The organism is Kribbella sp. NPDC051770, assembly GCF_040681455.1.
GTDB lineage: Bacteria > Actinomycetota > Actinomycetes > Propionibacteriales > Kribbellaceae > Kribbella.
On record NZ_JBFAYT010000001.1, the window covers coordinates 1 to 57,288 of the forward strand.

Here is a 57,288-nt window from a genome sequence, read left to right on the forward strand (position 1 = left end):
CCCCGAAGGGCCTTACCGCTCGACTTGCATGTGTTAAGCACGCCGCCAGCGTTCGTCCTGAGCCAGGATCAAACTCTCCGTTGAAATCTATATGTCAACCACGGCAAGCCGTGGATAACAGACAAACGAAAAACGATCCATTGCAATCAGAAACAAATCAAACTGACTTGAATCCAGAAAAATTACAAAGGAATCCAATCACAAAACCATGAACCATGGCCTGTGAATGGGGGTTAATGCTAAATTTCGGCATTGACTTTCGGCACGCTGTTGAGTTCTCAAGAATCGGACGCACACCGCGCTCTCAGACTTTCATCCGAAGCTCCGGGGCAACCCGCCAAACTTTACTGTTTCGTCCAGGCCCGGTCAAATCGGCCCTTTTCGATCCAGTTCCCTGCGTGACTCAGCGGCCCAAACCCGCGCGAGGCGCGTCTCGGCTACCAGGAACCTTCAGGGAGTCCGGAGCGACCGGCCGCTTTCGCGTCCCGCACTCGCTCCAACAAGAAGAACATTACTGACATTCACGGTGAAGATGCAAATCGGGGGGTTGGGGCCCGCCAGGAGGGGTACTGACGGGCCCCGCGCAGGTCAGGACTTGCGCTTGGTGACCTCTTCGGTGGCGGTCGGGAGCACCTTGTGCAGGTCCCCCACCACCCCGAAGTCGACCAGCTCGAAGATCGGCGCTTCCTCGTCCTTGTTGATCGCGACGATGGTCTTCGAGGTCTGCATGCCGGCCCGGTGCTGGATCGCGCCGGAGATGCCTGCCGCCACGTACAGCTGCGGGGACACCGTCTTGCCGGTCTGGCCCACCTGGTAGGCGTGCGGGTACCACCCGGAGTCCACAGCGGCCCTGGAAGCGCCTACAGCTGCGCCCAGGGAGTCCGCGAAGGCTTCGACGGGACCGAAGTCGCCACCGGTCCCCCGGCCGCCGGAGACGATGATCGCGGCCTCGGTGAGCTCCGGCCGGCCGGTGGCCTCCCGGGGCTTGGAGTCGGTGATCCGCGCGGTCTTGGCGGCGTCGGAGATCGTCACGTCGAACTCCTCCACCTCCGGCGAGGTCTCGGCCGCCTCGGGGGTGGCCGCGTTCGGCTTCACCGTGATGATCGGGGTGCCGTGGGTGACCTTGGCCTGGACCGTGTAGTTGCCGGCGAACACGGACTGGGTGGTCACCGGGCCCTCCTGCACGTCGACGGCGTCGGTGATCAGGCCGGACTCGAGCTTGACCGCCAGCCGGGCAGCGATCTCCTTGCCCTCCGCACTGGACGAGATCAGGATCGCGGCCGGCTCCACCTTGGCGGCGACCTGCTGCAGCGCCTCCGCCTTCGGGGCGACCAGGTACTGCGAGAGCTCCGGGTCGGTCAGCGCGATCACCTTGGTGGCGCCGTACTGGCCGAGGGCCGGGAGGGCGTCCTGGACTCCCTCGCCGATGTAGACCGCGACCGGCTCGCCGAGGCGGCGGGCGATGGTGAGGAGCTCCGCGGTGGTCTTGCGGACCGTGCCGCCGGTGTGGTCGACGAGAACGAGAACGTTCGACATATTCGGGTCGCTCCTCAGAGGAACTTGTTGGTGGACAGGAACTCGACGAGCTGGGCAGCGCCGCTGCCGTCCTCGTCGGCGACGATCGTGCCGGCCGTGCGCGCCGGACGGGCGGTCACCTCGGTGACCTCGGTCCAGGCCGACGCCTGGCCCACCTGGTCGCCGGACAGCTCCAGGTCGGCCAGCGACCAGGTCTCGACCGGCTTCTTCTTCGCCGCCATGATGCCCTTGAACGACGGGTACCGCGGCTCGTTGGCCTGGTCGCTGACGCTCAGCACCAGTGGCAGCGTGCCCTCGACGGTGTCGCTGGCGGTGTCGCCGTCACGGCGGATCTTCACCGTGGACCCGTCGACGGTCACCTCGGAGCCGAGCGTGACGGCCGGCAGGCCGAGCCGCTCGGCCACCATCGCCGGGACGACACCCATGCCACCGTCGGTGGAGCCCATCCCGAACACGACCAGGTCGGCCTCGAGCTTGCCCAGCGCCTTGGCCAGGATCAGCGAGGTCGCCACGGCGTCGGAGCCGTGGATCGCGTCGTCGATGACGTGGACGCCGGCGTCGGCGCCCATCTGCAGACCCTTCTTCACGGCGTCGGCGGCCTGCTCCGGCCCGACCGTGAGCACGGTCACCTCGGCGTCGCCGTTCTCCTTGACGGTGAGCGCGGTCTCGACGGCGTACTCGTCCAGCTCGGACAGCAGCCCGTCGACACCGGCGCGGTCCACCGTGTTGTCCTCGGAGCGGAAGCGGCGGTCCGCGGTGGCATCCGGCACGAACTTCGCGCAGACGACGATCTTCATAGCGTGTGGGACCCCTTCTGGTTAACGGTCTCTCCCAGCCTGCCACGGATGTTACTCACGAGAAACATAAGACGTGTGCGAGTCCCATCACAGTTACGCTGGCTCGGTGACCGAGACGTTACCTCTAACCGGCGAGCGGACCGCTCCGGGGATCTGGCACGAGAACTACTGGTTCGCGCGCCACGAGGCGGCCTACCGCTGGATCGTGGACTGGGCGAGGCCGAACGGCCGGGTCCTCGACGCCGGGTGCGGCGAGGGGTACGGCGCTGAGCTGCTGCGGGCCGGCGGCGCGCGGCAGGTGTTCGGTCTCGACTATGAAGGTACGAGCATCCGGCACGCCGCGAAGGCTTATCCACAGCTCAATCTGGTCCAGGGCAATCTCGTGCAGACCGGGTTCGCCGACGAGAGCTTCGGACTCGTCACCAGTCTGCAGACGATCGAGCACCTGTGGGAGCAGCCGCGGTTCGTCGCCGAGTGCGCGCGGATCCTCGTGCCGGAAGGGACACTCGTGCTCACGACGCCCAACCGGCTGACCTTTCCGCCGGGCAACTGGTACCACACGCGGGAGCTGACGGCGGACGAGCTGGTAGCGCTCGTCCAGCCCGAGCTGGAGATCACCGACGTGCTCGGGCTGCACCACGGAGAACGCCTCGGAGCGTGGGAGTCGCAGTACGGCGACTGCGTTCGGAGGCAGCTGGAGACCGAGTACGCGCAGTGGGACGACGGGTTGGTGGAGCTGGTCACCGGGACCCGTCACACCGACTTCGAGCTGCGCCGTGACGGACTCGACGAGTGTCTGGACCTGGTGGTCGTCGCGCGGAGACCGGACAACCACGCGGAGTGACCAAAGGTCACGATCTGGGACACCGGCCGGTCTTCCACAACCACGGCTCTTCCTGACGCATCTTTCTGTGTGTCACAGTCTGCTACCCGCGGTCGCCTGGTGGCGCCCGCCGAGATCCCGTGGGGGGACCAGAGCACATGAAGAAACTCTTGCTGGTGGGCGCTGCCGTGGTCGCCGCCGGCGCGACGGCACTCGCGGCCGTCTTCACGGGCGGCCCGGCCGCCGGTTCGCCGGTGGTGCACACCGTCGTCGTGTCACCGAACCCGTCCGACCTCACCCCGCGGGTGCAGGACGGCGCGGTCTACAAGATGCTCCAGCTCGGCGGCATCATGTTCGCCGGCGGGCAGTTCAGCAGCGTCAAGCCGTACAACAACAGCGCCACCATCGCGCGCAACCGGCTGTTCGGGTTCAACCCGGTCTCCGGCGGGCTGACGGCGTTCAAGGCCACCTTCAACTCCGAGGTCTGGGCGCTGGCCACCGACGGCAAGTCGCTGTGGGTCGGCGGCTACTTCAACTCCGTGAACGGTGTCGCCCGCACCGGCGTCGTGAAGCTCAACCCGTACACCGGCGCCGTCGACCCCGCGTTCAACGCGAAGCTGAGCGGCTCGGTCACCGACCTGGCGATCGTCAAGGGCCGGCTGATCATGGGCGGAACCTTCGCCAAGAAGCTGGTCGCGGTGAACCCGGCGACCGGCGGAGACACCGGCTACATCAACCTCGCGATCACCGGGAAGCCGCAGAGCGAGCTGGCCGGTCAGACCAAGGTGTTCCGGTTCGCTGCCAACCCGGCCGGCACCCGGCTCGCGATCGTCGGCACCTTCACATCGATCGGCGGCCAGGCCCGGCAGCGCGCGGCGCTGATCAACCTCGGCACCAAGGCGACCGTCAGCGGCTGGTACTCCCCGCTGTTCGACAAGCCCTGCAACAGCGCGCACCCGACCTGGACCCGGGACGTCGACTTCTCCCCCGACGGCGCGTTCTTCGTGATCGTCACGACGGGTGGCGGGTTCCCGAACGACAAGACGCGGCTCTGCGACTCCGCCTCCCGCTGGAACGCCAACGACTCCCGTACGACGTACCCGGTGTGGGCCAACTACACCGGTGGCGACACGTTGCTCTCGGTGCAGGTCACCCGGGCCGCCGTGTACGTGCAGGGGCACCAGCGCTGGATGAACAACCCGGGCGGATCGGACTTCGCCGGACCGGGGGCGGTGTCGCGGCCGGGGATCGCCTCGCTGAACCCGAACCACGGGCTCGCGTACTCGTGGAACCCGACCAAGGACCGTGGCGTCGGTGGGTACGACCTGCTGCTCACCGCGGCCGGGCTCTGGGTCGGGTCGGACACCACCCACATCGGTGGCGAGACGCACGAGCGGCTGGCGTTCCTGCCGCTGCCGTAGGACTACCGGCCAAGCAGCTTTCGAGTACCGGCCATCGATCGAGGGTCGGTACTTGAAACTGCCGGTGCGACGCTCAAGTGCCGACCACCGATCGGTGGTCGGTACTTGAAAGGTGCTGGTGGGGTCAGGGGCGGACGAAGCGCTCGATGATCTTGCCGACGATCAGGTAGACCAGCGCGGCGATCCCCCAGTTCACCAGCAGGGTGTTCTTCGCGGTCTCCAGCCGGAACAGGTCCTTGAACGGGCCGACCAGGTCGTGGCCGCGCTCGAGCACCCAGCGGACGATCTCGTTGCTCTGGTTGGCCTGGTCGAGCGCGGTGAACAGCGCGCCCAGGGCAAGCACCGCCGCCGCCAGTACGGCGAGCAGCCAGACCAGCGAGGCGATCAGGTTGCGCAGGCGCTTCACGCCGGAGCCGACGGTCGACATCGCCGCGCGGCCCTTGCCCGAAGCCGAGGACGACGAGGAGGACTCGCGCGCCTTCCGCGCCGCAGCCAGCGGGTTCTCCCCCGGCTTGTTGCCCGAGGCACCGGTCTGCCGGGTGATCACCGACGTCGCCGCGGTGTCGTCGGCCTTCGGCGCGGCCGCCTTCGCCGCCGCCTCGGCCTCGCGGGCCTTCTGCGCGGCGACGATCTCGGCCGCGGTCTGCGGTTTGGTCTTGGTCGCCGTCACGCCCGAACCGCCGGCGTCCGCACCACCCGTGCCCGAATCACCTGTACCGGAGCTGCCGGAGCTGCCGGGATCGGCGCCCGGCTTCGCCTGCTCGGCGTCGGCGGCCTTGGCCGCCTTGTCGTCGTGAGTACCCACGTCGTCCATCTCCTCAGCCGGGGTCGGTTCCTCGTCCGCCACCTGTGCCGGCGGCCGCTTCCGCCGGTTGCCCGGGACCGGGCGGGGCGACAACCGCCGCCGTACGCCCAGCGGGCGCTGGTCCGTACTGTCCAACGTAGCGACGCCGGGCCCGTCCGTCACGATCGGCACCGGGTCGACCGCGCGGTAGCGGGCCTGCGTGATCGAGCCGTCGGCCGCCGCCTGGTCGAGCGCCGTCCGTACGTCGGCAGCAGAAGTCACCGCGTCCGTGGACAGGCGTGCGGCGCCTGTCTGGTCAACCACGCGGGGGCTCCTCTCCGACGACTTCCGGGACATACTGCCCGACTGGTGAGTAACTTGAGAACCCCTCGGCGTCCTCCGGTTCACCAGCCGTAGCAGTACGGTTACCCACCCCGGTACCGTCCACACCACCCGCCACGCCGCGTACGGGCGGGATTTCCGCACCACCGGTACCTTCCGTACCACTCATCCCAGCCCGCAACCGCGCCGCCGTCTGCTCGTTCTCCCGCGCCAGCCCGTCCAGGTAGGCCCGCCGCTCCGCGTCAGCGGCGTACCGGCTGACCCGGTCGCGCACCACGACAGCCGGTACGCCGACCGCCACCGCGTACTCCGGAATGTTGCCTCGGGCAACACTGTTGGCGCCGACCACCGCGCCGCGGCCGATGTCGGTGCCGCGGGTGACGGTGACCTTGGTGGCCAGCCAGCAGTCCGGGCCGATCCGGACCGGCGACTTGACCAGGCCCTGGTCCTTGATCGGCAGGTCGAGGTCGTCGGTCTTGTGGTCGAAGTCGCAGATGTAGGTCCAGTCCGCGATCAGCGTGGAGGCGCCGATCTCGACGTCCAGGTAGCAGTTCACCGTGACGTCGCGGGCGAAGACCACCTTGTCGCCGATCCGCAGCGTGCCCTCGTGCGCGCGCAGCCGGGTCTCGTCGCCCAGGTGCACCCACTTGCCGAGCACGATCCGGCCGTGGCCCGGCCGGGCGACGATCTCCAGCTTCTTGCCGAGGAAGACGAACCCCTCGGTGACCACCTGCGGGTGCCGCAGCTTGAACCAGGCGAACCGCCAGTAGCGCTTCAGGTAGTACGGCGTCCACGCCCGGTGGCGGACCACCCAGCGCAGGTTCGAGTACGACAGCAACCGCATCAGGCCAGTATCTACTCCGCGACGCCGGTGATGGACACGTTGTAGTACAACTCGTCGGGGACAACCTGCGCGAGCACCTTGTCGACCTTCGACAGCTGCAGCCACGACTTGTACGCGAACATCCGCCACCCGAACCCGAGCTTCTGCTCCGGTACGGCGGCCTCGAAGGTCCGGATCGGCCAGCCGACCCACGCGGCGGTCAGCTCCTCGGTCACCGTCCTCACCTCGACCGCACCGGCCCGCGTGGCCGTCCGGGCCAGCGTGTCGGGATCGAAGGTGTGCAGGTCCACGACCGCCTCGAGCGCGGCCGCGCGCGAGGACTCGTCGAGCTCGGCCTGCGGACGCCGCCAGTCCGACAGCGCCGGCAGCTTGGTCAGGTTCGTGGTCGCCCACCAGGTGAACCGGGACAGCCGCCGGGCCACGAAGTCGCCGTACCGGGTCGGTTCGCCGCAGATCACGAACCGGCCGCCCGGCTTGAGCACCCGCAGCATCTCGCGGAACGCCAGCTCGACGTCGGGGATGTGGTGGATCACCGCGTGCCCGATCACCAGGTCGAAGGTGTCGTCGTCGTACGGGAGCTTCTCGGCGTCGGCGACCTTGCCCTCGACCTCGAAGCCGAGCGTGGCCGCGTTCTTCTTGGCCGCCTCGACCATGCCCGGGGACAGGTCGGTGACGTGCGCCTCGGCCAGGACGCCGGCCAGCTTCAGGTTGAGCGTGAAGAAGCCGGTGCCGGCGCCGATCTCGAGGGACTTGCCGTACGGCCAGCCCTGGTCGCCGGCGATCGCGGTGAAGCGGTCCTTGGCGTAGCTGACGCAGCGTTCGTCGTACGAGATCGACCACTTCTCGTCGTACGTCGAAGCTTCCCAGTCGTGGTAGAGCACCTGGGCGAGCTTGTTGTCGTTCCAGGCCGCCTCGACCTCTTCGGCGGTGGCAGCGGGCTTTTCGGCGGAAGTGGTCATCAGATTCCCTTGAACTCGGCCTTACCAGGGCCGTTCTCGACGAAGGACTTCATCCCGATCGCGCGGTCCTCGGTGGCGAACAGCCCGGCGAACTGCTGGCGCTCGATCTCCAGCCCGGTGTGCAGGTCGACGCCGAGCCCGGCGTCGATCGACTCCTTCGCCGCGCGCAGCGCCAGCGCGGCGGCCACGGAGAACTGCGCGGCCCAGGCGACAGCGGCGGTGTAGACCTCAGCAGCCGGGACGACCTTGTCGACCAGGCCGATCGCCAGCGACTCGGCCGCGTCGACGAAGCGGCCGGTGTAGATCAGGTCCTTGGCCTTCGACGGGCCGACCAGGCGGGACAGCCGCTGGGTGCCGCCGGCGCCGGGGATGATCCCGAGCAGGATCTCCGGCTGGCCGAGCTTGGCGTCGTCGGCGGCGATCCGGTAGTCGGCGCACAGGGCGAGCTCGCAGCCGCCGCCGAGCGCGTACCCGGTGATCGCGGCCACCGTCGGCTTCGGGATCGCGGCGACCGCGGACAGCGACGACTGCAGCGGGCCGGAGCGGCGGACCATGTCGGCGTACGACATGTCCGCCATCTCCTTGATGTCCGCACCGGCGGCGAACACCTTCTCGCCGCCGTAGATCACCACCGCGCGCACCGCGTCGTCGGCGGCCGCTTCCTCGGCGGCGGCCCGGATCTCCTCCTGGACCTGGACGTTCAGCGCGTTCATCTTCGGCCGGTCCAGCCGGATCGTGCCGACCCCGTCGGCCACCGTCAGGTTGACGAACTCGCCCATCGCCTCGCTCCTCCAGTCGTGGTACTACCCGCGGGTCACATCCACGGCACCGTACCGGACGACGATTCCGATCATCCGCACCGGGCACCGGGTGGCCATGAGTGACGACAAGACCATCACCGTGACCCGCACGATCAACGCCTCGACGAAGGATCTCTTCGACGTCCTGACCAATCCCGAGCGGCACGCCGAGCTGGACGGCTCCGGGTTCGTGGTCAGTGACGAGAAGTCGAACCGGATCACCGGCAGCGGGCAGGTCTTCCGGATGAACATGACCGGGGACCACATGGGCGGTGAGTACCAGACGGACAACACCGTCGTCGGGTACGACCCGAACCACCTGGTCGCTTGGCAGACCGCTCCGGCGGGCACCGAGCCGCCCGGCTGGCAGTGGGTCTGGGAACTCAAGGCGCTCGACGCCGGCGACACCGAGGTCACGCTGACCTACGACTGGTCCAAGGTGACCGATCGGGAGATCCTGCAGAAGGTGACGTTCCCCCTGGTCGGCCAGGACCAGCTCGAGGACTCGCTGGGCAACCTGGCCGCCGCGGTGGTCAAGAACTGAGCGGGGTGGGAGCCAAGCTCCCACCCCGCGTCCACCTCCGCCCCGAGGTGGTCAGAGGTCGACGGGCTGGCCGGCCGCTACCGAGCGGCGGGCCGCGTCGACGATCCGGAGGGTGCGCAGACCGACCGCTCCGTCCGGCTGCGGTACGACGGCCGGCTGCTGCCCGGCGACCGCCGGGCCGGAGGCGCGGACCGCCGAGAGGAACTCCCCGACCATCGCGGCGTCCAGGTTGCCGCCGATGCCCAGGTAGACCTCACCCGACAGGTCGGTGCCACCGACGTGCTCCTCGAACGGCGCGATCTCCACCGACCCGTTGGTGCCGGTCACCTGCAGCGTCACGCCACCCCAGGTCGGGCCGTTGTCCGGCATGCTCCAGGAGCAGTCGATGGTGGCCAGCAACCCGTTGGCGTACGTGATGGTGACCAGACCGCCGGTCTCGACCGCCACGTCCTTGTCCTGGTGCAGCACGTGGTTTGCGGCCGCGTGCACACGCGCCGCCTCGACCCCACCGGTCAGGCCGTCGATCAGGTCGGCGCAGTGGACGGTGTGGTCGACCAGCGCTCCCCCACCGGCGAGCTTCGCATCGGTGAACCACTGGCGCTGGTCGTACGGGATCTTCCCGTTGTTGGTCCCCAGCACAGCGAACACGTCGCCGAGCCGTCCCGCCTCGACCGATGCCCGCAGCCGCCCGTACGACGGCGCGAAGCGCACCGGGTAGGCAACCATCAGGATCGTCCCAGCGTCCGCACAGGCAGCCAGCATCGCCTCGCCGTCAGCGACCTCGGTGGCCAGCGGCTTCTCGCAGAGCACGTGCGCACCGGCGGCCGCGGCCCGCTCGACCAGCGGCCGGTGCAGCGCGTTCTCGCTCGTCACCACCACCGCGTCCGGGCCCCAGGCGAACAGTTCGTCGTACGAGTCGACGTAGGCGATGCTGTGGTCGGCCGCGAACGCCGCACCGCGCGGGCCGGCGTCGGGCGCGGAGGCGCCGTCCGGGTCGGACGACAGCACCTCGACGTCCGGCAGGCCGGCCAGCAGCGAGCAGTACGACGACGCGTGCGTGTGCGCGAACGAAGCGATCGCAACCTTGAGGCTCATCGGGCCACTCCCGCCGGGTCGAAGCTCTTCATGTCGATCGTGCGCCCGGTCTCCATCGAGGCCCGGGCGGCTTCGGCCAGGTAGACCGCCGCCGCGCCGTCCGCGGCGTCGACGCGCGGCTCCGCCCCGCCGCGCAGGGCGACGGCGAACTCGCGCAACTGGGTCAGGTACGGGCTCTCGCCGAGCGTGTTCGCGGGGATCAGCAGATCGCCGGTCGATCCGCCGCCCTGCAACTCCTCGGCGTACCCGCTGTCGTCGGCCGACGAGAAGTGCAACTGGCCGGTCGCGCCGGCGATCGCGAAGGTGGTCTTGAACGGTGTCCCGGGGGCTCCCCAGGTCGCGCGCAGGTGGCTGATCGCGCCGCCGGAGTGGGTCAGCGTCACGTGCGCCGCGACGTTGACCGGGGAGATCCCGTCGACCGACGGCGGGCTCTGCACGGCGTACACGCTCTCGACCTCGCCGCACAGCCAGCGGGCCTGGTCGAGGTCGTGGACCATCAGGTCCATGATCACGCCGCCGGAGCGGGCGACGTCGCGGTACCAGCCCTTACCGGCCGGCGAGCTCGCCTGCCGGGAGAAGCGCGCCACGGCGACCTGGCCGATCCGGCCCGCCCGCACCGCCTCGTACGCGGCCTGGTACGCCGGGAAGAAGCGGACCACGTGCGCCGGGTAGAGCTTCACACCGGCAGCGGCCGCGGCCGTGGACAGCTCGTGCGACGCCGCGGCGGTCAGCGTCAGCGGCTTCTCGCAGATGACGTCACGGCCGGCCTTGATCGCGGCCAGCGTGACCTCGTGGTGGGTCGCCGACGGGGTGACGATGTCGACGAACTCGACCGCGGCCAGCAGTTCGTCGAGCGTGCCCGCGACCTCCAGCCCGTACTCGGCCGCCAGCTCGTCGGCGCCGTCGACGGAGTGGACCAGGACGCGCGCGCCGAGCGCCTTCCAGGCCTCGACGTGGACGTGGGCGATGTTGCCCGCGCCCACCATTCCGACCGTCAGGCCGGTGAGATCAACCATCAGCTTTCCTTACTTGAGACCGGAGAAGGCAATACCTTCGACGACGCGACGCTGCAGTACGACGAAGAGGATCAGGACGGGGGCCATCGCCATCAGCGCGGCGGCCATCAGAACGCCGGGCGAGATCGTGCCCTGGTAGCCGGCCAGGGTGGCCAGTCCGACCGACAACGGCATTTTGTCAGGACTTGTCGCAATGACCAACGGCCACAGCAGATCTGCCCACGATGCGAGCACCGTGATGATCGCCAGCGAGATCAGGCCCGGCTTGGCGACCGGCAGCACGACCTTCCAGAACGTCTGCCACGGGTTGCAGCCGTCCAGCCGGGCCGCCTCCTCCAGCTCGGCCGGGACGGTCCGGAAGAACTGCATCATCAAGAAGGTGCCGAAGGCACTGAAGATGCCCGGCGCGATGATCCCCTGGACCGAGTCCAGCCAGCCCAGCGACCGGATGATCTGGTACTGCGGGATCAGGTACACCTGGCTCGGCACCATCAGGATGGACAGGATCAGCGCCAGCATCAGCCCCTTGAACCGGAACGACATCCGGGCGAACGCGTACCCGGCCATCGAGCAGAGCACCAGCTGACCGATCGTCCGGCCGGCGGTGACCGCGACCGACACCCAGAACTGGTCCAGGAACGGCAGCCGCTGGAACACCTCGGAGAAGTTGCTCCACTCCAGCTCGGCCGGGACCACGTCCGGCGGCACCGACTGGATCTCGGCCTGGCTGGAGAACGCCATCTTCAGCTGCCACAGGAACGGGAACATCATCACCAGGCTGCCCAGCGTCAGGACGACGTGCGCGAGCCGGTTGCTGCCGAGGCGTTGCGTGTTGTCGCGCTTAGTCATAGCTCACCCACCGGCGCTGGAGACGGAACTGGAACAGCGTCAGCAACCCGACCACGGCCAGGATCAGCACCGCGACGGCCGCGGCGTACCCACGGTCGTTGCCGACGAAGGCCGCGTCGTAGAACAGGAAGACCAGCGACTGCGTCTTCGGCATCACCGGGTTGGTCGGCCCGAGCAGCGCGAACAGCTGGTCGAACAGCTGGAAGCCGGCGATCGTGGTGACGACCGACAGGAAGAAGATCGACGGCGTCAGCAGCGGCACCGTGACCGAGCGGAACTGCTGGAACCGGGAAGCGCCGTCCAGCGACGCCGCCTCGTACAGCTCGCCCGGGATGCCCTTCAGGCCGGCCGACAGCACGATCATGTTGAAACCGATCGACATCCACAGCCCGAGCAGCGCGACCGCGACCAGCGCGAACCACTGCTCGGTGATCCAGGACGGACCGTCGATGCCGACCAGCTTCAGGGCCTGGTTCAGGACGCCGTACTCGCCGTTGTAGATGATCCGCCAGACCAGCGAGATCGCGGTCGGCAGCGCGACGTACGGGAGGAAGAACAGCGTCCGGTAGACCATCGCGCCGCGCAGCCCGGGACGGTTCAGCAGGCTCGCGAACAGCACGGCCAGCGGGATCCCGAGCAGCACGATCGCGGTGTAGACGACCGTGTTCACGATCGCCCGGTAGACCTCGCCGTCGGCGACCAGCGTGGTGTAGTTCGCGGCCCCGACCCACTCGCTGCCGCCGAACGGCCCGGTCTCGGTGAAGCTGTCGTACAGGGTCTTCAGCAACGGCCACAGGTAGAAGACCCCGACGCCGAGAAAGGTCGGCAGGACGAACAGCCAGGGCCACCCGCCGTCGGCCCGCCGCGCCTTCACTTCTCCTTGCCCAGCGCCTCGTCCATCTTCGCCGCGACCGCGGGCCCGACCTCGGACATCGGCTTGTCACCGCCGAACGCCGGGGCGATCTCGTCGGTCTCGAGCTTGTTCCAGACCGAGGTGTCCTTGCTCACCGGGTACGGCTCGGAGTACTCCGCGGCCGCGTCGATGAAGGTCTTCAGCGCGTACGGCGCGGAGCTCACGAAGTCGGCCTGGGTGCCGTTGAACGCCGGGTTGGCGGCGCCGGCCTTGGCCTGGATCAGCGCGGCGTCCTTGCCGCCGAGGAAGGCCAGGAAGGCCGCCGCGGCCTGCGGGTTCTTCGACTTGGCGCTCATCACGTTGGCCAGCCCGTGGATCGGCGTCTTGCGCTCGCCGTTCGGGGCCTTCGGCAACGGCAGGATGGCCAGGTCGTTCTTGACCGGCGACTTGAGCGCCATCGAGACCAGCCAGTTGCCGTTCCACATCATCGCGGCCTTGCCGCTGAAGAACCGCTCCCGGCCCGGGGTCTCGGCGTTCTGCGCCGCGGTCGGGGTGTAGCCGGACTTGACCATGTCGGACCAGAACTGCAGGCCCTCGACCGACTTCGGGTCGCCGTACCCGGACTTGCCGTCCTTGATCACGTAGCCGCCGTTGCTCATGATCGCCGGGTAGTAGTTGCCCTGGTTACCCAGTTCGTCACCACTGGCCCAGATGCCCTTCGGGCCGAGCGCGGCCTTCAGCTTCGCCGCGGCGGCCTTGTAGTCGTCCCAGGTCCAGTCGGCCGTGGGCTCGGCGACCTTCGCCTCCGCGAACAATTTCTTGTTGTACCAGAAGGCGATGGTGTCGAAGTCCTTCGGTACGCCGTACTGCTTGCCGTCCCAGGAGTAGAGGTCGTCCAGCGCCTTCGGGTAGTTGGCCGGGTCGACCTGCTTGCCCTCGATCAGGCCGTCCAGCGGGGCCAGCTGCTTGTTCGACGCGAACAGCTGGATGTTCGGGCCGTTCATCCAGAACACGTCGGGCAGGTTGTCCGAGGAACCCTGGGTCTTCAGCTTGGTGAAGTACTGGTCGAAGGTGGCCAGCGAGATCGACACCTTCACGTTCGGGTACTTCGCGTTGAACGCCTTGACCAGCTCCTGCATCGCGGGCTGCTGGTTGACGTCCCAGATCGCGTAGGTCAGATCGCCCTTCACCTGGGCGGGGTCGTCGGGGACCTTGGCGTCACCGGCGTCGGTGCCGGAGCCGCCGCCGCAGGCGGTGAGTGCGGTGGCGGCCAGAACGACGCCGGCCACCAGGGCTGAGATTCGCATGGTTTTTCTCCTCGGCTCCAGGCTCGAGTGGTAAAATCTTACCAACAGTGCGCATGGGTGTTCACAACAGCCTTTCATGAACACTACCAACATCGCTAGAGACAACTCTTGCCCGTTGTACACCTCTTTGACACGTCATGGGCAGAATGTGCCGGTGACCGAAGCCACCGCCGCCCCGAACGAGCTCGGCCCTGCCCTCGACCCGGACGTCCGGCTCGGCGCGCAGGTGCACACCGACGGCACCACGTTCACGCTCTGGGCCCCGGCCGCCGAGCGGGTGGAGCTCGCGCTGCTCGGCCCGGACGGCGCCCAGCGCAACCTCGACCTCGCCCACACGGGTGAGTACTGGACGGGGTTCGTGCCCGGGATCGGGCACGGCCAGCGGTACGGCTACCGCGTGCACGGCCCGTTCGACCCGTCGCACGGTCTGCGCTTCCACCCGTCGAAGCTGCTGCTCGACCCGTACGCCCGGGCCGTCGACGGCGACCTCGACTTCGCCAGCCCGCTGATCTACGACTCCTCCGACGGCGACTCGGCCGGGCACGTCCCGGTCGGCGTGGTAGTCGCGGACGGTGCTCCGCCGCCGCCGATCAGCCGCCCGGTCCCGTGGAGCGAGACGGTCATCTACGAGCTGCACACCAAGGGCTTCACCAAGCTGCACCCCGACGTACCGGAGCACGAGCGCGGCACGTACGCCGGTCTGGCGCACCCGTCCGTGATCAACTATCTGACCGAGCTCGGCGTCACCTCGGTCGAGCTGCTGCCGATCCACCAGTTCCTCACCGAGCCGGCGATCGCCGCCCGCGGCCTGCCGAACTACTGGGGCTACAACACGCTGAACTACTTCGCCCCGCACGGCCCGTTCTCGTCGGCCGGCTCGGCCGGCGAGCAGGTCGCCGAGTTCAAGGCGATGGTCGCCGCGTTCCACGCCGCCGGCATCGAGGTGATCCTCGACGTCGTCTACAACCACACCGCCGAGGGCGGTTTCGACGGGCCGACGCTGAGCTTCCGCGGGATCGACAACCGCGCCTACTACCGGCTCACCCACGGCGGCGTCACCTACGACGTGACCGGCACCGGCAACTCGGTGAACACCGCGCACCCGCAGGTCCGCCGGCTGGTGATGGACTCGCTGCGCTACTGGGTCGAGGAGATGGGCGTCGACGGCTTCCGGTTCGACCTGGCCGTGACGCTGATCCGCAACGAGCGGCACGAGGTCGACACCGCCGACCACCCGTTCCTGGCCGAGGTGGCCGCCGACCCGGTGCTCGGCCGGGTCAAGCTGATCTCCGAGCCGTGGGACGTCGGCCCGTTCGGCTACCAGGTCGGCAACTTCGGGACGCCGTGGTCGGAGTGGAACGGCAAGTTCCGCGACTCGGTCCGCGACGTCTGGCGCACCTCCTCGTACGGCGTGCAGGACCTGGCCTACCGGCTGTCCGGCTCCAGCGACCTGTACGGCGACGACGGGCGCTACCCGTACGCGTCGATCAACTTCGTCACCGCGCACGACGGCTTCACCCTGCGCGACCTGGTCTCCTACGACCACAAGCACAACGAGGCGAACCGCGAGGACAACCGCGACGGCACCGACGACAACCGGTCCTGGAACTGCGGGGTCGAGGGCGAGACCGACGACGCCGGCGTGATCGCGCTGCGGAAGCGGCAGATGGCGAACCTGATGACGACGCTGGTGCTGTCGACCGGCGTACCGATGATCACGGCCGGGGACGAGTGCGGGCGGACGCAGTACGGGAACAACAACGCCTACTGCCAGGACAGCGAGATCTCCTGGTTCGACTGGACGCTGCCGTCGGCCTGGTCGGAGCACCTCGGGCTGACCAAGCAGCTGCTCGCGCTGCGGGCCGCGCACCCCGCGCTGCGGCAGTGGCACTACTTCTCCGGGCAGCCGGTGGTCGCGGGCGGCCGCAAGGACCTGTCCTGGATCGCGCCGCACGGCGGCGAGATGACCGAGCAGGACTGGCACGACGGGAACCTGCGCACCATCGGCATGTTCCTGGCCGGTGACGCGCTCCGCGGTACCGATGCCGAGGGCAACGTTCTGACCGACAACTCGTTCCTGCTGGTGCTCAACGCGACCGCCGACGCCCGCGAGGTCGTCGTCCCGGACGCGTCCTGGGCGCCGGGGTACGAGGTCGTCGTGGACACCTCGGGGTCGGGTGTCACCGAGGTCGAGGCAGGGGCGCGGGTGCCGCTCGCGCCGCGCTGCGTGGTGCTGCTTCGCGCACTCTGACGGGTTGTTAACCTTCGCGCCGTATCTTCGTTGGTCACCTGCTGTTCACGCGAGGGGGGACCAATGTTCTTGTTGCGCCGCGAAGCCCGGGAACGAACCACGCCCATCGGCGCGCTGCACCGCGCGGTGACCCGGTGGGGCGAGGCCGACCGCTCCAGCTCGCGGCTGGCGTTCCGCCGCTGGTGCGACGGTGTGGCGTACGTCGACGTCCAGGCGCGCACCTACGCGGAGTACTGGAACCGCCAGAACGAGCAGGCGCTCGCTGCTGATGGACCGCTCTGGGTGGTGCTCGGTGACTCGACCGCCCAGGGTCTTGGCGCGTCCTCTCCGCAGCACGGGTACGTCGGGCAGGTGCTGCGCGCGCTGCGCTCGACCGGTACGCCGTGGCGCGTGCTGAACCTGTCGCGTTCCGGCGCGCAGACCAAGCACGTGCTGAACGACCAGCTGCCACTGATGGACGGGCTGCAACCAGCGCTCGTCACCTGCGGCATCGGTACCAACGACGTCCTCGGTACGCCGCCGAAGCGTTTCCGCGACCACCTGCGTCAGGTGATCGGCCGGCTGCCCTCCTCCTCGGTGGTGATGGACCTGACCGTGCCGGACCGTTTCTGGCGCGTGGGCGGAGCTATCAGCCCGTACGTGACCAGCGTGAACCAGCTGATCGGCTCTGCTGCGTTGGAGCGTGGTCTGCCGGTTGCGGAGGTCTCCCGGTACGCGCGGCCGCCGTGGCGTGGGCTGCTCGCGGCTGACAACTTCCACCCGAACAACTTCGGCTACCGGCAGCATGCTGACGCACTGCGGGCGGCGCTGCCTGCTGTGCATCTGCAGCGGTCGTAGCCGTCTTACAGCGGTCGTAGCCGAGCCCAGCTCGCCGCGTCCGCCCAGATGGGGTGCGGAGTCAGGTAGGGCCTGAGCAACGCGGTCAGCGCTGGATCGCCCTGGCCGTTGAGCTCCGCCGTGGCGATCTGGCGGGCGGAGCCGGCCAGGAGGTCGGCGAGCTGCACCCGCGGGTCGGTGCGGGAGTCGGTCTGCCGGAAGTCGAGTGGCGCGTGGTCCATCAGCAGGTCGACCTGGTCGATCCGGTACGGCGTCAGCGCGCTCTGCTCGTCGTGGACCATCGAGATTGCGTTGCCGTCGGCGTACCAGTACTGGGTGGTCTCGACGAGTGCGGGGATCAGCACCTCGAGCGGCGGCAGCAGCGTGCGGTCGTCGAAGAGCCGGTCCCGCAGGGCCTCCAGCGGCGCGCGACTGATCCGCAGGCCCGGCTCCAGCGGGGTGAACTCGGCTGCCACCGCCAGGAAGTCGTCGGTGCGCTCGTCGTACATGGTGCGGTTCTTGGAGCGGAGCAGGTCGATGAAGCTCTGCAGCAGCGTCCACCAGATGTCGCCGTGCGCCGGGCCCCGCCGGTGCAGCGCCAGAGCGGTCGCCGGGTCGTGCGGGTCCAGGCTGGTGCCGGTCCGGTAGTCGAAGCCGTTGGTGAAGAGTGCGGTGAGCCGGCCGGAGAGCAGGTAGTACTTGTCGGTCAGCTGTACGGCGGACCGCCCGAGCAGCGGCCCCTCCGGACCGAGCAGCCAGGTCAGCGCCGGCCGCTGCTTGAACAGCCGCGCCGACTTGTACTCCCCCGCGACGAACCGCGACCGCTCCCGCAGCTCCTCCACCGCCCGACGGGCCTCCCCCGGCCCGATCCGCACACTCGCATGGGTGAACACCCGGGTGTCCGGGTCGAGCAGGTTGGTCCCCGAGAAACCGGACTCGTCGCAAGCGACCTCGACGAGTCCTGACCAGACCGGCTCGACGGACATCACCCCATGGTGGTCGGCGACGCCGACGGGCGCCACCTATTTGCCGAGCAGGCCCTCCAGCTTGTCCAACGCTCTCCGGCTCTCCCGGCGCACCCCTACCGGCACGAGCGCCGCCCGGCCGGGCACGCGGACTCCCCCGGTCATCGCTACCCGCGTGCCTCCACCTGGTTCGGCCACTGCCGCCATACCGATCACCAGGAACCTGCTCTGCAGCCAGCACCAGCCAGCGCGGTACTGGCCTTCCAGCCGAGCCCGCATCCCCCAGCGACTCCGCACCAGCAGGACAACGCGGTCGCCAGTACGCCGTACCAGCTGGGCTGAAGCTATGTCTGCCTGGATCGCGACCAGTACCTGCGGATCAGCCAGCAGCTCACGGACTCGCTCCACCGGTGCGTCCACGACCCGCTCGGTCACCGACGCGCCGGGAACGGCCGCTGCCAGCACCCGGAACCGCTGCACGTCGTCCAGCTCGATGGCCGGCCACTGGTCGCTCATGCTCGCCACGCCTTCCGGAAGCTCACCCGGGCTCGGTTCAGCCGGGACTTCGCCGTACCTGCTGGGACGTCGAGCAGCGCGGCCACCGCGCGCTCGTCGAGGCCTTCGAGATCGCGCAGCACCAGCACCGCCCGGTGCTCGGGTGACATCCGGGCCAGCGTGTCCCACAGGTCGACGAGGGTCTGCGGGTCGGTCCGCGCCGGGAGCTCGGTCAGGTCGGCAGGGACCTGCCGCTCGGCCGCCCGCGACACCTTGATCGCCTCGCGCACCGCGATCGTCCGAGCCCAGCCGAACACCGCCTCCGGCTCCCGCAGCCCCGGCAGCGAACGGAAGACCGCGATCAGCGCCTCCTGCGCGGCGTCGGCGGCGTTGGCCAGGGCGATCGGCGCACAGATTCGCCCGACGTACGGCGCGAGCCGGTCGAGCAGGTCGTTCATCGCCACGGTGTCCCCGCCCTGCGCGGCCCGGACGAGGTCCCCGATGTCCTCGGTCACCGCAGAATGGTCTCAACCCGGGACGTGGAAGTGGGGGACGCCGACGCCCGGACCAGGTGCAGGTCGGCGAGCGCGAGCAGGACGCAGGCCGGGGTGTAGGCCAGCAGGTTGAGCCAGAAGAACGCCGGTCCGGCGTCGGAGGTGAAGACCCACACCACGCCGAGCAGTGCGCGCGCTGAGGCGCCGAGTGCCACCGCCGCGACCACTAGCCGGCTGAGGCGCGAGCGGTCGATGCGCAGTACGCACCAGGCGATCATCAGGTGGAACGCGGCCAGCGGGAGGACCACCTGTGGTGAGAAGTCCAGCGCCATCCCCAGCACCGCCAGCGACATCTCCCGCTCGTCGCTGGCCGGCCAGGTCGCTCCGGTGGCCCAGTACACGTGGGCCAGCGCCAGTACGATGTGGAGCCCCGCAACGACTCGTCTGATCAGCATGCTCGTCTCCTTCTCGGGTCGGACACCCGGAAGAGGAGGCGACAGCGGCAAACGTTCCCTGCGGTGACTCAGTTCACAGCGGGTCTTTACTCTGCCCCTGGGGCAGGGTGTTGAGTACCCCCATGCTGACCATCAGCGAGTTCGGGCGCCGGTCCGGGCTCTCCCAGAAGGCTTTGCGCCTGTACGACGTGTCGGGGCTGCTGCCGCCGGCTCAGGTCGATGCCAGCGGGTACCGCCGGTACGACGAGGAGCAGCTCGAGCGTGCCCGGCGGATCAGCATGCTCCGGCAGGTGGAGATGCCGCTGGCCACCATCGCCGAGGTGCTGGCGGGTAGCGACGAGCAGGCGCTGGTCCGGCTGGATCGGTGGTGGGCCGCCGAGCAGGCGACCACCGAGTCGCGGCAGGCGACCGTGCTGTACCTGCGCGACCGGCTGCTGCAGCACGGGTCGCCGGGGTTGAGCCCGCGGCCGGTGCTGCTGCGCGACGTACCGGAGACCAAGATCGCCTCGGTCCGGGTGGACGTCGATCAGCAGACGCTGGTCGGGAACATCGTCGCCTCGACGCTGGAGATCCGTACCTACCTGGCCACGGCCGGAGCCTCGATGCCAGGTGACTCGTGGGTGATCTTCCACGGCGCGGTCACCCCGGAGAGCGAGGCGACGGTCGAGATCTGCGTGCCGTTCACCGGGCTGGTCGACCCGGCCGGGTCGATCGGGATCCGGATCGAGCCGGCCCACACCGAGGCGTACTGCGTGCTCAGCCGCGCGGAGTGCATGTACCCGCGGGTGATGCACGCCTACGACCTGGTCGAGGACTGGGTTCGCGACGCCGGCCTCCCGACCGCCGGGCCGAGCCGCGAGATCTACCACGCCGGCTACCGGCACCTCACCGACACCGACCCGGCGGTCGACATCGCCCAACCGATCAGAGGAACCGCATGAACTACGCCGACCAGACGCCGTACAGCGACCCCGGCCAGTACGCCGCGCTGCTGGACGCTCTCCCCACCGACATCCCCGGCCTGACCGCGGTGATCCGCAGCGTGGTGATCCACTACCGCGGCGGAGAGGTCGAGTTCACCGGCGAGCGGCTCGAGGAGGTGAACAACCGCTGGGTCGAGGCGATCCTGGCAACCGACCAGCAGCGCAACGGGTGTCCGCTGGCCGAGCCGCGCAAGCTGGAGGACCGGGTCGCGGGCTGCTGCCGCGACTTCGCGCTGCTGCTCGTCGCGGCCCTGCGGCACCAAGGTGTTCCGGCCCGCACGCGGATCGGCTTCGCGTCGTACTTCAACCCCGGCTGGAACTACGACCACGTGATCGCCGAGTACTTCAACGGCGAGCGCTGGGTCCGCGTCGAGGCGCAGATCGAGCCCGGCGAGCACTGGGGCTTCGACGTGCACGACATCCCGGCCGGCCCGTTCCGGTCGGCGGCCGAGGTCTGGCAGGCGTATCGGGCCGGGGAGATCGACCCCGACCTGTACGGCGTCAGCCCCGACCTCGACATCCGCGGCGGCTGGTTCATCCGCGACTACGTCTTCCTGCAGGCCGCCCACCTGCACGGCGACGAGCTGCTGCTCTGGGACGGCTGGGGCGCGATGGCCGACGACCTCGAGATGGACCTCGCCCCGACCGACGAGCTCGCCGCGCTGCTCGTTGCCTTCGACAACGGCGACGAGTCGGCCACGGCGAAGCTCGCCGACTGGTACCGCAGCGATCCCGATCTGCACCCGGGCTCGACGATCGAGGTCAACTCGCCGACCGGCGGGGCGCCGTACCGGGTGGATCTGAAGACGCGGGAGCGGCTCGTCAACGGCTGATCGTGCAGCGGCCGTCGGCGCAGACCCGGCGAAGACGGCCTCGGGAGATGGTCTGGGCGAGCCCGATCGCCCAGCAGGTCGGGCATCCGCGCAGGGCGACCAAGCCGATCGGTGCCAGTAGCAACGACACGGGACCGACCACCGGAAGCAGAGCGACTGCGGCGACCAGGGCCCCGAAGCCGACGGCACCGCGGATGAGGTGCCGGGGCAACGACGTGCTCGCGAAGTCAGTCACGGAGCTCCTCCACCAGCGCGGACCGCGCCCGATGCAGCCGCGACTTCATCGCCGCCGTGCTGAGCCCGAGCGAGTCGGCCACCGTGCGCCCGGGCCAGCCGAGCAGGTCGCGCAGCACCAGGACCTGCCGCTGGTCGTCCGGGAGTGCCGCGACGGCCAGCGCGACCCGCTCGAACTCCAGCCGTCGCAGTACGTCGTCCTCCGCCGACGGCTGGAGCCGGGCGTCGGGCAGCAGCTCCGGGCGCCGGCGTACGAGGCGGAGGCACTCGTTGCGGACGATCCGGAACATCCACGACGCCAGCGCACCCGTCGCCCGCAGCGTCCCGATCTTGCGGTACAGGATGAGGACGGCCTCCTGCGCCGCGTCCTCGGCGTCCTCCGGGGTCGAGCACAGCGACCTTGCGAACCGGCGGACGTGCGGGTGCGACCCCGAGACCACGGCCGCGATCGACTCGACGTCGCCGCGCTGCGCGGCGACCACCAGGTCCTCGGCGGGCCAGGCCTCAGCCACGGGTGCGACCTCGCTTCCGGAGCAGGGTGACGGTGCAGACACAGACCAGTACGGCGGCACCGGCGACGATCGCGGCGACGGTCATGAGTAAACCTCCTGTCCGGGTCCGGCGGCTGTTGCCGGCCCACGCACATCAGAGGCATCGAGGCACGAAAAGGATTCAGGAAATCACCGAGCCCCCGTCTGCTGCTCCAGACGGGGGCTCGGTGGTGCGGTGCGGCAGGCTCAGAACTCCGAGCCGGCCGGGAGGTCCGGGGTGTCCGGGTCCTCGGGGTCGGACGGACCGGCGGCGAGGCCGAGCTCGGCCGGGCTGGCCAGCATCGGGTGCTTGGGCAGGACGCGCACGGTGTAGCCGAACGGGCCGGTGCGGTCGAGCTTCAGCTCACCCTCGAAGCGGTGCCGGTTGCCCTCGTAGGTCTCCGCCAGCCGCAGCGAGACCCGGACCGGCTCGGTGATCTCGTCGGCCGAGTCGACCCGGCCGTGCAGCGCCTCGACGTCGATGTCGTTCGGGTTCAGCTCGCCGAGCGTCACGAACGCGCGGATCCCGACCGTCGTGCCGAGCTGCGGCGTGTCGCCGAGGCCCTGCAGCTCGACGTGGTCGACGCGGATCTGCGGCCAGGCCGCCCGGACCTGCTTCTTCCACGCCGCCAGCTGCCGGGCGCCGTCGTACGTCGAGTTGAGCTGCCGCGACGACTGCGCCGCCGGGACGTACAGCCGCTCGACGTAGTCGCGGACCATCCGGGTGGCCAGCACCTTCGGGCCGAGCTCCTTGATCGTGTGCCGCAGCATCTCGATCCAGCGGCCCGGGACCTCACCGTCGTAGAACCGCGGCGCGACCTGCTTCTCGATCAGGTCGTACAGCGCGTGCGCCTCGAGGTCGTCGCGGCGGTCGGTGTCCTCGATGCCCTCGGCCGACGGGATCGCCCAGCCGAACTCGTCGTCGTACCACTCGTCCCACCAGCCGTCGCGGATGGACAGGTTGAGCGCACCGTTCAGCGCCGCCTTCATGCCCGACGTACCGCAGGCCTCGTACGGACGCAGCGGGTTGTTCAGCCAGACGTCGCAGCCCGGGTACATCGGCTGCGCCAGCGCGATGTCGTAGTCGGGCACGAAGACGATGCGGTGCCGGACCTCGGGGTCGTCGGCGAACCGGACCATCTCCTGGATCAGCTTCTTGCCGCCCTCGTCGGCCGGGTGCGCCTTGCCCGCGATCACGATCTGGATCGGGCGGGTCGGGTGCAGCAGCAGCGCCTTCAGCCGCTCCGGGTCGCGCAGCATCAGCGTCAGCCGCTTGTACGACGGGACGCGGCGCGCGAACCCGACCGTCAGCACGTCCGGGTCGAGGATCGAGTCGACCCAGCCCAGCTCGGCCTCGCTGGCGCCCCGGTTCACCCAGGACGCGCGGACCCGGGACCGGGTGTCGTCGATGAAGCGCTGCCGCAGCATCCGCTTGGTCTCCCACAGCGCCGCGTCGGTGGTCTTGTCCAGACCCTCGAAGATGCCGTCGGACTCGGCGGTGTCGGTGCGCGCGAAGGTCAGGTCGTGGATCTCGCGGGCCACCCAGGTCGGCGCGTGCACGCCGTTGGTGATCGAGGTGATCGGCACGTCGGCCGGGTCGAAGCTCGGCCACAGCCCGGCGAACATGCCGCGGCTGACCACGCCGTGCAGCTTGGAGACGCCGTTGGCGCGCTGGGCCAGCCGCAGCCCCATGATCGCCATGTTGAAGACGGCCGGGTCGCCGTTCTCGAAGTCCTCGGCACCGAGCGCCAGGATCCGCTCGACCGGGACGCCGTCGCCGAACACGTCCGGCGAGAAGTGCTGCTGGATCAGCTCGACCGGGAACCGGTCGATCCCGGCCGGGACCGGGGTGTGGGTGGTGAACACGGTGCCGCCGCGGGCGACCTCGAGCGCGGTGTCGAAGTCCAGCCCCTGGTCGGTGGCCAGCTCGCGGATCCGCTCGACGCCGAGGAAACCGGCGTGGCCCTCGTTGGTGTGGAACGCCTCCGGGGCCGCGTGGCCGGTGATCCGGCAGAACGCGCGGACCGCGCGGACACCGCCGACACCCAGCAGCAGCTCCTGGAGCAGCCGGTGCTCCGTCGTACCGCCGTACAGACGGTCGGTGACCTCGCGCTCGGCCGGCTCGTTGTCCTCCATGTCGGAGTCGAGCATCAGCAGCGGCACGCGGCCGACCTGGGCCACCCAGATCTGCGCGCACAGCTTGCGGCCGCCCGGCAGCGCCACCTCGATGGTGGCCGGCGCGTCGCCGTCGCGGAGCAGGCTGATCGGCAGCCCGTCCGGGTCGACCAGCGGGTAGCGCTCCTGCTGCCAGCCCTCACGGTTCAGCGACTGGCCGAAGTACCCGTGGCGGTAGAGCAGCCCGACACCGATCAGCGGTACGCCGAGGTCGCTGGCCGCCTTCAGGTGGTCGCCGGCCAGGATGCCGAGACCGCCGGAGTACTGCGGCAGCACGTGCGTGATGCCGAACTCCGGGGAGAAGTAGGCCACCGAGCTGACCGGGGAACCGGCGTCGGCCTGGAACCAGCGGTCGTCGGTGACGTAGCCGTTCAGGTCGCTGACCGCCAGCTCGAGCCGGCGCAGGAAGCCGTGGTCGGCGGCCAGCTCGTCGAGGCGGGCCGCCGGGACCTCGCTGAGCAGCCGGACCGGGTCACCGCCGGTGCTGCGCCACAGCTGCGGGTCGACAGCCTCGAACACGTCCTGCGTCTCGGGGTGCCAGGCCCAGCGCAGGTTGTTCACCAGGGTGCCGAGGCCGGTCAGCGGCTCGGGCAGGACAGGGCGGACGGAGAATCGTCGTATCGCTCGCACCGGGACACCGTAGCGCCCTGACGAGGCCGGAGCACCTTCGGTATGCATCGATTTTGCAACGCGAGCAAGATCTTGCAGGGCCTTCAGGCGGGGGCCCGCACGGAATTCGTGCAGAGCAGTCCGCAGTGTGGACGAACCACGCGGGCCGCATGACGCGCGAGGGCTTCGGGAACCGATAACGTCAGACCCACACTCTCTTCTGTCCGGTTCCAGCGACGCGGAAAGCGAAGGTTCATCGACCACCATGACTGGGCGCATCCCGATCACCGAGGTCACCCCGACCGTCGACGCCGGAGCGTATCCGGCCAAGGCGTCGGTCGGCGAGACGTTCACCATCGCGGCCACGGTCTTCCGTGAGGGCCATGACGCGGTGAACGCCAACGTGGTTCTGACGTCGCCGTCGGGACAGACCAGACGGATGCTGATGACCCCGGTCGGCCAGGGCTCGGACCGGTGGACCGTCGACGTCACGCTGCAGGAGCAGGGCGCGTGGACGTTCGCCGTCGAGGGCTGGAGCGACCCGTACGGGACCTGGCGGCACAACGCCGAGATCAAGGTGCCGGCCGGGCTGGACGTCGACCTGATGTTCGCCGAGGGCGCTGCGTTCTTCGACCGCGCGGCGGCCGGCGTACCGCCTGCCGTGCGGCTAGATCGGAGCACGCTGAGCGATGCTGCTCAGGCGCTCGCGAATGGTGCCCTGCCTGCTGAGGCTCGGCTGGCGGCTGGGATCTCGCCGCAGGTCCGGTCCGCGTTGGGGCGGTACCCGGTGCGTGAGCTGATCACGTCGTCGGAGACCTACCCGGTGTGGGTCGACCGGCAGCTCGCGCTGTACGGCAGCTGGTACGAGTTCTTCCCGCGCTCCGAGGGCGCGGTGTACGACGAGGAGGCCGGCGAGTGGAAGTCCGGCACCTTCCGGACCGCCGCCGAGCGGCTCGACGCGGTCGCCGCGATGGGCTTCGACGTGCTCTACGTGCCGCCGATCCACCCCATCGGAACGGCGTACCGGAAGGGGCCGAACAACACCCTCGACCCGAAGCCCGGTGACCCGGGATCGCCGTGGGCGATCGGGTCGTCCGAGGGCGGGCACGACGCGATCCACCCCGAGCTCGGGACGTTCGAGGACTTCGACTTCTTCGTCTCGCGGGCCCGTGAGCTGGGGCTCGAGGTCGCGATCGACCTCGCCCTGCAGGCGTCGCCGGACCACCCGTGGGTCAAGGAGCACCCGAAGTGGTTCTCGGTGCGCGCCGACGGCTCGATCGCGTACGCCGAGAACCCGCCGAAGAAGTACCAGGACATCTACCCGATCAACTTCGACAACGACCCCGAAGGCATCTACGCCGAGGTACTGCGCGTCGTGAAGCTGTGGATCGAGCACGGGGTCACGGTCTTCCGCGTCGACAACCCGCACACCAAGCCGGTCAACTTCTGGCAGTGGCTGCTCGGCGAGGTCCGGCAGACGGATCCCGACGTGGTGTTCCTGTCGGAGGCGTTCACGCGGCGGCCGATGATGCAGGAGCTCGCGAAGGTCGGCTTCCACCAGTCGTACACGTACTTCACCTGGCGCAACGAGAAGTGGGAGCTCGAGGAGTACCTGACCGAGCTGACGAAGGAGACCGGGCATTTCCTGCGGCCGAACTTCTTCGTCAACACGCCGGACATCCTGACGGCGTACCTGCAGTACGGCGGGCCTGGCGCGTTCAAGATCCGCGCGGCGATCGCGGCGACCTCGTCGCCGGCGTGGGGTGTGTACGCCGGGTATGAGCTGTTCGAGCACGTGGCGCTGCGACCGGGGTCCGAGGAGTACCTGGACACGGAGAAGTTCCAACTGCGGCCGCGCGACTGGGCGGCGGCTGAGGCCTCGGGGCAGACGCTGGCGCCGTACCTGACGCTGTTGAACGCCGTACGGCGCCGTCACCCGGCTCTGCAGCAGCTGCGGAACCTCAGCCTGCACAACGCCGAGGACGACGCGATCATGTGCTTCTCGAAGCGCACCACCGGGCCCGACGGGCACACGGACACGGTCATCGTCGTCGTCAACACCGACCCGCACTCGGTGCGCGAGACGATGGTCCACCTCGACATGGCAGCGCTCGGCATGCGCGCCGAGGACACCTTCACCGTCTACGACGAGATCACCGGCGCGACCTGGCGCTGGGGCCAGAGCAACTACGTCCGCCTCGACCCCAACGGCGATCCTGCCCACGTGCTCGCTGTGCGGCGCGGGCAGGCGTAAGCCCACGCGTTCGGGTGCTGTGACGGCGAGGTCGGCGTACCGGTCGAGCTCGCCGTCGTACGTGACCGCAGGTGTGGTCGCACAGCCTCCTACAGCTCGACGGTCTCCGGGTACTTCAGCCCAGTTCCGGTGTTCAGCGCGACGACGCGTTCGCCCGGCTTGATCCAGCCCGACTCCCGAAGCTGAGCGACGGCCGCGAAGTTGGCGGCGCCTTCGGGGCAGACGAAGGAGCCCTCCAGCTCGGCGCACCGCCGTACGGCCGCGAGGATCTCCTCGTCGGTGACGGCGATCGCGCAGCCGTCGGTCTCGGCGATCGCCTGCAGGACCAGGAAGTCGCCGAGCGCCTTGGGGACGGTGATGCCGAAGGCGACCGTCTTGGCGTCGGGCCACGGCTCGCTCTCGGGCTTGCCTTCCTGCCAGGCGTGGACGATGGGAGCGCAACCGGTGGCCTGAACGGAGACCAGCCGCGGCAGCGGGCCCTCGACCCAGCCGAGTTCGAGGAGTTCGTTCAGGGCTTTCCAGATGCCGATCAGGCCGACGCCGCCACCAGTCGGGTAGAGGATCACGTCCGGGAGCTGCCAGCCGAACTGTTCGGCGATCTCCAAGCCCATCGTCTTCTTGCCCTCGATGCGGTACGGCTCCTTCAGCGTCGACACGTCCTGGTAGCCGGAGCGCAGCGCGAGCTGCTCGCGGATCCAGACGCCGGCGTCGCTGATCAGCCCGTCGATCAGCTGCAGCTCCGCGCCGACCACGCTGACCTCGCGGCGGCAGATCTCGGGGGCGGCGACCGGCATCGCGATCAGCGCCTCCATCCCCGCCCGTACGCCGTACGCCGCCCACGCGGAGCCCGCGTTGCCGTTCGTCGGCATCGCGATCTTGCGCACCCCGACCTCGCGCGCCCGCGACACCCCGACCGCGGCGCCGCGCGCCTTGAAGGTACCGGTCGGGATCAGCCCCTCGTCCTTCATCCACAGGTCGTCGACGCCGAGCTCACGCCCGTACGCCGGGAGCCGCAGCAGCGGCGTCATCCCCTCCCCCAGCGACACGATGTTCGCGGGATCGCGGACCGGCAACAGCTCGTGGTACCGCCACAGATCGGCCGGCCGCGCGGCGACATCGGCCTTGGTCAGCCCGGCACGAACCTCGTCCAGGTCGTACCGGGCCAGCAAGGGCGATCCGCACGAGCAGAGCCCGATCACCTGATCCGGGTCGTGGCGGAGGCCGCACTTCGGACATTCCAGCTGGGTCAGAGCAGAGAAGCGCACGACCCGGACGCTACCCGGCTACTGCCCGCCGTACACCGTCTACAGCCCGGACCTCAGAACGGCACGGGCGCCGAAACGTGCGCCGGATTGTTGTCGTCGCTGAAGTTGTAGACCCGGACAATGACCTCGGACAGATCCACCGGCGTGTGGAATTCGATGAAGCCGTTGTTCTCCTTCTGGCGCGCCGAGGTCACGAACCCGTCGCCGTTGCGAAGCGTGAAGGAAATCTCGGTCCGGCCGAAGATCGCGTTGTTGCGAACCGTGACCCGGGCCTGCTGCCCCCGGCTGTCGTCGCAGTTGTCGACCAGGACCTCCGATCCCTGGAACCTGACCAGCACAGCGCAGGATCCCGCCGTGGACGCCGGCGCGGCCTGAGCCAGCTGCGCCATCCCCGTGACGCCGACGGTGGCCGCGGCCGCGGTCAGAGCAGCGCGGCGGGCAATGGTACGAATGGTGTTCATCTGCGTTCCGTGCTCGAGTGGGTGAATTTCCTCGAAACAGTAGGCATCAGCCGCAGCGAAAAGCTCGCAGAACAACCGGAACCGGCAAGGTTCTGCCACCGGTCGCGGAAAGTGAACCGCCGGCCAACCGTAATTCGTGAAGGACCGAACCGGTCACCCCGCCCGCAGCCCGCGAATCGCCGGCCGCTGATGATCCGCCAGCCGGAAGCCGGTCCCCCGCACCGCGTCGATGGTCACCGTCGTCCCCAGCTCGTCGAGCTTCCGCCGCAGCCGCTTCACCAGCGAGTGCACGTCCGCCGTACCGCGCAGGTCGCGGTTGCGCCACACCGCCTGATGCAGCTCCTCGTACGTCCACACCTTCACCGGCGCGGTCATCAACCGGGTCAGCAGGTCGTGCTCGAGATCCGTCAGGGGCACCTCGCGGCCGCGCCACTGCGCGACCGAGCGGTGCGAGTCGATCGTCAACGGGTCGCCGGGGCGGCGGTCGGTACGCCGGGCGTCCGGCGTACGGGGTGGGTCGGGCTCCTCGGCCGGGGCCGGGGGCGGGTCCTGGGCGGGTGTCAGCAGTTTGCGCAGCTCGTCCAGGCTGGAGACGAGCAGCAGCGGAGCGACGTCGTCGACCAGCTCGGCGAGCCGGACGCGCTCTTCGACGGAAGCGGCGACGGCGATCAGCAACGGGAAGTCCGGGTGATCGATGGTTCCGTCGTCGCCGGGGGCGGGGACACGGGCGGTGACCATCCGGTCACGATGTCAACCTCTGCCTCTTATCGTCAACGGACTGACAAAATCTGCCTGAACTTGCCCAGAACGGCTCAACCGCTGGTGACGTCTTGCTCACGAAGTGTGCTTGTTCCCCCTCGCGTCTGACACATAAGGTCCACGTCAGGCTCGCAGCGTCACAGCTTGCGACCTGGGGGGCACGGGGCGTCGCAGAACCGGTTCACCACGACCGGGGCGGAGCCGCCGGCCACCTCTGCACCAATGACTCGGGGGAGTCAACTCGGGGTCGTTCAAGTGAGGGGCTGCAGAGATGTCACATCAACGACGAAGGGGTGTCGCCAGGTCACTGGTGAGTGCCCTGGCGGCCGTGGCCGTCGTCACGACCGGGCTGGCCGCCGCGGGCGCCGCCCAGGCCGCACCGCCGACCAAACCCGCCGCCGACCCGGCGTCCAAGATCAAGCCGGAGCTGCTGAGCAAGCTCCAGGGCAAGGACGCCAAGGAGGCCAGCGACTACTGGGTCCGGTTCACCGCGAAGGCCGACCTGACCAAGGCCGCCGGGATCTCGGACTGGAACGCCCGCGGTACGGCGGTCGCCGCCGCGCTGCGCAAGACCGCCGCCGAGAGCCAGGCCAAGGTCAAGGCCGAGCTCGACGCGCAGCACGTCCAGTACCAGACCTTCTGGGGCACCAACGCGATCCGGATCAACGGCGGCTCGCTGGCGCTGGCCCAGAACCTGGCCCAGCACGCCGAGGTCGAGGGGCTGTACAACCCGACCGCGATCGAGGTGCCGAAGGTCACCCAGGGCAAGGACGAGCGGCAGATCAACTCGATCGAGTGGGGTCTGGCCAACATCAACGCCGACGACGTCTGGTCGCAGTACGGCGACAAGGGCCAGGGCATCGTCATCGCCAACATCGACACCGGGGTCCAGTTCGACCACCCGGCGCTGGTCAACTCCTACCGGGGCAACCTGGGCAACGGGCAGTTCGACCACAACTACAACTGGTTCGACGCGGCCGGCACCTCGCCCGCGCAGCCGGCCGACGGCAACGGCCACGGCACCCACACGATGGGCACCATGGCCGGTGACGACGGCGCCGGCAACCAGATCGGGGTCGCCCCGGGCGTGAAGTGGATCGCGGCGAACGGGTGCTGCCCGTCCGACGCGGCGCTGATCAGCTCCGGCGAGTGGATGCTCGAGCCGACCAACCTCGCCGGGCAGAACCCGGACGCGAGCAAGCGGCCGAACATCATCAACAACTCGTGGGGTTCGCAGCTGCCCTCCAACGACCCGTTCATGGAGGACATCACGCTGGCCTGGGCCGCGTCCGGCATCTTCGGCGCCTGGTCCAACGGCAACAGCGGCTCGGCCTGCCAGACCAGCGGCTCACCCGGCAGCATCGTGAGCAACTACTCGGCCGGCGCCTACGACATCAACAACAACATCGCGTCGTTCTCCGGCCGTGGTGTCGGTCAGAACGGTGAGATCAAGCCGAACCTGTCCGCGCCGGGCGTGAACGTGCGCTCCAGCGTCCCGGGCAACGCCTACGCCAGCTTCAACGGCACCTCGATGGCCTCGCCGCACATGGCGGGCACCGTCGCGCTGCTCTGGTCGGCCGCGCCGTCGCTCAAGGGCGACATCCCGGCCACCCGCGCGCTGCTGGACAACTCCTCGGTCGACAAGGCCGACACCCAGTGCGGCGGCACCACCGACGACAACAACGTGTACGGCGAGGGCCGGCTCGACGCGCTCGCGCTGCTCAACGCCGCCCCGATCGGTGACACCGGCACGCTGACCGGCAAGGTCACCTCCGCCGGCGCCGCCCTGGCCGGCGCGTCGGTGAAGGTCACCACCGCGGGCCAGCCGGACCGGTCGCTGACCACCGGCGCCGACGGCCGCTACTCGTCCGTCGTACCGGCCGGTGACTACACGCTGACCGTCACCTCGTTCGGCTACAAGAGCCAGACGGCGACCGCCACGGTCACCGCCAACGCCACCACCACCAAGGACTTCGCGCTGGAGTCGGCGCCGACCGTCAACATCGGCGGCACCGTCACCGACGGCGGCGGCCACGGCTGGCCGCTGTACGCCAAGGTCAGCGTCGAGGGCCCGGGCGGCGTGTTCGACTACACCACCCCGACCAACGGCCGGTACAGCTTCAAGGTGCCGTCCGGTACGTCGTACAACCTGAAGGTCGAGTCGCAGTACCCCGGTTACGAGACCGTCACCCAGGCCGTCACGGTCGGCACCGGCAACGTGACCAAGAACATCGCCGTCCCGGTCCGCTCGGACGCCTGCGCCACCGCGCCGGGCTACCGCAACGGCTCCGACGGCCTGTACGAGACGTTCGACGCCACCGCGGCGCCGAGCGGCTGGACCGTCGTCGACGGCAAGGGCAACGGCCAGGTCTGGGCCTTCAACGACCCGGGCAACCGCGGCAACCTGACCGGTGGTGGCGGCGGCTTCGCCATCGCCGACAGCGACAAGTTCGGCTCCGGCCAGTCGCAGGACACCTCGCTGGTCAGCCCGACCGTCGACCTGACCGACGTCGCGGCGCCGGTGATCCGCTTCAACCAGGACTTCAACTGGCTGGGCGGCGAGAAGGCCGACGTCGACCTGTCCCTCGACGGCGGCAGCACCTGGACGAACGTGCTCACCCAGGCCACCGCGGACGTCCGTGGTGTCCAGGAGATCGCGATCCCGCAGGCGGCCGGACAGTCCGCCGTCCAGGTTCGCTTCCACTACTACGACGCCTCGTACGACTGGTGGTGGCAGGTCGACAGCGTGCTGATCGGCAGCCAGATCACCTGTGAGCCGACCGGCGGCGGCCTCGTCGTCGGCAACGTGAAGGACGCCAACACCGGTTCCTTCGTCAACGGCGCCGTCGTCACCCGTGACGACAAGGCCACCGAGACCGCCACGACCGTCGCCACGCCGGAGGACACCGGCCTCAACGACGGCTTCTACTGGCTGTACTCCGCGGACTCCGGTTCGCACAGCTACTCGGCCAAGGCCGGCGGCTACGTCACCGCGAGCCAGAACGTCGACGTGGAAGCCGACTGGGTCACCCCGGCCGACTACACGCTGGCGGCCGGCAAGCTGACCGTCACCCCGGGCTCGATCGACGGCAACCTCAAGCTGCCCACCGGCAAGGTCACCAAGTCCTTCACGGTCAAGAACACCGGTGGCGCACCGGTCGACGTGAAGTTCGGTGAGCGCGACGGCGGCTTCGAGATCGCCAACGCCAACGGCAGCACCACCACCAAGGCCCAGGTCCTGACCGGCCAGGGTGCCCCGCTGCAGCGGCTGAACGTCGCGACGTCGTTCGGCAGCAAGATGGCCGGCAAGATGCCGGTCGCGCCGGCCGTCCCGAAGCCGCTCGCGGCTCCGTGGACCGACATCGCCGACTACCCGGCGACCGTGATGGACAACCGCGTGGTCAACGTCGACGGCAAGATCTACTCGATCGCCGGCGGCAACGGCTCCGCGGCCAGCGCGAACAGCTACGTGTACGACCCGGCCTCGCTGGCCTGGACCGCGATCGCCCCGCTGCCGGGCGCCCGCAACGCGATCACCGTCGGCGCCGTCGGCGGCAAGATCATCGCCAGCTCCGGCTGGGGTGCCGCCGGCCCGGACGCCGCGACCTGGTCCTACGACCCGGCCGCGAACGCCTGGACCGCCGTCGCCAACAACCCGGCGCCGCGTGCGGCCGCCGGCCAGGCCGTCCTGGACGGCAAGCTGTACGCGATCGGTGGCTGCACCACGGCCGGTTGCACCCCGATGTCGAACACCGCGGTCGTCTACGACGCGGGCGCCAACACCTGGGCCCCGATCGCCGACTACCCGAAGTCGGTGGCGTTCGCCTCCTGCGGCGCGATCGACGGCAAGGTGTACTGCTCCGGCGGTAACGACGGCGTCAACGCGCAGAAGAGCGGCTACGTCTACGACCCGGCCACCAACGCCTGGTCCGCGATCGCCGACTCCCCGGCCGACCACTGGGCCGCTTCGTTCGCCGTCGCCGGTGGCAAGCTGCTGGTCGTCGGCGGTGTCCAGGCCGGTGCGGTCACCAACGCGGGCTTCGCGTTCGACGCCGCCGCCGGCACCTGGGGCGCGCTCCCGAACGCCAACCAGCCGCGGTACCGCGGTGGGGCGGCGTGCGGCTTCTACAAGGTCGGCGGCTCGTCCGGCGGCTTCACCGCGACCGTCGACAGCGAGGCCCTGCCGGGTCTCGAGGACTGCTCGGAGTCGTCGGCCGACGTCAGCTGGCTGAGCATCGACAAGACCGAGGCCACCCTGGCCCCGGGCGCCAGCACCACCGTCAAGGTGACGCTCACCGCGAGCGTCGACCAGCCCGGTACGTACTCCGGGTCGGTCACCATCGCCGAGAACACGCCGTACAGCGTGGACGCGGTCGGCGTGAAGATGAACGTCACCCCGCCGAACACCTGGAGCAAGCTGTCCGGCACCGTCACCGGCGTCGCGACCAACGGCAACACCGCTCCCCTGTCCGGCGCCATCGTCCAGGTCGACTCGTGGGCCCAGTCCTACACGTTCACCACGGACACCAGCGGCAACTACGCCTACTGGCTGGACCGCCGCAACAACCCCCTCACCCTGATCGCCGCCAAGGACGGCTACAAGCCCCAGACCCGCACGACACGCCTGGTAGCAGGCACCCCGGTCGTCGAGGACTTCGCGTTGAAGGCCATCAAGTAGCAACGACCTAGCAGTACCGGCCCCCGCCCAGAGATTGGGCGGGGGCCGGTCTCGTGTGAGGGAAGAAAAGCGAACAAAACAAGCACCGGAGCGGTCGAACGAGCAGCGTCCCCACCAGAACGGAGTGGTCATGCGGAGGATTCTCGGTGCGGCACTGGCTGCCTCGATGCTCGCCGGCTGCTCGCCGGCAGCGACAGATCGGGTGCCGGTCGAGGAGAAACCCGCGCCAGGGCACAGCTTCGTGGTCACCCGCACCATCGATCCGCGGACGACCGCGGCAACTGTGGATTCGAGGACCTGGGCCCGTGACGTGGTCCTGGACACGACCCGGAACAGCAAGCTGCCCAAGGACGCGGTGGTGCACGACCTCACCGACACCGGTGGCCTGCTGATCTCCCAGTCCGAGCAGGTCAGCAAGGACGGCGAGCCGGTCCTCCAGCCGGCGAAGATGAGTTTGTGGTCGCCTGACGGTCGGCAGCAACTTCTGGACGACGCGGCCGGGCGGCCGAAACCGGTGCGGCAGCCGATCAACGGGCAGGCGCACGGCCCGAACGCAACCTGGGTCGACACCACCAGCACCGACCTGTTCCAGCAGGACTGGCAGATTCGGTACTACGACGCGGCCACTCGAACCACTCGGCTGATCGCCGACTCGGCTGTGCTGTTCCCCGGCGTACAGAACCTGCGCCCGCCGCCGGGCGACACCACCCCGATCATGGCCGCTGACGGCACCATCTACTGGGAGGCCGCCGTACCGGATCCCAAGGCCCACCTCGGCCACACCGGCGTCATCATGGCCCGCGACGCCCAGGCGAAAGGACCGGTCCGGACGGTCGCGCGGAACGCGAGCACCCCGGCGGTGGTCGGCTCGACCCTCTACTACAGCTACCTGGACGACGTGTCGCCCGAGACCCCACAGCGCAAGCTCGAGATCCACGCGCGCACTCCCGACGGAACAGACCGCGTCGTGGTCAACGCCCCGCTGGTCAAGGACCAGCAGATCCTGCGGCTCGCCGCGAGCCCCACGCACCTGGCCTGGGTGATCAGCGACACCGACCGCCAGGCACCGCCGGGCGACGATCCCGACGAAGGCTGCCGAGACACCAAGGACCACGGCTGCTCGCTCTACCTGATGGAACACGGCACCAACCAGGCGATCCGGATCAAGCTGCACACCTACTTGGCGATTCCGGTCCTCTCCCCCACTCTGCTCGGCTGGGGCGGATCGAGCTCAGCCGGCGACTCCGGGGAGTACGTCATGGACCTGTCCAGCACGACGATCTGGCGAGTCGGCGCGGCGCGTGGCTGCAGCGAGGTCGTCCTCGCGGGCGCGTACGTCAGTTGGTTCACCGGCACAGCGGACGGCCAGTGCAACGGACAGGTCGTCGTACGGTGGCGCACTCCCTGACCTTGGAGTGGGCTGCTGGGGTGCCGGGTGTGGTGAATGCGGCGCCGCAGGTCCCTGTGGGTACTTCGTCGAGGACGACCGCGGCGGAACGTCGTACCGAAGGACAGGACGTGTGCGCGCCGGAGCGCCTGAAAATCTGGCGGTCCGACCGACGACGATCGGCCGCTGACGCACACCTCCTGTCCGTCGGTACGCGGCTGGGTCAGTTCCTCCAGCCCGACCTGTACAGGCCTATCGCTGCCTCCGACGGAGAGGCGGCCGAGCTGTCGGGTGAGACGAGTTCGACCGAGACTGTGGTGGGGAAGTCGTTCCGCGACTCCCACGGGAAGTTCCACAGCCAGTCGGGGCGTAGATCGAGGACGTCGCCGGCGCGCGAGCACGCGATCGTGGAGCGCTGACTGTGGAAGCCCTCGGCGCGGAGCCTCAGCACCGCGTACGAGCGCGCCGAGGCGCACCGGACGACGACCCTCACCACGTCGTGCTGTCTGGTCTCGAATGCGAAGGTGAGCTTGCGGCCCGTCCCCGGGCCGATGACCTGCTGATCGATCAGCTCGTCCGCGTCGATCCGCGCGGGGAGCAACTCGTCCGACCTCAGCGGCGTCGTGGCCGCGACCGGATCCACCTCGGTGCTGCCCAGGAGAGCGTTCCGCAGTCCGTCGCGGCCGCTCGACAGAGCGATCACGACAAGCATTGCGACCACCAGCCCGGTCGCCTTGCGCCGGTTTCGCCGGCGCCGCCGGAGCACTGGCATCGGGTCCTCGACGGGTGTGACCGTGGCGGACATGCTCCGCAGCCGATCTCGAAGTTCCTGTTCGTTCACGACCGGACCGCCGGAGCCAGCTCGGGGTCGAGCCGGAGCTTGGCCAGGGCGCGGCTCGACTGGCTTTTCACCGTTCCCGCCGAGCACCCGAGTGCGGCCGCGATGTCCGCCTCGCTCAGGTCTTCGAAGTACCGCAGTACGACGATCGCGCGCATCTTCTTCGGGAGGCGCCGCAGCGCCTCCAGCAGGTCGGCGTTGTCGACCAGAACGCTTCCGTGGTGGACGCCGGACTCGAAGATGGTGTCGGTGAGGTGTTCCGGCCTGTCCTTCGAGCGGCGCCACCAGGCGAAGTAGACGTTGAGCAGCGTGCGACGAACGTACGGGTACGGATCCGCCGCACGAATTCCGCCCCACGTCCGCCAGCACCTCAGCAGCGCGGTCTGGACGTGATCCTCGGCCAGCTGCCGGTCCTGGGTCAGCAGGAACGCTGTCCTCACCAACTGCGGGTAGCAGGCCGTCACGAAACCCTCGAAGTCCGCGTCGGTCGCCAGCCGGGCAGGCTCCTCGTACGGCGTCGCGGGCACGGCGAAGTTCTCGGTCACACCCATCAGGAGTCGAGCCGGGCCCGTCAGGTTGGCTCGACCAGCAAACTTTCTCGCGCCGGCCGGAACGTCCGGATCACCTCAGACCACGCGCGGACGGTGATCTGATCCCGAGGTGATGCGAACCTCTCAGGCATGGCCGGAATGATTTTCGTCGATTACCGGAGGGTGTCAGGAATTTGTCACCGAGGCGATTCACCGACTGACTCACTGCTAGTTTCGGAATTGTTCTCGGGGGCTCTTCGAGTCCGCCCACAATTCCGAAGAGAAAGAGTTTCTACCGTGCTGAAACTGCGTAATGGTGTCCGTCGGGTGGCGATGGTCGGGGCCGCGGCCGCGATGGTGATGGCCGGGATGACCCAAGCGGCCCAGGCGAGCCCGGCCGCCACGAACAGCTGCGCCGCGACCCAGACGAACTTCCTCAACTCCTCGTTCGTCCTCGACAACTGCCTGAGCGGCGGCCGCGCGCATTATCGGATCAACAGCGGCGCCGGCTACACCAAGACCGAAGCCCAGGTCCACGTCAGCGGCGAACAGGGCGACTGGCTCCTGACCGCCTGGGGCGGCAACAGCATCGACGAAGGAGACCTCCCCCGCGCGGTGACCCGCTTCAAGATCTGCGTCTACGCCTGGATCGTCTGGCCGACCCCACGCGAGGTCGGCAGCTGCAGCAACGAGATCTCGGTCGACTGACCCCAACCTGGCAGCATCCGGCCCCGCCCAGAGTCTTTGGGTGGGGCCGGGCCGCAGTTCTCCTGAGCATCTCCCCCAACCCCAACGCACCACAGTCCAGGCAGAGCGTCGGCCTCCTGCGACCCCACTATCTCTTTGTATTTGCTTTTTGTCTTTTGCGTTTACCTTTACGCGGCCGGGAGCAAGTGGAAGCCAACACCCCGCACCGCATGAATAGTCACCGTCGCCCCCAAATGCGCGAGTTTCTGGCGCAGGCGTTTGACCACCGAGTGGATGTGCGACCCATGGCCAAGGTGCTCGTTCCCCCACACGGCGTGGTGGAGGTGTTGGTACGTCCACACCTGCCCCGGCTTCTGCACGAGGCAGTGCAGGAAGTCGTGTTCCAAACGCGTCAGCGGGACTTCCCGGTCCTTCCAGCGCACCACGCGGCGGTCCTCGTCGAGGCGTAGGGCGGCCGGCAAAGCAATGACGTTGTCGGCTGCCTCGATCTGGGCAGGAGTCTCAACGTCGGGGTCCGATGGGAGGACGCCTGGCGTGAGCACGACGGGGTTGGTCGTCGGGGTGGTCGTGAGGTCGAGGAAGGCCCGGGCCTGGTCGGCGCTGGAGACCAGGAGCAGGGCTTCGGCGCCGCTCAGCAGGCGCGCGAGCTGGACGCGTTCGGCACTGGTCGTGGCGACGCCGATGATCAACGACGAGTCCGGCACAGTCTCCATGGAGCCCCTCCGCTCAAACGTTTGCCGGGACAGGCGCAGGGACAAGTACGCTCAACCGCGAGGGTGAAGTCAAGGGAAACCCTGCGCGAGCGCGTGGCACAAATGCGACCTGGCCGAGACCGGCCAGGGCCGAAACCCCCTCCACACACACCGGTACGCCGTACTGCGAACGCCCGCAGTACGGCGTACGCCCGGCTGCGCCGCCAGACGCGGAGCCGGGAGACGGGAAACCCGCGACAGGCCGGGTCGGGCCCGCGTGGAGGCGTCCGGACCCTCTGCCGGACGGGGCAGAAGGACCGGACGCGGGGGAAGGGCTGCCGGATCAGCCGATGGTCTTCACGGCGGTGATCAGCGTGCCGTTGCTGGTGTCGCCGGACAGCTCCCAGAAGAACGCGCCGCCGAGGCCCTGCTGGTTGGCGTAGGTCATCTTGCTGCGGATCGTCGCGGGGGTGTCGTAACCCCACCACTGCCCGTTGCAGAACCCGTACGCCGTACCGCCGACCGTCCCGGTCGCCGGGCACTTGGTCGAGATCCACTTGTAGTCACCGATCCCGGCCTCCGCGAACTGCCCCGGCGCCGCGCCGGTCGCACGACCGCCGGGAGCGGCCTGGGTGACGCCGGTCCAGCCGCGGCCGTAGAAGCCGATGCCGAGCAGCAGCTTGGACGCCGGGATGCCCTTCGACTTCAGCTTCTGGATCGCGGCGTCGCTGTAGAAGCCGGCGGTCGGGATGCCGTTGTACGACGTGAGCGGCGAGTGCGGCGCCGTCGGGCCCTGGGCCGCGAACGCCCCGAAGTAGTCGTAGGTCATCGGCATGATCCAGTCGAGCTTGCCGGCCGCCGCCGCGTAGTTGGTGGCGTCGATCTTGCCGCCGTTGGTGCCGTCGGCGGTGATCGCCGCGGTCACCAGCGCCGACGAGCCGAACCGGGTGCGCAGCGCGCTGATCACGTTGTTGAACGCGTTCGGCCCGGAGGTGTCGCAGCTCAGGCCGCAGGCGTTCGGGTACTCCCAGTCGATGTCGATGCCGTCGAACACGTCGGCCCAGCGCGGGTCCTCGACCAGGCTGTAGCAGGAGTTCGCGAACGCGGTCGGGTTCTTGGCGGCCTCGGTGAAGCCGCCGGACCAGGTCCAGCCGCCGAACGACCAGACCACCTTGATGTTCGGGAACTCCTTCTTCAGCTTGCGCAGCTGGTTGAAGTTGCCGCGCAGCGCACCGGTGTCCCAGGTGTCGGCGACGCCGTCGACCGACCCGGCGGCGTCGTAGGCCTTGTCGTACGCCGCGTACGAGTCGCCCATCGTGCAGCGCCCGCCGGTGGTGTTGCCGAACGCGTAGACGATGTTGGTCAGCTTGGCCGCCGACCCGCTCGTCTTGATGTTCTTGACGTGGTAGTTGCGTTCGTAGACACCCCACTCGGTGAAGTAGCCGACGACGCGCTTGCCGGCCGCGACCGCGCTGCCACGGTCCTGCTGCTCGACCACGCGGGTCGGCAGCGGCTGGGCGCCGTCGTCGGACGGGGTCGCCGCGACCGCGGCGGGAACCACTCCGGTGCCGAGCAGTGCGAGCGCGGCGACGACAGTGGGCAGGGTTCGGATCCTCATGTGTTCCTCCAGGGGGGCGGGAGAGGCACTGTGCGCACCCTACTCAGCACAGCGGGTTAAGAAAAGAAGAAACCGAAAATAAAATGTCCACGCGATCACCGGACCGTTCGGTAACCAACTGACGGCCCGCACTCGACGCCGCCGCGAAAACGGTGTGATCAGAGGCTGGTCCGGCGTGCATCCGAACCGCTTCACGGAGTAATCTCCTCGCGCACGGTCAAGGACCGTATCGACGGAGGAACACGTGCCTGGATCACCGCGGCGACCCGCTCGGATCTGGCTGCTTGCCCTCCTCGTCGTCCCGCTGCTGCTGACGGCCGTTCTGGTCGCCTTCAAGGGCGACGGTCTGAGCAACGCGACCGCCGACGAAACCGGTACGGCGGAACCGCCGGCGACCACTCCCCCGGCAACGACCACTGCCCCGACCACGACGCCGACCGCCGCACCAACCGAGGCCGAGGTCGCGCCGTTCGCGATCGTCTGGAACGACCGCGGCGTCGTGCTCGACGCCGTCGTCCGCGACGAGGCCGCGAAGACCACGATCCTGGAGCAGGCCGAGTCGCTGCTCGCCGAGGGCCGGGTCGTCAGCGGCGAGCTCCAGGTCGACCCCGCGGCGGGGGCGCTCGATCCGGCGGGGCTGTTCGGCGTACTGCGCGCACTGCAGTCGTCGGTCGGCGAGACCAAGGTCGGGTACGACGGGACGACGATCACGCTGACCGGTGACGTCACCGACCAGGCGACGAAGGCGACGGCGGCGCGGGCCGCGGCCAAGGCCGTCCCGGGCGCGGTCGTCGCGAACGAGCTGCGAGTCCCATCGGCGGTGAAGCCGCCGGTGAGCGAGGCGTGCCAGACCTTCGAGACCCGGCTGGCGCAGCTGACCGGTCAGCACAAGATCGTGTTCCTGTCCGGGACGGCGATCGTGAACGAGCGGTCGCGGGGATCGGTCGCACGGGTCGCGGCGCTGCTCAAGAGTTGCGGCACCGCCCGGGTCGAGGTCGCCGGTCACACCGACAACCTCGGCGACCCCGCGACCAGCCTGCCGCTGTCGCAGCAGCGCGCCGACGCGGTGAAGGCCGAGCTGGTCCGCCGCGGCGTGCCGGCCGCGCGGATCATCAGCCGCGGGTACGGCGAGTCCGAGCCGGTCGCGTCCAACAAAACCTCGGCCGGGCGGATCGCGAACCGCCGGGTGGAGATCCGAGTCCCGTAGGGGTTGTCGATGAGTTCGCTGTACGCGCAGCTGTGGGTGCTGCTGCTGGCCGCCTTCGTCCTGGGCAGCGCCGCTGCCTACCTGCTGCACCGGAGCACGCAGCGATGAGCGATCTGGCGCGCAGCAACTGGCCGTGGGAGCTGCTGGCGTTCGCGCTCGGCGCGGTGATCACGTGGTTCCTGCTGAAGAGCCGGGAGCCGGCCGAAGTACCTGCGCCGGCAGCTGAGGACGAAGAGAAGGTCCTGGTCTCCGCCGGCGCTCCGCTCGAGCGCAGCGAACAGCAGGCGAGCCCACCGCCGATGCCGAAGCCGAAGCCGAGCCCGCTGAAGCCGAGCCCGCCGGAGGCCTTCTCCCAGCGCATGGATCCGGCCGAAACCACTCAGCCCACCCTCTTCGACGGTTCCGGCCGCGCCGTCGTACCGGGCCGGTACGGCCCCGGCTCCGCCGACGCCGTCGAGCACCAGAGCCCGCCCGACGGTTTCACCATCAAGGGCAACGCCCAGTCGATGCTCTTCCACACCCCCGACTCCCCGTACTACGGCCGCACCAAGCCCGAGGTCTGGTTCCGCACCGAGGCCGACGCCGAGCAGGCCGGCTTCACCAAGTACGTCCGCAAGCCCCGCAAGTCCCCCGGCGCCTGAGCCCCGCCCGCCGCTAGCATCGATCGACGACCGCGAGCCTGGAGGATCGATGCAGCGCGAGATTCATGTCCCGTTCAAGGCCGAGCAGGACGAGGACGGCGTCTGGGCGGCCACCGCGGCCCTGAACCCGGACGCCTTCGCCCACGGCCAGGGACCGACCCGCGAGGCCGCGATCGAGGATCTCAAGGAAGCGCTCGCCCTGCTCGCCGAGGAAGTCGGCGCCCCGGACCAGCTGGTCGTGACGATCACCACCGACTGATGGGCGCCGTTCCCGCGAAGAAGTTCCGCGAGGTCAAACAAGCACTGGAACGGAACGGCTACCGCGAGGCCCGCCAGAAGGGCAGCCACGTCATCTTCACCAACGGCAGCAAGTCCGTCACCGTCCCGAACCACAACGGCGCCGACGTCTCCAAGGGCGTGCTGCGGCGCATCCTCGACGAGACCGGCCTGACGGCGGAGGAGCTGTTCGACAAACGGCGCGGCCGCGAGCCGATGGAGCTGCTCCGGGAGGGCAACCCGCCGCCCGGCAGCCGAGGGACCAAGTCGGCGCAGAGCAGCAAACCGGCCAAGGACCGCGGCGGCGGCCGTGGTCGCGGCCGCGGCCGCGGCGACTGAGCGCGACGGCGTACGGCGTCCTCGCGTCCTCGCGAAGCGGACAGAACTAACGCGCGAACAGCGCCGAAGCAACGCGGTTCCGGTAACGAATCGGGCGTGAAATAGGGGGATCCGGCCCCTATTTGCTTGTACTGGCAAACCGGCGTCACACTGACTTCGACGCTGCTGCGGGCCCGGCCCGAGGGCGTCGATCCACCCCACCCCAGGACGCTTCGGTCCCTGCTTCCTTTTGAGATGCCCGCGCGCGGGTACGGGAAACAGAACCCGCCGGACCGTCCACCCCGCGCGTCGCCGGAATCGTCCGGCGACGACACCCCGTAGTACCGCTAGGTTTGGACCGAGGGGATACACCCGATGGAGGTGAGCGTGACCGACATGCTGCCGGAGCAGCACCACGGACTGACGAAGAGTGACCCGCTGTGGTTCAAGCGGGCCGTCTTCTACGAAGTCCTCGTGCGGTCATTCAAGGACTCGAACGCCGACGGAATCGGCGACCTGCAAGGCCTGACCGAGAAACTCGACTATCTCGAGTGGCTCGGCGTGGACTGTCTGTGGTTACCGCCGTTCTACCCCTCACCTCTGCGTGACGGCGGCTACGACATCTCCGACTACACCAACGTGATGCCCGAGGTCGGCACGATCGCCGACTTCGCCGCGTTCATGGACGCCTGCCACGCCCGTGGCATGCGCGTCATCGTCGACTTCGTGATGAACCACACCTCGGACCAGCACCCCTGGTTCCAGGCGTCGCGCACCGATCCCGACGGCCCGTACGGCGACTTCTACGTCTGGTCCGACAACGACGAGGCCTACTCCGACGCCCGGATCATCTTCGTCGACTCCGAGACCTCGAACTGGACCTGGGACCCGGTCCGCCAGCAGTACTTCTGGCACCGGTTCTACTCCAGCCAGCCCGACCTCAACTTCGAGAACCCGGCCGTCGGGGACGCGATGATCGAGGCGCTGAAGTTCTGGCTCGACCTCGGCATCGACGGTTTCCGGCTGGACGCGGTGCCGTACCTGTTCGAGGAGGAGGGCACCAACTGCGAGAACCTCCCGCGGACGCACGAGTTCCTCAAGCGGGTCCGCAAGGAGGTGGACGCGAACTACACCGACCGCGTCCTGCTCTGCGAGGCCAACCAGTGGCCGGCCGACGTGGTCGACTACTTCGGCGACCGCGAGGGTGGCGGCGACGAGTGCCAGATGGCCTTCCACTTCCCGGTGATGCCGCGGATCTTCATGGGCGTACGCCGCGAGTCGCGGTTCCCGATCTCGGAGATCCTGGCCCAGACCCCGCAGATCCCCGACACCTGTCAGTGGGGCATCTTCCTGCGCAACCACGACGAGCTCACGCTCGAGATGGTCAGCGACGAGGAGCGCGACTACATGTGGGGCGAGTACGCCCAGGACCCGCGGATGAAGGCCAACATCGGCATCCGGAGAAGGCTCGCGCCGTTGCTCGACAACGACGTGAACCGGATGGAGCTGTTCACCGCGATGCTGCTGTCGCTGCCCGGGTCGCCGATCCTGTACTACGGCGACGAGATCGGCATGGGCGACAACATCTGGCTCGGTGACCGCGACGGCGTCCGGACCCCGATGCAGTGGTCCCCGGACCGCAACGCGTCGTTCTCGACCGCGACCCCGGGCAAGCTGAGCCTGCCGGTGATCATGGACCCGGTCTACGGGTACCAGGCGGTCAACGTCGAGGCCGAGATGGAGAACGCCTCGTCGCTGCTGCACTGGACCCGGCGGATGATCCAGACCCGCAAGCAGCACCCGTGTTTCGGCATGGGTACCTTCACGGATCTGGGCGGTTCGAACCCGAGCGTGCTCTCGTACATCCGGGAGTTCGGCGACGACGTCGTCCTGTGCGTGAACAACCTGTCGCGGTTCCCGCAGCCGATCGAGCTGGACCTGCGGCAGTACCAAGGCGTCGAGCCGGTGGAGCTGCTCGGCGGCGTGCACTTCCCGACCATCGGTGAGCTGCCGTACCTGCTCACCCTCGGCGCGCACGGCTTCTACTGGTTCCGGCTGCCGGTGAACAAGTCGGCCGATCGTGAGGAGAGCTCTTCGTGACTTCCCATCTGGACCAGGTCCAGTCCTTCTGCACCCACCAGCGATGGTTCGGTGAGAAAGGACATGACGTCGACGTCGAAGCGATGGCCACCAGTGCGTGGCTGTCGGAGGACGGCGTCTGGCCCGCGGTCCGGATCGGGTTCGTCTACTGTGCGGGCCCGCCCGGGGCGGAGAACGCCATCCGGGTGTACCAGTTGCCGCTCAGCTACCGCACCGCACCGGTCGACAACCTCGGCCACGCGCTGATCGGCGACTGGTCCGAGCCCGACCTGGGGGACACCCGGGTCTGGGTGTACGACGCCCTGCACGACAAGGAGGCCACGCCGTACTGGCTGGACGCGCTCACCCACGGGCGTCGGCTGGACGGTCTGGAGTTCCATCCGGTGCACGCACCGGAGCGCACGCTCGTCGTACCGGACGACGCCCAGTCGCTGGTGCTGACGGTCGAGCAGAGCAACACGTCGCTGGTCTTCGGCGACACCGCCCTGCTGAAGGTGTTCCGCCGGCTCGAGCCCGGGAGCAATCCCGGGGTCGAGATCGAGTCGGCGCTCACCGAGGCGGGCTCCGAGCTGGTGCCCGAGGTGCTCGGGTCGGCGCGTGGCTCCTGGCCGCGCGCCGGCGGCGGCACCGATTCGGGCGACCTGGCGATGATGACGGCGTTCGAGAAGAACTCGACCGACGGCTGGTCGTACGCGACGACGTCGGTCCGGGACCTGTACGCCGAGGCCGACCTGCACGCCGAGGAGGTCGGCGGCGACTTCGCCGGGGAGTCGCACCGGCTCGGCGCCGCGACCGCCGAGGTGCACTCGGAGCTGGCCAAGGCGCTCGGCGCCGACGTCTGGGCGCCGGAGCAGATGGTCGAGCACGCCGCCGCGATGCAGCGCCGGCTGGACAAGGCCGCCGCGGCGATCCCGGAGCTCGCGCCGTACGCCGAGGGCCTCGGCCGCGCGTTCACCGCGCTCGCGGAGATCGGCGAGCCGGTGCCGGTGCAGCGGATCCACGGCGACTTCCACCTGGGTCAGGTGCTGCGCACGATCGAGGGCTGGAAGCTGATCGACTTCGAGGGCGAGCCGGCCAAGTCGCTGATCGAGCGGCGCGCGCTGGACACCCCGATCAAGGACATCGCCGGGATGCTGCGCTCCTTCGACTACGCGGCGCGCTCGCTGCTGGCCGACCACCAGGGCGACCAGCAGATCGCGTACCGGGCCGCCGAATGGGCGAACCGGAACCGCCGCGCCTTCTGCGACGGCTACGCCGAGGTCGCCGGTACCGATCCGCGCGACCAGGGTGTGCTGCTGAGCGCGTTCCTGGCCGACAAGGTGATCTACGAGACGATGTACGAGGCGCGCAACCGCCCGACCTGGCTGCCGATCCCGCTGGCGGCTGCCGCTCAGTTGAGCACGACGGAGTCCGCCGACCACGACTGAGGTCGTCGCGGGTGGAGTTTTGTCATACTTCTCCCTATGCCGTCTCAGCCGCAGCTGGAGGTCCTGGTTCTCGGGCCTCTAGCCGTGCGGCTGAACGGTGTCCCGCTCGCGGTCGACCGGCCGCTCGAACGAGCGCTGCTGGTCCGGCTGGCGCTGGCCGGAGGGCTGCCGGTTCCTGATCAACGGCTCGCGGTCGACCTGTGGGGCGACGTCGATCTGGCGCGTCCGACCGAGCGGTTGCGGGTGCTCGCTTCGCGGTTGCGCGCCGCGCTCGGTACGCCGGACGTGCTGACGCGGGCCTCCAACGGGTACGCGTTGTCGGCCGAGATGACGGACCTGACGGCCGCGCGATCGCTCGCCAAGAACCTGTACGCCGCGGCACGCGCCGGCGATCACGCCGCGGTCAGTGCGCTCGGGCGGGAGGCGCTCGGGCTGTGGCGCGGTGCTTCGCTCGCCGATCTGCGGACCGTCCCGTACGCCGCGACCGAGGCGGAGCAGCTCGACAGCTGGCGGCTGGACTTGCAGGTCGAGCGGCTGGAGGCCGACCTGGCGTTGGGTGGTGCGACCGAAGCCGGCCGCGAACTGGAGTCACTGGCCGCTGAGCATCCGCTGCACGAGCGCTTGTGGTGCTTGCTCGCGCTGGCGCTCTACCGGACGGGACGCCAGGCCGACGCGCTCGCCCGGCTGGCGCAACTCCGTGGGCGGCTGGCGAGCGAGCTGGGTGTGGACCCGGCGTCCGGCACCAGCGAGATGGAACTGCGCCTGCTGCGGCAGGACCCCGGACTGCTGCTCCCTGAGAGCGACTCGGACCTGGGTGAGCTCAGCGGCCGCGGCGAGTCCGGCACTCCCCCACCGCCGCAGGCACCCGACTGGCTTCCGTTGCCCATGACAACCTTCGTCGGTCGCCAGGCGACCCTGGCCGACCTGATCCGCCAGCTCGGCCGCCCCGGCCTGGTCACGCTCACCGGCTCCGCCGGCAGCGGCAAGTCGCGGCTGGCCTTCGAGGCGGTCCGGGCCGTGGCCGCGACCGGTCGCCCGGTCCGCCTCGTCCCCCTCCGCGCGATCACCTCGGCCGAGCTCGACCCGCTGGCCGACGGGCTCGACGACCACGTGCTCGTGCTCGACGACGCGGAGCACCTCTTGGAGCCGGTCGCCAAAGCGGTCTCCGGGCTGCTCGCCCGCACCACGCTCACCGTCCTCGTCACCTCCCGCGAACCGCTGCGGCTGGACGAGGAAGAGACCCAGCAGCTGGAACCGCTCGACGCCTTCGCCGCGGCGCGCTTGTTCACCGAGCGCTGCGCCGCCGACGCCCAGCAGGCCGATCCGGATCTGGTCGCAGCGATCTGTACGGCGGCCGGCGGGATGCCGCTCGGCATCGAGCTGGCGGCCGGCCTGACCCGCACGGTCCCGGTCGGCGAGGTCGCGGCGTACATGCGCGAGCGCAACGGGCTGCACGCCGTACTGGACCGGTCGTTGCAGTTGCTGGACACCGTGGAACGGGAGGTCCTGCTCCTGGTCGCGTCCTTCGCCGACGGGTTCACGCTCGAAGCGGCCGAGCAGGCCGCCGCCGACCCGCGCGACGTCGCACCCGCGCTCACCGAGCTCGCCGACCGGAACCTGCTGCTGGTCGAGGCCGTCGGTGGACGCCGGTTCCGGATGCCCGGCGCCGTCCGCGACCACCTGCCGTCACGCTAGGACTTTGTGTACGTCCCCGGCGGACGGGTACGGGATGCGGGAATCGAAGAGTCCATCGGGCAGGATTGGGTGCATGGGATCGAACGAGCGCGACGAGCACGATGCCGAGGTGCGGACGCCGCTGTCGGAGGCGATGACCGAACCGGTCGGAAAGCCTCAGGAACAGGCGGTTGCGACCACGTCCGGGCAGGTCGTGCCCGCGGCGGCGGCGCCGAACGGGTCGCAGCGGGTCGACGTCGACCGCGCGGTGCTCGAGCGACTGGTCTCCGGGACCTACCACGATCCGCACCAGGTGCTCGGACCGCACCTGGGCGACGGCTCGGTGACGCTGCGGGTGCTGCGGCCGTTCGCGGCGACGGTGACCGCGCTGTTCGAGGACCAGCGAGTAGAGCTGGAGCACGAGTTCGAGGGCGTCTGGGTCGGCGTGCTGGACGTCGAGAAGGTGCCCGACTACCGGCTCGAGGTCTCCTACACCGACGGCCCGGCGCTCGAGGTCGACGACCCCTACCGCTACCTTCCCTCGCTCGGCGAGATGGACCTGCACCTGATCGGCGAGGGCCGGCACGAGCAGCTCTGGTCCGTGCTCGGCGCGCACGTCCGCCGGTACGACGGCCCGGGCGGCACCGTGACCGGGACGTCGTTCGCGGTCTGGGCGCCGAACGCCCAGGGCATCCGGCTGACCGCCGACTTCAACTTCTGGGACGGCCGCGCGCACCCGATGCGCACGATGGGCTCCAGCGGCGTCTGGGAGCTGTTCGTCCCCGGCGTCGGCCCGGGCACCCGGTACAAGTTCGACATCTGCGGCCGCGACGGCGTCTGGCGGCAGAAGGCCGACCCGATGGCGAACCTGGCCGAGGTCCCGCCGGCCAACGCGTCGGTCGTGCACGAGACGACGTACGAGTGGAAGGACGCGGACTGGCTCGAGCGGCGCGCGGCCGCGCAGGCCTACGCCGAGCCGATGAGCGTGTACGAGGTGCACCTCGGCTCGTGGCGCAAGGGCCGGAGCTACCGCGAGCTGGCCGACGAGCTCGTTGCCTACGTCAACGAGATGGGCTTCACCCACGTCGAGTTCATGCCGGTGATGGAGCACCCGTTCGGCGGCTCCTGGGGCTACCAGGTCACGTCGTACTTCGCGCCGACGTCGCGCTTCGGCGACCCCGACGACTTCCGCTTCCTGGTCGACGCGCTGCACCAGGCCGGGATCGGCGTCCTGGTCGACTGGGTGCCGGCGCACTTCCCCAAGGACGCCTGGGCGTTGGCCCGCTTCGACGGGACGCCCCTGTACGAGCACCCGGACCCGCGCCGCGGCGAGCAGCCCGACTGGGGCACGCTGGTCTTCGACTTCGGCCGCCCGCAGGTGCGCAACTTCCTGGTCGCGAACGCGCTCTACTGGGCCGAGGAGTTCCACATCGACGGCCTGCGCGTCGACGCGGTCGCCTCGATGCTCTACCTGGACTACTCACGGCAAGAGGGCCAGTGGGTCCCGAACCAGTACGGCGGCCGCGAGAACCTGGAGGCCGTCTCGTTCCTGCAGGAGATGAACGCGACGCTCTACAAGCGCGTCCCCGGCGTGATCACGGTCGCCGAGGAGTCGACGTCGTGGCCAGGCGTCACCCGCGCGACGCACCTGGGCGGGCTCGGCTTCGGCTTCAAGTGGAACATGGGCTGGATGAACGACTCGCTGCGCTACCTGGAGCACGAGCCGATCCACCGCCAGTACCACCACCACGAGCTGACGTTCTCGATGATGTACGCCTACTCGGAGAACTTCGTGCTCCCGCTGTCGCACGACGAGGTCGTGCACGGCAAGGGTTCGCTGCTGCGCAAGATGCCCGGCGACCGCTGGCAGCAGCTGGCGAACCTGCGCGCCTACCTGGCGATGATGTGGGCGCACCCCGGCAAGCAGCTGCTGTTCATGGGCGGCGAGTTCGGCCAGGAGTCGGAGTGGTCGGAGAAGGGCGAGCTCGACTGGTGGCTTCTCGACCACGCCGACCACCAGGGCCTGCGGCAGCTGGTGAAGGACCTGAACACGTCGTACAAGGACCTGAAGGCGCTCTGGGCCAACGACCACGTCCCCGAGCGGTTCAGCTGGATCGACGCCAACGACGCCGGTAACAACACCTTCTCGTTCGTCCGCTTCGGCGGCGACGACGAGGCCACCGTCGCCTGCGTGGTCAACTTCTCCGCCGTCCCCCACCACGGCTACCGCCTCGGCCTCCCCTACGAGGGCCAGTGGCAGGAGATCCTCAACACCGACGCCGAAACCTACGGCGGTTCCGGCGTCGGCAACTTCGGCGGCGTCACCGCCAACGGCACCCCCTGGCACGGCATGGCCAGCAGCGCGGAGGTCTCGGTCCCGCCGCTGGCCGCGGTGTGGTTCCGGTACGACGGTTAGCCGACCCTGAGCGAGAAGACACCCGAGTACGCCGGTTCGACGGGCAGTCCGGTCGCGGTGGAGGTCCCGGGGATCCACCAGCGGAACTGGTAGGTCCCGCGGACGTTCCACGCGAAGGCGACCAGCCCGCGGCCGGCGTACAGGGATTTGTAGGTGAGGCCCTGCCAGGCGCCGGACGCGTTCTTGAACTGGAGGGCGGCGCGCTGGGTTCCGGCCGGGTCGACCCACAGGTAGGCCTGCGACTTGGTGCCGAGGGCAACCACCGGCTGGATGAACTTGGCCGACACGACCCGGGTGAAGGTGCGGACTCTCCGGGCCGGGCTGACCGCGGGTTGCATCGTCGTGGTGCCGCCGACTGTCACCCGGTACTCGCGGGTGCCGGGGGTGCGCAGCGAGAACTTGTAGTTGCCTGCCGCATCGGTCTTGCCGGGTCCGACGACGTACCAGCTCCCGCCGGCCGAGTCGCGCGCCTGCAGCGTGACGGCGATGCCGGCCCGGACTCCGTCCTCGGTGTCGAGGCAGATCGCTGGGATGTCACCGGGCGGCTTCGGGTTCTCGTAGATCCTGCGCGCGGCGACCTGTCCGCTGAGGACGGTGGCCGTACCGTACGCCGCCGCGCTCGGCGCGTTCAGTGTGATGGTGCTGCTGCCGATCCGCCGCCAGTCGAGCGTGCTGGCCCCCCACTCGTTGACGGACCTGACCATGATCTCCATCGCCCGCTGCTTGCCCACCACACCGGTTGGCGCCGTGCTGGTCGGTGTGTACTCGATCCGGCACCGGTCGTACGTCCACGGCTGCTCCCCGGTCAACAGCCGCAGCCCGTACTTCGTCGGCTCGCCGGTGTCGAGCGGATCGTTCGGGGTCGAGTCGACCGTCGGGTCCGGCGGGACCGACCAGACCAGATCGCCGTTCGGCCGGAACCTGTACGCCGGGGCGACCGGGCCGCGCACGTAACGGTCGAACGGCGCCGAGCGGGCGATGTCGCCGGACGGTTCGGAGACCACGATCCGCGCGGCGGTGCCGCCGGCCGGCGACGGCTCCAGCGCAGACCGCTCGACGACGAGCTCGTTGGGCTGGGCGGCGGAACGGCTGCCGAGCAGCAGGTCATCTGCGCCCGGGCGTTCGAGCAGGACGGTGTTGGGGGCGGGAGTGCTCTCGCTCCAGCTGATCCGGATCTGGCCCTCGGCGGTCCAGGCGAGCTGGACGTCGGCGGCCAGCACGGACGGCGGGGCGGTGAGCGTGGCGGAGAGCAACAGCAGTGAGGTCAGCATCAGGAGGACCTACCGAACCGTGAGGGTGAAGACGGGACTGTGGACCGGATCGACCTTCAGACCCGTCGTCGTGCCAGGGACCCACCAGCGGAACTGGTAGGTCCCGCGGACGTTCCACGCGAAGGAGACCAGCCCGCGACCGGCGTACAGGGTCTTGTAGGTGAGGCCCTGCCAAGCGCCCGCAGCGTTCTTGAACTGCAGGGCGGCCCGCTGGGTCCCGGCCGGGTCGGCCCAGAGGTAGGCCTGCGGCTTGGTGCCGAGGGCAACCACCGGCTGGATGAACTTGGCCGACACGACCCGAGTCGTGGTGCGGACCGAACGGACCGGAGACATCGCCTCGAAGTCGACGAAGCTCGTGTACTGCACCTCGGGCCGGTGCAGCCGGAACTCCCGGGCGCCGCGGTTGACCAGGTTGGCGGTGACGCTCCCGTCGCCGCGCGGCTGCTGCAGCGTGCCGACCAGGTACCACGGGCTCGTGCTCGAGTCGCGTGCCTCCAGGCGCGAGCCCGTCAACGGATCGTTGGCGATGTTGCAGGTTCCGGAGCTCGGCCAGAAGGTGATCCGCTTGTGCATCGCCAGGCCGGTCAGCAGCAGCGGCGCGCCGTACGGCGTACTGGTGGGGGCGTTGAGAGACAGCGTCGCCGTCGTCACCGGCAGGCTGTACCCGTACCGGCCGTTCGGTCTCCACTCGTTGACGGCTCGGACGACCAGCGCCCCCGCCTGGTCGGCCCGCGTCGCCGGACCAGCGGTCTCGGTGGTGGTCGCCCCCGAGATCGCGCCGCAACCGCCGAGGACCCGGGGCTCCTGGTCGACGAGCAACTGCGGCGTGTACCGGGCGAGCGGCTCGAGGTCGAGTGGGTCGTTCGGTGTGGTGTCGCGCGGCACGAACCCAGCCGACCAGATCCAGCTCCCGTCGGCCGCGAAGCCGAGCGAGGGCTCGACGGCCGGCAGGAAACGGTCGAACGCCGGCGAGGCAACCTCGGCCCCGCCGGCGCCGGTGACGACGACGCGACCTTCGTCGTACCGGTCCTGCACGCCGAGGTGGGACGTGTTGATCACCACCTCGTTCGGCTCCCCGGCGCCCGTGAACCCCAGATCGAGCTGCTGCTCCGCACTCTCGAAGCGCAGCGTGTTGGCGACCGGTGCCGGCTCGGTCCAGGTGATCCGGATCTTGCTGTGGGTGGAGTCGGTCCAGGCGAGGGTCACTTCGTCGACGGACGTGGCCGCCGCCGCGGGAAATGCGTTCGCGACGGCCGCCAGTCCCAGTACGGTGGCGAGAAGACCTTGCAGCATACGAGCCCCCAGTAGTCGTCTACCTGACTCGATGCGCTTCCTCGCCGAAAGGTTGCTGCTGTGTTCCTCGGCGGACGAAGTTGCAGGCGGGGCCGGGGGATTGAGGGCACCGCCTGCAACGATTTCGGGTCAGCGGACAGTGAGCGTGAACACTCCGCTGTAGGTGGCGTCGGCGGTGGTCGTGGCGGGGATCCACCAGCGGAACTGGGTGGCGCCGCGCTTGTTCCACGGGAAGGCCAGGAGGCCTCGGCCGGCGTACAGGGTCTTGTAGGAGACGCCCTGCCAGGCGCCGGACGCGTTCTTGAACTGCAGGGCGGCCTTCTGGGTGCCTGCGGGGTCGACCCAGAGGTAGGCCTGGGGCTGGGTGCCCAGGTTGATCACCGGGTTGATGAACTTCGCGGAGACCACGCGGGTGGTGGCCCGGACCGCCTTGCTGTCGCCGGTGCCGCCGTACCAGGCGGTCTCGCCGGCGGTGGTGTTGAGGCGGATCACCCGGTACTCGCGGTGGCCCGGGTTGGTCAGCACTGCGGTGTACTTGCCCTGGGCATCGGTCTTGGTGGAGCCGGCGGTGGTCCAGGCGGCGGTCGGCGAGGTGCGCTGCTGGATGACCACCGTCTGGTTCGACAGCGGCAGCAGCTCCTCGTTGCAGGTCGGCGGGCGGCCGGACTCGAACAGGGTCGCGCCGGTCAGGACGCCGGTCAGCGTGGTCTTCTCGCCGAGCTTCGTCGCGGCCGGGCCGGTCATCGTGATGCTCTTGGTGGCGCCGACGTTGATGAACGGCCCCGGCTGGGCACCCCACTCGTTGTCGACGATCATCCACAGGTTGTAGACGTGGCCCGGGTTCGGCACCGTGCCCGTCGGGGTGGTGGTCTGCGGCAGGTTGACCCCGTCGCAGCCCGGGACGCTCGGGTCGTCGGTCTGCTCCCGCCGCTGCGGCGCGTAGCTGTAGACCTTCGGCAGGTCGAGCGGGTCGTCCGGCGTACCGTCGACCGAGGTGTCCGGCCCGGCCGTCCAGCGCAGCGAACCGTTGGGCTCGAAGGAGGTCGTGGTCGGGTAGCCGCCGTAGTTGAACCGGTCGAAGTACGCCGTCCGCCCGGCCGTCCCGGAGCCGTCGCTGACCTCGATGAACACCTTGTCGTTCGGGTCGCCGCTGACCCCCAGGTCCGCCGAGTCGACGATGTACTCATTCGGCTGCCCGGCTGTCGTGTGCCCGAACTCGTTGCCGCCCTCGTTCGCGTCGGTGCGCAGCACGATCGTGTTGGCCGCCGGCGCCGACTCGTTCCAGGTGATCCTGAGGTTCGTGTGCTCGGAGTTCACCCAGGCCACCTGCACGTTCGTGACCGCGCCGGCCCGCGCCGGCACGGCCGACGCCGCCTGCCCGCCCAGCCCGGTGACCAGCACCGCCGCCCCGGCGAGCGCGATCGATCTCTTCAGCATGCTCGTCCTCTCTCTGTACCAGGCACGATGCACGGCCGGGGCGGAAAGTTGCGGGTTCATCGGACGGTCAGCGTGAAGGTGCTGCTGTACGTCGCATCGGCCGCTGTGGTCGCCGGAACCCACCAGCGGAACTGGGTCGTGCCCCGCTTGTTCCACGGGAAGGCGAGGAGGCCGCGGCCGGCGTACAGGGTCTTGTACGCGACGCCCTGCCACGCACCGCTCGCGTTCTTGAACTGCAGCGCGGCCTTCTGCGTGCCCGCGGGGTCGACCCAAAGGTAGGCCTGCGGTTGGGTGCCCAGGGTGACCACCGGCTGGATGAACTTCGCCGACACCACGCGCGTCGTCGCGCGAACGGACTTGCTGCCACCGACCAGACCGAACGACGCTCCCTGGTCGTGGACCGTGTTGAGCCGGATCACCCGGTACTCACGGTGGCCCGGGTTCTTGACGACGGCGGTGTACTTCCCGCCGGTACCGGTCCTGGTGGTCCCGACCGTGGTCCACGGCGCGGCCGGTGACGTGCGTTGCTGGACGACCACCGGTGCGTTCGACACCGCTTCGGTGTACTCCTGGCAGGCCGGCGGGTGGCCCGACTCGTACAGGTACGACCCGGTCATCACACCGGTCAGCGTCGTGGTCGCGCCGTACGGCGTCGCGGCCGGCCCAGCGACCGTGAGGCTCTTCGTGACCCCGACCGGAAGGTAGCTGTACTGCGCGAGGCCCCACTCGTTGACGACGTCGACGAACAGGTCGAACCCCTCCCCCGGATTCGGCGCCGTGCCGGTCGGGGAGGTGGTTCTCGGCAGGCCGAGGTCCACACAGTCGTAGCTGCTGCTCGGGTTGTTGTCGACCAGCTGCCGCGGCGCGTAGGTGTAGGCCTTCGGCAGGTCGAGCGGGTCGTCCGGCGTACCGTCGACGGAGGTGTCGGGCGCCATCGTCCATCGCAGCCTGCCGTCGGCGGTGAACGAGAGCTCCGTCGGTCCCCCGCCGTAGTTGAACCGGTCGAAGTCCACCGACCGGCCCTTCGCTCCGGAGGCGTCCGTGACTTCGATCCAGACCTTGTCGTTCGGATCGCGGCTGTTGAAGATGCTGTCGGACTTCACCAGGAACTGGTTCGGCTGGGCCGCCGTGGTCGTCTCCAGCCCGACCCCACCGCCGCCGAGCGTCAGGGTGTTCGCCGAGGGCGTGGTCTCGGTCCAAGTGATCTTGATGGTGTCGTGCTGCGCGTCAGCCCAGGCGATCGTGACCGGCCCGACCGCGGCCGGCGTCGCGGGCGCCGGCAGAGCCTGGGTCGACAGCAGGAGCGTGAGAGCCAGCGTTCGTTTCAGCATGTGGTGATCCCCCGAGACTCAACGGACGGTGAGAGAGAAGGTGCTGCTGTACGCCGCGTCGACCCCCGGCGAGGCGGGCACGACCCAGCGGAACTGGGTGACGCCGCGCTTGTTCCACGGGAAGGTGAGCAGCCCGCGACCGGCGTACAAGGTCTTGTAGCTGACGCCCTGCCAAGCGCCCGACGCGTTCTTGAACTGGAGTGCGGCCTTCTGCGAGCCGGCAGGGTCGACCCAGAGATAGGCCTGCGGCTGGGTCCCCAGGTTGACCGTCGGCTGGATGAACTTGGCCGACACCACCCGCGTGGTCGAACGAACCGCGACGGTCTGGCTGTCGGCGCCGAAGCGCGGGGCGATGCCCTCAGCAGCCCCGCTGGCGACGACCACGCGGTACTCCCGGTAGCCGGGATTGCGGAACACCGCCTGGTAGTTGCCGTCGGCACCGGTCTTGGTCGTGCCGACGGCGGTCCAGGGCGCGGCTGCGGACGGACGCTGGTGGACGAAGAGCGTCGTACCGTAGGCCTCGTAGCGGTGCTCGTCGCAGGTCGGCGGGCTCCCGCTGATCACCATGCCGCGCTGGTCGACGTGCCCGGTCAGGGTCGTCGTCCCGCCGTACGGCGTCGCGCCCGGGGCGGTGACCTGCACGTCGGCGATCGTGCCCACGTCCTCACGGCCGCCGCGTGAAACACCCCACTCGTTCTTCGGCGCCACCTCGAGCGTGAAGGGGTGTCCGGAGTTCGGCAGCACACCCGTGCGCGCCGGACTGGTGGTCGTGGTCTCGGCGCAGAACGAGCTCCACCACTCGTCAGGATCCGGGTCGAACCCCTGCGTGACCAGGTAGCTGGTCGTGCCCGGCAGGTCCAGCGGATCGTTCGGCGTACTGTCGGTGGCGGTGTCGGCCGGCAGCGTCCAGCGGAGTTGGTTGTACGCCGGGAACGACGTGGTCAACGTCTGGAACCCTGGCTCGTAGACGTAACTGTCGAAGGCGACCGACTCAGCGCTGGTCCCGTCCGAGCCCGCGACCTTGACCCGGTGACTCGTTCCCGCCACCGTCCGCGGGAACGAGGTAGCCGCGACGACGAGCTCGTTGGCCTGCGCGGCAGTCGTCGTACCGAGTGCCGTCGACCCCACCGTCACGGTGTTCGCGACCGGCGTCGTCTCGGTCCAGGTGATCCGGACCTTGGTGTGGGTCGCGTCGGACCAGGCGATCGTGACCGGTCCGATCCCCGTCCCGGCGGCGTCCGCTGGGGCGGGTACGGCGACCGGTGCGGTCAGCAGCAGCGCGAGGCCGAGCGTTCGTTTCAGCATGTGTCCCCCAGGGTGGTCTCACCAAGCACGATGCGGGCCGCGGCCGAAAGGTTCAGCGAACGGTGAGCGTGAAGATCTCGCTGTACGTCGCGTCGGCGGTCGCCGTCGCCGGGACCCACCAGCGGAACTGGGTCGCGCCGCGCTTGTTCCACGGGAAGGCGACCAGCCCGCGGCCGGCGTACAGGGTCTTGTACGTCAGCCCCTGCCACGCACCCGAAGCGTTCTTGAACTGCAGCGCCGCCTGCTGCGAACCCGCCGGGTCGACCCACAGGTACGCCTGCGGCTGGGTGCCGAGGTCGACGACCGGCTGGATGAACTTCGCCGACACCACCCGCGTCGTGGCGCGGACCGCCTTGGTGGCGCTGTCGCCGCCGAACAGCGTGTGGCCGGCGACGGCCTGACCGGCAACGACCACGCGGTACTCACGGTGCCCGGGGTTCCGGAAGGTCGCCGAGTACCTACCGGTGTTGTCGGTCCTGGTGCTGCCGACCACGGTCCACGGCGCCGTCGGCGATGTGCGCTGATGGACGATGACGGGCGTGAGCGCCGCCGCGTTCTCGTACGCCGTGCAGCTCGGCGGGCGCCCACTCAC

Annotated in this window: 50 protein-coding genes and 1 rRNA gene (1 of these 51 only partly in view); 19 read left to right on the plus strand and 32 right to left on the minus strand. The window is 69.4% G+C overall.

All coding sequences use genetic code 11. From position 1 onward, the window contains the following. The 3 genes from AB0M01_RS00005 to AB0M01_RS00015 form a co-directional block, all read right to left on the minus strand. Positions 1 to 84 (minus strand): 16S ribosomal RNA (locus tag AB0M01_RS00005); the annotation flags it as partial. A gap of 504 nt (positions 85 to 588) precedes the next feature. Next, positions 589 to 1,536, minus strand: a complete 948-nt coding sequence (locus AB0M01_RS00010; protein WP_363664497.1) for an electron transfer flavoprotein subunit alpha/FixB family protein — start codon at positions 1,534 to 1,536, stop codon at positions 589 to 591. 14 nt (positions 1,537 to 1,550) lie between these two features. Then, a complete protein-coding gene (locus tag AB0M01_RS00015; RefSeq protein WP_363664498.1) occupies positions 1,551 to 2,333 on the minus strand; it encodes an electron transfer flavoprotein subunit beta/FixA family protein in 783 nt (260 codons plus the stop codon). 106 nt (positions 2,334 to 2,439) lie between these two features. Between AB0M01_RS00015 and AB0M01_RS00020 the strand changes: the two genes are divergently transcribed. Beyond that, positions 2,440 to 3,177: a class I SAM-dependent methyltransferase gene (locus AB0M01_RS00020; protein WP_363664500.1), complete on the plus strand. Its 738-nt coding sequence runs from the start codon at positions 2,440 to 2,442 to the stop codon at positions 3,175 to 3,177. A 137-nt stretch (positions 3,178 to 3,314) separates the two neighbouring features. Next, a complete protein-coding gene (locus AB0M01_RS00025) occupies positions 3,315 to 4,577 on the plus strand; it encodes a delta-60 repeat domain-containing protein (protein ID WP_363664502.1) in 1,263 nt (420 codons plus the stop codon). Between the two features lie 124 nt (positions 4,578 to 4,701). On the opposite strand, the gene AB0M01_RS00030 is transcribed toward AB0M01_RS00025, so the two are convergent. From AB0M01_RS00030 to AB0M01_RS00045, 4 genes are read right to left on the minus strand one after another with little or no spacing between them, the layout of a single operon-like run. After that, on the minus strand, positions 4,702 to 5,685 hold the full coding sequence (locus AB0M01_RS00030) for a hypothetical protein (protein WP_363664504.1): 984 nt from the start codon (positions 5,683 to 5,685) through the stop codon (positions 4,702 to 4,704). After that, positions 5,678 to 6,547, minus strand: a complete 870-nt coding sequence (locus AB0M01_RS00035) for an acyltransferase (protein WP_363664505.1) — start codon at positions 6,545 to 6,547, stop codon at positions 5,678 to 5,680. Before AB0M01_RS00035 ends, AB0M01_RS00030 begins: the two co-directional genes overlap by 8 nt. An 11-nt stretch (positions 6,548 to 6,558) precedes the next feature. Then, a complete protein-coding gene (locus tag AB0M01_RS00040) occupies positions 6,559 to 7,506 on the minus strand; it encodes a methyltransferase domain-containing protein (RefSeq protein ID WP_363664507.1) in 948 nt (315 codons plus the stop codon). After that, positions 7,506 to 8,285 (minus strand): enoyl-CoA hydratase-related protein, encoded by a 780-nt coding sequence (locus AB0M01_RS00045; protein WP_363664509.1) that lies wholly within the window; start codon positions 8,283 to 8,285, stop codon positions 7,506 to 7,508. The genes AB0M01_RS00040 and AB0M01_RS00045 overlap by 1 nt, the downstream gene beginning before the upstream one ends. Before the next feature lie 97 nt (positions 8,286 to 8,382). Here AB0M01_RS00045 and AB0M01_RS00050 point away from each other — a divergent pair, with 97 nt between their 5' ends. Continuing rightward, positions 8,383 to 8,850, plus strand: a complete 468-nt coding sequence (locus tag AB0M01_RS00050) for an SRPBCC family protein (protein ID WP_363664511.1) — start codon at positions 8,383 to 8,385, stop codon at positions 8,848 to 8,850. A 51-nt stretch (positions 8,851 to 8,901) separates the two neighbouring features. Here the strand turns inward: AB0M01_RS00050 and AB0M01_RS00055 are convergent, their stop codons facing one another. The 5 genes from AB0M01_RS00055 to AB0M01_RS00075 are packed head-to-tail and all read right to left on the minus strand — an operon-like array spanning position 8,902 to position 13,970. Further along, on the minus strand, positions 8,902 to 9,945 hold the full coding sequence (locus AB0M01_RS00055) for a Gfo/Idh/MocA family oxidoreductase (RefSeq protein ID WP_363664512.1): 1,044 nt from the start codon (positions 9,943 to 9,945) through the stop codon (positions 8,902 to 8,904). Then, positions 9,942 to 10,961, minus strand: coding sequence for a Gfo/Idh/MocA family oxidoreductase (locus AB0M01_RS00060; RefSeq protein ID WP_363664514.1), 1,020 nt, complete (start codon positions 10,959 to 10,961; stop codon positions 9,942 to 9,944). Before AB0M01_RS00060 ends, AB0M01_RS00055 begins: the two co-directional genes overlap by 4 nt. Before the next feature lie 9 nt (positions 10,962 to 10,970). Further along, entirely contained in the window at positions 10,971 to 11,810 is an 840-nt protein-coding gene (locus AB0M01_RS00065) for a carbohydrate ABC transporter permease (protein WP_363664516.1), read from the minus strand. Beyond that, positions 11,803 to 12,684, minus strand: a complete 882-nt coding sequence (locus tag AB0M01_RS00070) for a sugar ABC transporter permease (RefSeq protein WP_363664518.1) — start codon at positions 12,682 to 12,684, stop codon at positions 11,803 to 11,805. Before AB0M01_RS00070 ends, AB0M01_RS00065 begins: the two co-directional genes overlap by 8 nt. Further along, the gene (locus AB0M01_RS00075; protein WP_363664520.1) at positions 12,681 to 13,970 is read right to left on the minus strand and encodes an extracellular solute-binding protein; all 1,290 of its coding nucleotides are present in this window, start codon (positions 13,968 to 13,970) and stop codon (positions 12,681 to 12,683) included. Before AB0M01_RS00075 ends, AB0M01_RS00070 begins: the two co-directional genes overlap by 4 nt. A 154-nt stretch (positions 13,971 to 14,124) precedes the next feature. Between AB0M01_RS00075 and glgX the strand changes: the two genes are divergently transcribed. Then, positions 14,125 to 16,221 (plus strand): glycogen debranching protein GlgX, encoded by a 2,097-nt coding sequence (glgX, locus tag AB0M01_RS00080; RefSeq protein ID WP_363664521.1) that lies wholly within the window; start codon positions 14,125 to 14,127, stop codon positions 16,219 to 16,221. A gap of 63 nt (positions 16,222 to 16,284) precedes the next feature. After that, positions 16,285 to 17,058: an SGNH/GDSL hydrolase family protein gene (locus AB0M01_RS00085; protein WP_363664523.1), complete on the plus strand. Its 774-nt coding sequence runs from the start codon at positions 16,285 to 16,287 to the stop codon at positions 17,056 to 17,058. Positions 17,059 to 17,063: 5 nt separating this feature from the next. On the opposite strand, the gene AB0M01_RS00090 is transcribed toward AB0M01_RS00085, so the two are convergent. From AB0M01_RS00090 to AB0M01_RS00105, 4 genes are read right to left on the minus strand one after another with little or no spacing between them, the layout of a single operon-like run. Continuing rightward, positions 17,064 to 18,023: a DUF3800 domain-containing protein gene (locus AB0M01_RS00090; RefSeq protein ID WP_363664525.1), complete on the minus strand. Its 960-nt coding sequence runs from the start codon at positions 18,021 to 18,023 to the stop codon at positions 17,064 to 17,066. A gap of 36 nt (positions 18,024 to 18,059) precedes the next feature. Continuing rightward, a complete protein-coding gene (locus tag AB0M01_RS00095) occupies positions 18,060 to 18,518 on the minus strand; it encodes a hypothetical protein (protein WP_363664527.1) in 459 nt (152 codons plus the stop codon). Next, positions 18,515 to 19,012 carry a sigma-70 family RNA polymerase sigma factor gene (locus AB0M01_RS00100; protein ID WP_363664528.1) on the minus strand — a complete coding sequence of 166 codons (498 nt, stop codon included), beginning with the start codon at positions 19,010 to 19,012 and terminating at the stop codon, positions 18,515 to 18,517. Before AB0M01_RS00100 ends, AB0M01_RS00095 begins: the two co-directional genes overlap by 4 nt. After that, a complete protein-coding gene (locus tag AB0M01_RS00105) occupies positions 19,009 to 19,446 on the minus strand; it encodes a DUF3995 domain-containing protein (RefSeq protein ID WP_363664530.1) in 438 nt (145 codons plus the stop codon). The genes AB0M01_RS00100 and AB0M01_RS00105 overlap by 4 nt, the downstream gene beginning before the upstream one ends. Positions 19,447 to 19,568: 122 nt before the next feature. Here AB0M01_RS00105 and AB0M01_RS00110 point away from each other — a divergent pair, with 122 nt between their 5' ends. Continuing rightward, the gene (locus AB0M01_RS00110) at positions 19,569 to 20,387 is read left to right on the plus strand and encodes a MerR family transcriptional regulator (RefSeq protein ID WP_363664532.1); all 819 of its coding nucleotides are present in this window, start codon (positions 19,569 to 19,571) and stop codon (positions 20,385 to 20,387) included. Then, positions 20,384 to 21,262, plus strand: coding sequence for a transglutaminase-like domain-containing protein (locus tag AB0M01_RS00115; RefSeq protein ID WP_363664534.1), 879 nt, complete (start codon positions 20,384 to 20,386; stop codon positions 21,260 to 21,262). Before AB0M01_RS00110 ends, AB0M01_RS00115 begins: the two co-directional genes overlap by 4 nt. Here AB0M01_RS00115 and AB0M01_RS00120 read toward each other — a convergent pair. The 3 genes from AB0M01_RS00120 to glgP form a co-directional block, all read right to left on the minus strand. Further along, the gene (locus AB0M01_RS00120) at positions 21,252 to 21,497 is read right to left on the minus strand and encodes a hypothetical protein (protein ID WP_363664536.1); all 246 of its coding nucleotides are present in this window, start codon (positions 21,495 to 21,497) and stop codon (positions 21,252 to 21,254) included. The genes AB0M01_RS00115 and AB0M01_RS00120 overlap by 11 nt on opposite strands. Then, a complete protein-coding gene (locus tag AB0M01_RS00125; protein WP_363664538.1) occupies positions 21,490 to 22,008 on the minus strand; it encodes a sigma-70 family RNA polymerase sigma factor in 519 nt (172 codons plus the stop codon). The genes AB0M01_RS00120 and AB0M01_RS00125 overlap by 8 nt, the downstream gene beginning before the upstream one ends. A gap of 225 nt (positions 22,009 to 22,233) precedes the next feature. Continuing rightward, positions 22,234 to 24,831 (minus strand): alpha-glucan family phosphorylase, encoded by a 2,598-nt coding sequence (gene glgP, locus AB0M01_RS00130; protein ID WP_363664540.1) that lies wholly within the window; start codon positions 24,829 to 24,831, stop codon positions 22,234 to 22,236. A 244-nt stretch (positions 24,832 to 25,075) separates the two neighbouring features. On the opposite strand from glgP, the gene AB0M01_RS00135 reads away from it, so the two are divergent. Beyond that, positions 25,076 to 27,064 (plus strand): alpha-1,4-glucan--maltose-1-phosphate maltosyltransferase, encoded by a 1,989-nt coding sequence (locus tag AB0M01_RS00135; protein WP_363664542.1) that lies wholly within the window; start codon positions 25,076 to 25,078, stop codon positions 27,062 to 27,064. Between the two features lie 89 nt (positions 27,065 to 27,153). On the opposite strand, the gene AB0M01_RS00140 is transcribed toward AB0M01_RS00135, so the two are convergent. From AB0M01_RS00140 to AB0M01_RS00150, 3 genes are read right to left on the minus strand one after another with little or no spacing between them, the layout of a single operon-like run. Next, positions 27,154 to 28,329: a threonine synthase gene (locus AB0M01_RS00140; protein WP_363664543.1), complete on the minus strand. Its 1,176-nt coding sequence runs from the start codon at positions 28,327 to 28,329 to the stop codon at positions 27,154 to 27,156. A 53-nt stretch (positions 28,330 to 28,382) separates the two neighbouring features. Next, positions 28,383 to 28,889: a hypothetical protein gene (locus tag AB0M01_RS00145; RefSeq protein ID WP_363664545.1), complete on the minus strand. Its 507-nt coding sequence runs from the start codon at positions 28,887 to 28,889 to the stop codon at positions 28,383 to 28,385. Between the two features lie 54 nt (positions 28,890 to 28,943). Continuing rightward, on the minus strand, positions 28,944 to 29,528 hold the full coding sequence (locus AB0M01_RS00150) for a winged helix-turn-helix domain-containing protein (RefSeq protein WP_363664547.1): 585 nt from the start codon (positions 29,526 to 29,528) through the stop codon (positions 28,944 to 28,946). 349 nt (positions 29,529 to 29,877) lie between these two features. On the opposite strand from AB0M01_RS00150, the gene AB0M01_RS00155 reads away from it, so the two are divergent. Next, entirely contained in the window at positions 29,878 to 34,227 is a 4,350-nt protein-coding gene (locus AB0M01_RS00155; protein WP_363664548.1) for a S8 family serine peptidase, read from the plus strand. Positions 34,228 to 34,357: 130 nt separating this feature from the next. After that, the gene (locus AB0M01_RS00160) at positions 34,358 to 35,635 is read left to right on the plus strand and encodes a hypothetical protein (RefSeq protein WP_363664550.1); all 1,278 of its coding nucleotides are present in this window, start codon (positions 34,358 to 34,360) and stop codon (positions 35,633 to 35,635) included. A 202-nt stretch (positions 35,636 to 35,837) separates the two neighbouring features. On the opposite strand, the gene AB0M01_RS00165 is transcribed toward AB0M01_RS00160, so the two are convergent. Next, positions 35,838 to 36,419: a hypothetical protein gene (locus tag AB0M01_RS00165; protein ID WP_363664552.1), complete on the minus strand. Its 582-nt coding sequence runs from the start codon at positions 36,417 to 36,419 to the stop codon at positions 35,838 to 35,840. Between the two features lie 32 nt (positions 36,420 to 36,451). Next, positions 36,452 to 37,003 (minus strand): SigE family RNA polymerase sigma factor, encoded by a 552-nt coding sequence (locus AB0M01_RS00170; protein ID WP_363664554.1) that lies wholly within the window; start codon positions 37,001 to 37,003, stop codon positions 36,452 to 36,454. A 276-nt stretch (positions 37,004 to 37,279) separates the two neighbouring features. On the opposite strand from AB0M01_RS00170, the gene AB0M01_RS00175 reads away from it, so the two are divergent. Continuing rightward, positions 37,280 to 37,690 (plus strand): hypothetical protein, encoded by a 411-nt coding sequence (locus AB0M01_RS00175; RefSeq protein WP_363664556.1) that lies wholly within the window; start codon positions 37,280 to 37,282, stop codon positions 37,688 to 37,690. Between the two features lie 167 nt (positions 37,691 to 37,857). Here AB0M01_RS00175 and AB0M01_RS00180 read toward each other — a convergent pair whose 3' ends face one another. Next, positions 37,858 to 38,403: a winged helix-turn-helix domain-containing protein gene (locus tag AB0M01_RS00180; protein WP_363664557.1), complete on the minus strand. Its 546-nt coding sequence runs from the start codon at positions 38,401 to 38,403 to the stop codon at positions 37,858 to 37,860. 322 nt (positions 38,404 to 38,725) lie between these two features. Next, on the minus strand, positions 38,726 to 40,000 hold the full coding sequence (locus AB0M01_RS00185) for a glycoside hydrolase family 18 protein (protein ID WP_363664559.1): 1,275 nt from the start codon (positions 39,998 to 40,000) through the stop codon (positions 38,726 to 38,728). 244 nt (positions 40,001 to 40,244) lie between these two features. Here AB0M01_RS00185 and AB0M01_RS00190 point away from each other — a divergent pair, with 244 nt between their 5' ends. The 8 genes from AB0M01_RS00190 to glgB all read left to right on the plus strand — a co-directional run bounded on the left by AB0M01_RS00190 (position 40,245) and on the right by glgB (position 50,059). Next, the gene (locus AB0M01_RS00190; protein ID WP_363664561.1) at positions 40,245 to 41,207 is read left to right on the plus strand and encodes an OmpA family protein; all 963 of its coding nucleotides are present in this window, start codon (positions 40,245 to 40,247) and stop codon (positions 41,205 to 41,207) included. A 104-nt stretch (positions 41,208 to 41,311) separates the two neighbouring features. Further along, positions 41,312 to 41,848 (plus strand): hypothetical protein, encoded by a 537-nt coding sequence (locus AB0M01_RS00195; protein ID WP_363664563.1) that lies wholly within the window; start codon positions 41,312 to 41,314, stop codon positions 41,846 to 41,848. Positions 41,849 to 41,897: 49 nt separating this feature from the next. After that, a complete protein-coding gene (locus tag AB0M01_RS00200; RefSeq protein WP_363664565.1) occupies positions 41,898 to 42,107 on the plus strand; it encodes a hypothetical protein in 210 nt (69 codons plus the stop codon). After that, the gene (locus tag AB0M01_RS00205; RefSeq protein WP_363664567.1) at positions 42,107 to 42,463 is read left to right on the plus strand and encodes a type II toxin-antitoxin system HicA family toxin; all 357 of its coding nucleotides are present in this window, start codon (positions 42,107 to 42,109) and stop codon (positions 42,461 to 42,463) included. The genes AB0M01_RS00200 and AB0M01_RS00205 overlap by 1 nt, the downstream gene beginning before the upstream one ends. A 375-nt stretch (positions 42,464 to 42,838) precedes the next feature. Next, positions 42,839 to 44,542: a maltose alpha-D-glucosyltransferase gene (treS, locus tag AB0M01_RS00210; RefSeq protein ID WP_363666172.1), complete on the plus strand. Its 1,704-nt coding sequence runs from the start codon at positions 42,839 to 42,841 to the stop codon at positions 44,540 to 44,542. After that, a complete protein-coding gene (locus tag AB0M01_RS00215; RefSeq protein ID WP_363664569.1) occupies positions 44,539 to 45,969 on the plus strand; it encodes an aminoglycoside phosphotransferase in 1,431 nt (476 codons plus the stop codon). Before treS ends, AB0M01_RS00215 begins: the two co-directional genes overlap by 4 nt. 36 nt (positions 45,970 to 46,005) lie before the next feature. Next, positions 46,006 to 47,664, plus strand: coding sequence for a BTAD domain-containing putative transcriptional regulator (locus AB0M01_RS00220; RefSeq protein ID WP_363664570.1), 1,659 nt, complete (start codon positions 46,006 to 46,008; stop codon positions 47,662 to 47,664). A gap of 73 nt (positions 47,665 to 47,737) precedes the next feature. Then, positions 47,738 to 50,059 (plus strand): 1,4-alpha-glucan branching protein GlgB, encoded by a 2,322-nt coding sequence (glgB, locus tag AB0M01_RS00225; protein WP_363664572.1) that lies wholly within the window; start codon positions 47,738 to 47,740, stop codon positions 50,057 to 50,059. Here glgB and AB0M01_RS00230 read toward each other — a convergent pair. The 6 genes from AB0M01_RS00230 to AB0M01_RS00255 all read right to left on the minus strand — a co-directional run. Further along, positions 50,056 to 51,330 (minus strand): hypothetical protein, encoded by a 1,275-nt coding sequence (locus AB0M01_RS00230; protein WP_363664573.1) that lies wholly within the window; start codon positions 51,328 to 51,330, stop codon positions 50,056 to 50,058. The two genes, glgB and AB0M01_RS00230, sit on opposite strands and share 4 nt — an antisense overlap. A gap of 9 nt (positions 51,331 to 51,339) precedes the next feature. Next, positions 51,340 to 52,623 carry a hypothetical protein gene (locus tag AB0M01_RS00235; protein ID WP_363664574.1) on the minus strand — a complete coding sequence of 428 codons (1,284 nt, stop codon included), beginning with the start codon at positions 52,621 to 52,623 and terminating at the stop codon, positions 51,340 to 51,342. A 129-nt stretch (positions 52,624 to 52,752) separates the two neighbouring features. Further along, positions 52,753 to 54,060, minus strand: coding sequence for a hypothetical protein (locus AB0M01_RS00240; RefSeq protein ID WP_363664575.1), 1,308 nt, complete (start codon positions 54,058 to 54,060; stop codon positions 52,753 to 52,755). Between the two features lie 56 nt (positions 54,061 to 54,116). Further along, positions 54,117 to 55,391: a hypothetical protein gene (locus AB0M01_RS00245; protein ID WP_363664576.1), complete on the minus strand. Its 1,275-nt coding sequence runs from the start codon at positions 55,389 to 55,391 to the stop codon at positions 54,117 to 54,119. An 18-nt stretch (positions 55,392 to 55,409) separates the two neighbouring features. Further along, positions 55,410 to 56,696, minus strand: coding sequence for a hypothetical protein (locus AB0M01_RS00250; protein ID WP_363664578.1), 1,287 nt, complete (start codon positions 56,694 to 56,696; stop codon positions 55,410 to 55,412). 52 nt (positions 56,697 to 56,748) lie between these two features. Further along, positions 56,749 to 57,288: the 3' end of a hypothetical protein gene (locus AB0M01_RS00255; protein WP_363664580.1), read on the minus strand. 744 nt of this gene lie beyond the right edge of the window; 540 of the gene's 1,284 nt are visible here — the last part of the coding sequence; its start codon lies off the right edge, out of view — the gene reads right to left on this strand; its stop codon occupies positions 56,749 to 56,751.

Bases quoted from the DNA above. Each gene is read 5' to 3' on its own strand.
- AB0M01_RS00245 (WP_363664576.1), bottom strand. From the start codon at position 55,391: ATGCTGAAACGAACGCTGGCTCTCACGCTCCTGCTGTCGACCCAGGCT.
- AB0M01_RS00220 (WP_363664570.1), top strand. From the start codon at position 46,006: ATGCCGTCTCAGCCGCAGCTGGAGGTCCTGGTTCTCGGGCCTCTAGCC.
- AB0M01_RS00040 (WP_363664507.1), bottom strand. From the start codon at position 7,506: ATGACCACTTCCGCCGAAAAGCCCGCTGCCACCGCCGAAGAGGTCGAG.
- AB0M01_RS00250 (WP_363664578.1), bottom strand. From the start codon at position 56,696: ATGCTGAAACGAACGCTCGGCCTCGCGCTGCTGCTGACCGCACCGGTC.
- AB0M01_RS00065 (WP_363664516.1), bottom strand. From the start codon at position 11,810: ATGACTAAGCGCGACAACACGCAACGCCTCGGCAGCAACCGGCTCGCG.
- AB0M01_RS00195 (WP_363664563.1), top strand. From the start codon at position 41,312: ATGAGCGATCTGGCGCGCAGCAACTGGCCGTGGGAGCTGCTGGCGTTC.
- AB0M01_RS00025 (WP_363664502.1), top strand. From the start codon at position 3,315: ATGAAGAAACTCTTGCTGGTGGGCGCTGCCGTGGTCGCCGCCGGCGCG.
- AB0M01_RS00205 (WP_363664567.1), top strand. From the start codon at position 42,107: ATGGGCGCCGTTCCCGCGAAGAAGTTCCGCGAGGTCAAACAAGCACTG.
- AB0M01_RS00045 (WP_363664509.1), bottom strand. From the start codon at position 8,285: ATGGGCGAGTTCGTCAACCTGACGGTGGCCGACGGGGTCGGCACGATC.
- AB0M01_RS00230 (WP_363664573.1), bottom strand. From the start codon at position 51,330: ATGCTGACCTCACTGCTGTTGCTCTCCGCCACGCTCACCGCCCCGCCG.
- AB0M01_RS00035 (WP_363664505.1), bottom strand. From the start codon at position 6,547: ATGCGGTTGCTGTCGTACTCGAACCTGCGCTGGGTGGTCCGCCACCGG.
- AB0M01_RS00160 (WP_363664550.1), top strand. From the start codon at position 34,358: ATGCGGAGGATTCTCGGTGCGGCACTGGCTGCCTCGATGCTCGCCGGC.
- AB0M01_RS00135 (WP_363664542.1), top strand. From the start codon at position 25,076: ATGACTGGGCGCATCCCGATCACCGAGGTCACCCCGACCGTCGACGCC.
- AB0M01_RS00165 (WP_363664552.1), bottom strand. From the start codon at position 36,419: ATGTCCGCCACGGTCACACCCGTCGAGGACCCGATGCCAGTGCTCCGG.
- AB0M01_RS00240 (WP_363664575.1), bottom strand. From the start codon at position 54,060: ATGCTGAAGAGATCGATCGCGCTCGCCGGGGCGGCGGTGCTGGTCACC.
- treS (WP_363666172.1), top strand. From the start codon at position 42,839: ATGCTGCCGGAGCAGCACCACGGACTGACGAAGAGTGACCCGCTGTGG.
- AB0M01_RS00105 (WP_363664530.1), bottom strand. From the start codon at position 19,446: ATGCTGATCAGACGAGTCGTTGCGGGGCTCCACATCGTACTGGCGCTG.
- AB0M01_RS00235 (WP_363664574.1), bottom strand. From the start codon at position 52,623: ATGCTGCAAGGTCTTCTCGCCACCGTACTGGGACTGGCGGCCGTCGCG.
- AB0M01_RS00015 (WP_363664498.1), bottom strand. From the start codon at position 2,333: ATGAAGATCGTCGTCTGCGCGAAGTTCGTGCCGGATGCCACCGCGGAC.
- AB0M01_RS00010 (WP_363664497.1), bottom strand. From the start codon at position 1,536: ATGTCGAACGTTCTCGTTCTCGTCGACCACACCGGCGGCACGGTCCGC.
- AB0M01_RS00055 (WP_363664512.1), bottom strand. From the start codon at position 9,945: ATGAGCCTCAAGGTTGCGATCGCTTCGTTCGCGCACACGCACGCGTCG.
- glgB (WP_363664572.1), top strand. From the start codon at position 47,738: ATGGGATCGAACGAGCGCGACGAGCACGATGCCGAGGTGCGGACGCCG.
- AB0M01_RS00090 (WP_363664525.1), bottom strand. From the start codon at position 18,023: ATGTCCGTCGAGCCGGTCTGGTCAGGACTCGTCGAGGTCGCTTGCGAC.
- AB0M01_RS00180 (WP_363664557.1), bottom strand. From the start codon at position 38,403: ATGGAGACTGTGCCGGACTCGTCGTTGATCATCGGCGTCGCCACGACC.
- AB0M01_RS00050 (WP_363664511.1), top strand. From the start codon at position 8,383: ATGAGTGACGACAAGACCATCACCGTGACCCGCACGATCAACGCCTCG.
- AB0M01_RS00150 (WP_363664547.1), bottom strand. From the start codon at position 29,528: ATGGTCACCGCCCGTGTCCCCGCCCCCGGCGACGACGGAACCATCGAT.
- AB0M01_RS00060 (WP_363664514.1), bottom strand. From the start codon at position 10,961: ATGGTTGATCTCACCGGCCTGACGGTCGGAATGGTGGGCGCGGGCAAC.
- AB0M01_RS00110 (WP_363664532.1), top strand. From the start codon at position 19,569: ATGCTGACCATCAGCGAGTTCGGGCGCCGGTCCGGGCTCTCCCAGAAG.
- AB0M01_RS00095 (WP_363664527.1), bottom strand. From the start codon at position 18,518: ATGAGCGACCAGTGGCCGGCCATCGAGCTGGACGACGTGCAGCGGTTC.
- AB0M01_RS00075 (WP_363664520.1), bottom strand. From the start codon at position 13,970: ATGCGAATCTCAGCCCTGGTGGCCGGCGTCGTTCTGGCCGCCACCGCA.
- AB0M01_RS00085 (WP_363664523.1), top strand. From the start codon at position 16,285: ATGTTCTTGTTGCGCCGCGAAGCCCGGGAACGAACCACGCCCATCGGC.
- AB0M01_RS00115 (WP_363664534.1), top strand. From the start codon at position 20,384: ATGAACTACGCCGACCAGACGCCGTACAGCGACCCCGGCCAGTACGCC.
- AB0M01_RS00185 (WP_363664559.1), bottom strand. From the start codon at position 40,000: ATGAGGATCCGAACCCTGCCCACTGTCGTCGCCGCGCTCGCACTGCTC.
- AB0M01_RS00200 (WP_363664565.1), top strand. From the start codon at position 41,898: ATGCAGCGCGAGATTCATGTCCCGTTCAAGGCCGAGCAGGACGAGGAC.
- AB0M01_RS00170 (WP_363664554.1), bottom strand. From the start codon at position 37,003: ATGGGTGTGACCGAGAACTTCGCCGTGCCCGCGACGCCGTACGAGGAG.